48 protein-coding genes and 2 pseudogenes (1 of these 50 running past the window's edge) are annotated in these 57,671 nt (G+C 72.0%); 22 read left to right on the forward strand and 28 right to left on the reverse strand.

All coding sequences use genetic code 11. The annotated features are described in order from the left end of the window. Nucleotides 1–1,291: pseudogene (locus tag BCD48_RS10880) on the reverse strand (hypothetical protein); the annotation flags it as partial. 460 nt (nt 1,292–1,751) lie between these two features. Here BCD48_RS10880 and BCD48_RS10885 point away from each other — a divergent pair. Continuing rightward, complete coding sequence (locus BCD48_RS10885; RefSeq protein WP_071048235.1) at nt 1,752–2,651, forward strand: LysR family transcriptional regulator; 900 nt, start codon at nt 1,752–1,754, stop codon at nt 2,649–2,651. 307 nt (nt 2,652–2,958) lie between these two features. Here the strand turns inward: BCD48_RS10885 and BCD48_RS10890 are convergent, their stop codons facing one another. The 12 genes from BCD48_RS10890 to BCD48_RS10945 all read right to left on the reverse strand — a co-directional run bounded on the left by BCD48_RS10890 (nt 2,959) and on the right by BCD48_RS10945 (nt 16,997). After that, nucleotides 2,959–5,097, reverse strand: coding sequence for a hybrid sensor histidine kinase/response regulator (locus BCD48_RS10890; protein ID WP_071048236.1), 2,139 nt, complete (start codon nt 5,095–5,097; stop codon nt 2,959–2,961). A 137-nt stretch (nt 5,098–5,234) separates the two neighbouring features. Beyond that, complete coding sequence (locus tag BCD48_RS10895; RefSeq protein WP_071048237.1) at nt 5,235–7,055, reverse strand: sensor histidine kinase; 1,821 nt, start codon at nt 7,053–7,055, stop codon at nt 5,235–5,237. Nucleotides 7,056–7,183: 128 nt separating this feature from the next. Further along, nucleotides 7,184–8,794: an AAA family ATPase gene (locus BCD48_RS10900; protein ID WP_083418456.1), complete on the reverse strand. Its 1,611-nt coding sequence runs from the start codon at nt 8,792–8,794 to the stop codon at nt 7,184–7,186. A 220-nt stretch (nt 8,795–9,014) separates the two neighbouring features. After that, nucleotides 9,015–9,704, reverse strand: a complete 690-nt coding sequence (locus tag BCD48_RS10905) for a response regulator (RefSeq protein WP_071048238.1) — start codon at nt 9,702–9,704, stop codon at nt 9,015–9,017. A gap of 193 nt (nt 9,705–9,897) precedes the next feature. After that, a complete protein-coding gene (locus BCD48_RS10910; protein WP_083418457.1) occupies nt 9,898–10,113 on the reverse strand; it encodes a hypothetical protein in 216 nt (71 codons plus the stop codon). A gap of 443 nt (nt 10,114–10,556) precedes the next feature. Next, the gene (locus BCD48_RS10915) at nt 10,557–11,258 is read right to left on the reverse strand and encodes a TetR/AcrR family transcriptional regulator (RefSeq protein ID WP_198543198.1); all 702 of its coding nucleotides are present in this window, start codon (nt 11,256–11,258) and stop codon (nt 10,557–10,559) included. Nucleotides 11,259–11,469: 211 nt separating this feature from the next. Beyond that, a complete protein-coding gene (locus BCD48_RS10920; protein ID WP_083418458.1) occupies nt 11,470–12,519 on the reverse strand; it encodes a maleylpyruvate isomerase family mycothiol-dependent enzyme in 1,050 nt (349 codons plus the stop codon). Next, nucleotides 12,516–13,100 (reverse strand): RNA polymerase sigma factor, encoded by a 585-nt coding sequence (locus BCD48_RS10925; RefSeq protein ID WP_071048240.1) that lies wholly within the window; start codon nt 13,098–13,100, stop codon nt 12,516–12,518. The genes BCD48_RS10920 and BCD48_RS10925 overlap by 4 nt, the downstream gene beginning before the upstream one ends. A 292-nt stretch (nt 13,101–13,392) precedes the next feature. Further along, nucleotides 13,393–13,749: a VOC family protein gene (locus tag BCD48_RS10930; protein ID WP_071048241.1), complete on the reverse strand. Its 357-nt coding sequence runs from the start codon at nt 13,747–13,749 to the stop codon at nt 13,393–13,395. 19 nt (nt 13,750–13,768) lie between these two features. Beyond that, the gene (locus BCD48_RS10935; RefSeq protein ID WP_071048242.1) at nt 13,769–15,034 is read right to left on the reverse strand and encodes an amidohydrolase family protein; all 1,266 of its coding nucleotides are present in this window, start codon (nt 15,032–15,034) and stop codon (nt 13,769–13,771) included. A gap of 74 nt (nt 15,035–15,108) precedes the next feature. Continuing rightward, nucleotides 15,109–16,161 (reverse strand): 2,3-butanediol dehydrogenase, encoded by a 1,053-nt coding sequence (locus BCD48_RS10940; protein WP_071048243.1) that lies wholly within the window; start codon nt 16,159–16,161, stop codon nt 15,109–15,111. Further along, entirely contained in the window at nt 16,158–16,997 is an 840-nt protein-coding gene (locus BCD48_RS10945; protein ID WP_071048244.1) for a sugar phosphate isomerase/epimerase family protein, read from the reverse strand. The genes BCD48_RS10940 and BCD48_RS10945 overlap by 4 nt, the downstream gene beginning before the upstream one ends. A gap of 317 nt (nt 16,998–17,314) precedes the next feature. Here BCD48_RS10945 and BCD48_RS10950 point away from each other — a divergent pair, with 317 nt between their 5' ends. Then, entirely contained in the window at nt 17,315–17,767 is a 453-nt protein-coding gene (locus BCD48_RS10950) for a YdeI/OmpD-associated family protein (RefSeq protein WP_071048245.1), read from the forward strand. 29 nt (nt 17,768–17,796) lie between these two features. After that, nucleotides 17,797–17,964, forward strand: a complete 168-nt coding sequence (locus BCD48_RS45930; RefSeq protein WP_491677130.1) for a citrate/2-methylcitrate synthase — start codon at nt 17,797–17,799, stop codon at nt 17,962–17,964. Here the strand turns inward: BCD48_RS45930 and BCD48_RS10955 are convergent. From BCD48_RS10955 to BCD48_RS10970, 4 genes are all read right to left on the reverse strand, one after another. Further along, on the reverse strand, nt 17,922–20,390 hold the full coding sequence (locus BCD48_RS10955; RefSeq protein ID WP_071048246.1) for a putative bifunctional diguanylate cyclase/phosphodiesterase: 2,469 nt from the start codon (nt 20,388–20,390) through the stop codon (nt 17,922–17,924). The two genes, BCD48_RS45930 and BCD48_RS10955, sit on opposite strands and share 43 nt — an antisense overlap. 180 nt (nt 20,391–20,570) lie before the next feature. Next, nucleotides 20,571–23,078 (reverse strand): FtsX-like permease family protein, encoded by a 2,508-nt coding sequence (locus BCD48_RS10960; protein ID WP_083418460.1) that lies wholly within the window; start codon nt 23,076–23,078, stop codon nt 20,571–20,573. Then, nucleotides 23,075–23,803, reverse strand: coding sequence for an ABC transporter ATP-binding protein (locus BCD48_RS10965; RefSeq protein WP_071048247.1), 729 nt, complete (start codon nt 23,801–23,803; stop codon nt 23,075–23,077). Before BCD48_RS10965 ends, BCD48_RS10960 begins: the two co-directional genes overlap by 4 nt. Beyond that, nucleotides 23,800–24,414 carry a PadR family transcriptional regulator gene (locus BCD48_RS10970; protein ID WP_071048248.1) on the reverse strand — a complete coding sequence of 205 codons (615 nt, stop codon included), beginning with the start codon at nt 24,412–24,414 and terminating at the stop codon, nt 23,800–23,802. Before BCD48_RS10970 ends, BCD48_RS10965 begins: the two co-directional genes overlap by 4 nt. Nucleotides 24,415–24,710: 296 nt before the next feature. Between BCD48_RS10970 and BCD48_RS10975 the strand changes: the two genes are divergently transcribed. Then, the gene (locus BCD48_RS10975; RefSeq protein WP_157910468.1) at nt 24,711–25,979 is read left to right on the forward strand and encodes a lipase family protein; all 1,269 of its coding nucleotides are present in this window, start codon (nt 24,711–24,713) and stop codon (nt 25,977–25,979) included. Nucleotides 25,980–26,087: 108 nt separating this feature from the next. On the opposite strand, the gene BCD48_RS10980 is transcribed toward BCD48_RS10975, so the two are convergent. Together BCD48_RS10980 and BCD48_RS10985 are read right to left on the reverse strand one after the other, a co-directional pair. Continuing rightward, nucleotides 26,088–26,414: a VOC family protein gene (locus BCD48_RS10980; protein WP_071048250.1), complete on the reverse strand. Its 327-nt coding sequence runs from the start codon at nt 26,412–26,414 to the stop codon at nt 26,088–26,090. Between the two features lie 96 nt (nt 26,415–26,510). Next, nucleotides 26,511–27,350 (reverse strand): MerR family transcriptional regulator, encoded by an 840-nt coding sequence (locus BCD48_RS10985; RefSeq protein ID WP_071048251.1) that lies wholly within the window; start codon nt 27,348–27,350, stop codon nt 26,511–26,513. Here BCD48_RS10985 and BCD48_RS10990 point away from each other — a divergent pair. After that, nucleotides 27,349–27,666, forward strand: a complete 318-nt coding sequence (locus BCD48_RS10990) for an alpha/beta hydrolase (RefSeq protein WP_349308009.1) — start codon at nt 27,349–27,351, stop codon at nt 27,664–27,666. The genes BCD48_RS10985 and BCD48_RS10990 overlap by 2 nt on opposite strands. A gap of 72 nt (nt 27,667–27,738) precedes the next feature. Here BCD48_RS10990 and BCD48_RS10995 read toward each other — a convergent pair whose 3' ends face one another. Continuing rightward, nucleotides 27,739–28,569 (reverse strand): SAM-dependent methyltransferase, encoded by an 831-nt coding sequence (locus BCD48_RS10995; protein WP_071048253.1) that lies wholly within the window; start codon nt 28,567–28,569, stop codon nt 27,739–27,741. 457 nt (nt 28,570–29,026) lie between these two features. Here BCD48_RS10995 and BCD48_RS11000 point away from each other — a divergent pair, with 457 nt between their 5' ends. Continuing rightward, nucleotides 29,027–30,013, forward strand: a complete 987-nt coding sequence (locus tag BCD48_RS11000; protein WP_071048254.1) for an asparaginase — start codon at nt 29,027–29,029, stop codon at nt 30,011–30,013. A 271-nt stretch (nt 30,014–30,284) separates the two neighbouring features. On the opposite strand, the gene BCD48_RS11005 is transcribed toward BCD48_RS11000, so the two are convergent. After that, a complete protein-coding gene (locus tag BCD48_RS11005; protein ID WP_083418462.1) occupies nt 30,285–30,665 on the reverse strand; it encodes a MarR family winged helix-turn-helix transcriptional regulator in 381 nt (126 codons plus the stop codon). A gap of 122 nt (nt 30,666–30,787) precedes the next feature. Between BCD48_RS11005 and BCD48_RS11010 the strand changes: the two genes are divergently transcribed. Together BCD48_RS11010 and BCD48_RS56495 are read left to right on the forward strand one after the other, a co-directional pair. Continuing rightward, nucleotides 30,788–31,228: a nitroreductase/quinone reductase family protein gene (locus tag BCD48_RS11010; protein ID WP_071048256.1), complete on the forward strand. Its 441-nt coding sequence runs from the start codon at nt 30,788–30,790 to the stop codon at nt 31,226–31,228. Between the two features lie 133 nt (nt 31,229–31,361). Then, nucleotides 31,362–32,138: pseudogene (locus BCD48_RS56495) on the forward strand (recombinase family protein); the annotation flags it as partial. 147 nt (nt 32,139–32,285) lie between these two features. Here the strand turns inward: BCD48_RS56495 and BCD48_RS11020 are convergent. Next, a complete protein-coding gene (locus BCD48_RS11020) occupies nt 32,286–32,681 on the reverse strand; it encodes a replication initiator (protein WP_071048258.1) in 396 nt (131 codons plus the stop codon). A 577-nt stretch (nt 32,682–33,258) separates the two neighbouring features. Between BCD48_RS11020 and BCD48_RS11025 the strand changes: the two genes are divergently transcribed. From BCD48_RS11025 to BCD48_RS11080, 12 genes are all read left to right on the forward strand, one after another. Continuing rightward, the gene (locus BCD48_RS11025) at nt 33,259–34,161 is read left to right on the forward strand and encodes a hypothetical protein (protein ID WP_131803902.1); all 903 of its coding nucleotides are present in this window, start codon (nt 33,259–33,261) and stop codon (nt 34,159–34,161) included. 928 nt (nt 34,162–35,089) lie between these two features. Further along, entirely contained in the window at nt 35,090–35,503 is a 414-nt protein-coding gene (locus BCD48_RS11030; RefSeq protein WP_071048260.1) for a resolvase, read from the forward strand. Then, entirely contained in the window at nt 35,500–35,952 is a 453-nt protein-coding gene (locus BCD48_RS11035) for a hypothetical protein (RefSeq protein ID WP_083418463.1), read from the forward strand. The genes BCD48_RS11030 and BCD48_RS11035 overlap by 4 nt, the downstream gene beginning before the upstream one ends. 313 nt (nt 35,953–36,265) lie before the next feature. Beyond that, a complete protein-coding gene (locus BCD48_RS11040; protein ID WP_071048261.1) occupies nt 36,266–36,598 on the forward strand; it encodes a putative quinol monooxygenase in 333 nt (110 codons plus the stop codon). Between the two features lie 498 nt (nt 36,599–37,096). Beyond that, nucleotides 37,097–37,531 carry a hypothetical protein gene (locus BCD48_RS50570; protein WP_131803904.1) on the forward strand — a complete coding sequence of 145 codons (435 nt, stop codon included), beginning with the start codon at nt 37,097–37,099 and terminating at the stop codon, nt 37,529–37,531. Between the two features lie 406 nt (nt 37,532–37,937). Continuing rightward, a complete protein-coding gene (locus BCD48_RS11050; protein WP_071048263.1) occupies nt 37,938–38,726 on the forward strand; it encodes a S1C family serine protease in 789 nt (262 codons plus the stop codon). 28 nt (nt 38,727–38,754) lie between these two features. Next, nucleotides 38,755–39,882: an AAA family ATPase gene (locus tag BCD48_RS11055; RefSeq protein WP_198543199.1), complete on the forward strand. Its 1,128-nt coding sequence runs from the start codon at nt 38,755–38,757 to the stop codon at nt 39,880–39,882. Nucleotides 39,883–40,046: 164 nt separating this feature from the next. Beyond that, a complete protein-coding gene (locus BCD48_RS11060; RefSeq protein ID WP_071048264.1) occupies nt 40,047–40,934 on the forward strand; it encodes a DUF58 domain-containing protein in 888 nt (295 codons plus the stop codon). Then, nucleotides 40,931–41,890: a VWA domain-containing protein gene (locus tag BCD48_RS11065; protein ID WP_071048265.1), complete on the forward strand. Its 960-nt coding sequence runs from the start codon at nt 40,931–40,933 to the stop codon at nt 41,888–41,890. The genes BCD48_RS11060 and BCD48_RS11065 overlap by 4 nt, the downstream gene beginning before the upstream one ends. Further along, nucleotides 41,890–42,978 carry a vWA domain-containing protein gene (locus tag BCD48_RS11070; RefSeq protein WP_071048266.1) on the forward strand — a complete coding sequence of 363 codons (1,089 nt, stop codon included), beginning with the start codon at nt 41,890–41,892 and terminating at the stop codon, nt 42,976–42,978. Before BCD48_RS11065 ends, BCD48_RS11070 begins: the two co-directional genes overlap by 1 nt. Before the next feature lie 150 nt (nt 42,979–43,128). Then, nucleotides 43,129–45,351: an MMPL family transporter gene (locus tag BCD48_RS11075; RefSeq protein WP_071048267.1), complete on the forward strand. Its 2,223-nt coding sequence runs from the start codon at nt 43,129–43,131 to the stop codon at nt 45,349–45,351. Nucleotides 45,352–45,686: 335 nt separating this feature from the next. Beyond that, nucleotides 45,687–47,330, forward strand: coding sequence for a GGDEF domain-containing protein (locus tag BCD48_RS11080; RefSeq protein ID WP_071048268.1), 1,644 nt, complete (start codon nt 45,687–45,689; stop codon nt 47,328–47,330). A gap of 119 nt (nt 47,331–47,449) precedes the next feature. Here BCD48_RS11080 and BCD48_RS11085 read toward each other — a convergent pair whose 3' ends face one another. The 6 genes from BCD48_RS11085 to BCD48_RS11110 form a co-directional block, all read right to left on the reverse strand. After that, entirely contained in the window at nt 47,450–48,733 is a 1,284-nt protein-coding gene (locus BCD48_RS11085; protein ID WP_071048269.1) for an amidohydrolase family protein, read from the reverse strand. A 160-nt stretch (nt 48,734–48,893) separates the two neighbouring features. Continuing rightward, nucleotides 48,894–49,385: a nuclear transport factor 2 family protein gene (locus tag BCD48_RS11090; protein ID WP_071048270.1), complete on the reverse strand. Its 492-nt coding sequence runs from the start codon at nt 49,383–49,385 to the stop codon at nt 48,894–48,896. A gap of 77 nt (nt 49,386–49,462) precedes the next feature. Continuing rightward, nucleotides 49,463–50,398, reverse strand: coding sequence for a zinc-dependent alcohol dehydrogenase (locus BCD48_RS11095; RefSeq protein WP_071048271.1), 936 nt, complete (start codon nt 50,396–50,398; stop codon nt 49,463–49,465). A gap of 139 nt (nt 50,399–50,537) precedes the next feature. Then, nucleotides 50,538–53,405, reverse strand: a complete 2,868-nt coding sequence (locus BCD48_RS11100) for an ABC transporter permease subunit (RefSeq protein WP_083418466.1) — start codon at nt 53,403–53,405, stop codon at nt 50,538–50,540. 70 nt (nt 53,406–53,475) lie between these two features. Continuing rightward, nucleotides 53,476–54,276 carry an ABC transporter ATP-binding protein gene (locus tag BCD48_RS11105; protein WP_071048272.1) on the reverse strand — a complete coding sequence of 267 codons (801 nt, stop codon included), beginning with the start codon at nt 54,274–54,276 and terminating at the stop codon, nt 53,476–53,478. Between the two features lie 146 nt (nt 54,277–54,422). Beyond that, a complete protein-coding gene (locus BCD48_RS11110; protein ID WP_071048273.1) occupies nt 54,423–55,784 on the reverse strand; it encodes an ABC transporter substrate-binding protein in 1,362 nt (453 codons plus the stop codon). A gap of 938 nt (nt 55,785–56,722) precedes the next feature. On the opposite strand from BCD48_RS11110, the gene BCD48_RS50575 reads away from it, so the two are divergent. After that, nucleotides 56,723–56,902: a hypothetical protein gene (locus BCD48_RS50575; RefSeq protein ID WP_131803906.1), complete on the forward strand. Its 180-nt coding sequence runs from the start codon at nt 56,723–56,725 to the stop codon at nt 56,900–56,902. A gap of 295 nt (nt 56,903–57,197) precedes the next feature. After that, nucleotides 57,198–57,671: the 5' portion of a TetR/AcrR family transcriptional regulator gene (locus tag BCD48_RS11115; RefSeq protein WP_071048274.1), read on the forward strand. The gene runs 258 nt beyond the window's last position; only the first 474 of its 732 coding nucleotides appear in the window; its start codon is at nt 57,198–57,200; its stop codon lies beyond the right edge, outside the window.

A 57,671-nucleotide genomic window follows, 5' to 3' on the forward strand; every position in this document is an offset into this window, starting at 1 on the left:
ACACAGCGGTGCCAGCCGCCGCCGGTACGCCCGGCCGGGCAGGGGGCGCCGCCACCACAGACGTGCCCGGCGCCAGCGCCATCCACGACGCGGTGGGCAGCGCGGAAGGCGGTGTGACGGGTGTGGCGCGGGGCGCGCGCTGGCCGGTCTGCTCATCCAGGACACACCAGGGGCAGTACGGCAGGCCTGCCCGGAAGTGGTGCGTGGGGACGCGCGGGCAGCCGCGCAGGCCCGCGGCGAGAGCGACGAGCGCGTCGTGCCACTGCGTCGCGGTGGGCCTGGGATTCTGGCTGCCCGCGCCGGGGCCGAACGCCTGGCCGAACATCGCCCGGGGCCCGGGCGGGAGGATGTCCGCCGGCGGCAGGTCCAGCGGCGGGCCAAGGTCGCGGTGCCCGCCGAGGGCGTACAGGCCCCGACGGGCAAGCTCCACCTGCCCCGGCGGCACGCCGCCGCCGCGCCAGCGGCCCGTGTAGGGCCGGTGCCCGCCCATGAGCAGCGCGAACAGGTGGACGGCGAGCGCGTAGTCGTCGGCGGCGGGCCTCAGCGGCCGGCCGCGCTCCGCGAGCAGCTCCGCGGGCGTGAAGTCGGGCCGGCCGACCGGGGACAGGTGCACCCCCGCGTCCACGGTCACCTGCGCCGCGTCGCAGTCGACGAAGATGACCCGGCCGGTGGGGGTCACCTGGACGGCACCGTCGTGGAAGTCGCCGACGACATATCCGTGCTCGTGCAGCACGGCTGTCGCCGCGGCCAGGCGCGTGGCCGCCTCGAGGCGCACCCCCCAGTCGTCGAACCAGCCGGGGCGGGGCGACGCGTCCGGGTGGACGAGCGTGAGCAGCGGGACACCGTCGGCGGGGGTTGCCACGGTGTAGCCCGCGAGACCGCCGCTCCCGTCGACGACGAGCTCGCTCGGCCAGGCGAACGCGTCGAGCCCGCCGGCCGGGTGTTCGGCTGCCCCGGGATCGGCTGCCCCGAGCTCGGCGGCGAGAGGCTCGGCGGCGGGGCGCTTGACGGCGGGCGGATCTCCGGCCGGGGGCTCGGCCGCCCGGGGCCCGGCAGCAGGCGCCCCAGCGGCGGGCGGATGGGCGATCATCCAAGTCAGCTTGGCCCGCTGTTCGGTGGCCGAGCGGAACAGGTGGGCCGGGTTGAACAGCTTGACGGCCGTGCCGGGGACGCCGTAGCGCTGGTAGAGCCGGCCCTGACCGGCGGCGCCGAGCGGGCGGCCGATGTGCATGCGCGACCCATCGAGGCCGAACAGATCGGCCAGATCCACCGAGTCCTGCTCGTCGCCCATGGATTCCTCTCAAGCGCGCTTCGTCAGGATCCCACAAACCGGTCCGAGGTGGGGGCGCATGGGAGGAACCGGCCCAGTCCCGGTAGGCGTGGCCTGCGTGGCCCGCCGGAAAGACCTGGTAGCCGGCGTCCCGGGCGATCGCGCGCCTTCTCCGGCGTGTCACCGAGGTGGCATGCGGTGGATCAGGTGGCGTGGTGCCCACGTCCTCGAAAAGGCGATCTTTCTGGACGACGGACACCGAGCGGCCCGGGGCGGAGGTGGCCGCGCCGCGCAACGCGGACCGGTGGAACGACGTCTCACCAGGCAGGCCACGACGTGGTGGCCTCCGTCGCGGTTGGGGTCGTGGTTGCGGCCAGGCCCCAGCCAGCGCGCGACCCATCATGATCGTGAATCGACCCCCGCTGACTTCAGCATGAATGGCGATGTCTGGCGGGGATCTGGAGCAGAACCGGGACGGGACGTGGAACCTCGCAGGCTGGAGCACTTCCTGGCAGTCGCCGAGGAGGGCGGCTTCACCAGGGCCGCCACGCGGCTGCACATGGTGCAGTCCGGCGTGTCGGCGTCGATCCGGTCGCTGGAGCGCGAGCTGGGCGTCGACCTGTTCGAGCGCACGACGCAGCACGTCGAGCTCACCGAGGCGGGCCGGGCGCTGGTCCCTGAGGCACGCCGGGTGCTTGGCGCGGTCCGCCAGGCTAGGCAGGTGGTCACCGAGGTGCGCGAGGGCGCGCGCGGCGCGTTCTCGCTCGGGATCCTCCACAGCCTCACCCCGCGTTCGGTGCTCGCGGCGCTCGCGGCCTTCCGTGCGGAGCACCCGCACGTCCAGGTACAGCTCGCCGCTCCCGACCCCGCGGCCGCCACGTCACACGCCGCGAGGGTCCGCGACGGCGAGCTGGACCTGGCGGTGCTGGTCATCACCGGCCCGACGCGGGACCTGCGCCTGCACGCGCTGCACACCGAGACGGTCGCGCTCGCCTGCGCCCTCGACCACCCGCTCGCCGCGTCCGGGCGCGCCGCCGTCACCCTCGAGGAGGCCGCCGGGCTCGACCTCATCGAGTTCCCCGCCGGCTGGGGCGTGCGCGCCGCCGTGGACCGGGCGTTCGCCGCCGCCGGCCTCGCCGAGCGGGCCACCTGTGTGGAGCTGGGTGACCTCTCGACGGTCATCGACCTCGTCCGCTATCGGACCGGCTGCGCCTTCGTCCCCGCGTCGCTGGCCGAACGCACCCGGGACCTCCGCTTCCTCGCCATCGAGCCGCACCCGCCCCGCTACCAGGTGGTGATCGCCACCCGCCCCGGCGGTCCCCCGTCCGCGACCGCCGCGCAGTTCCTCGACCGCTGCCTGCGCCTCGGCCGCGCGGCATAGCCGGCCGGGACACGGCCCCGTGCGCGAGACGCCGCGCCAGGCGGGCCGGCACTGAGCCGTTCCCGTGCCACGCCGTCCCCTGCCACCCAGGGGTATGGGAAGCCGGCGCCGGCGTCCCCATACCACCTGCCCCCGCGGTCCCCCGTATTCCCCCGTGCTGCCCATGATTCCAGCTCGGGCCTCCTCGTCGAGGGCCTGCCGGTATCTGTCCGGGAGCTGTCCGTCACGCCGTCCTGAACCACCGCAGCGGACAGTTCCTGGCCATCGCGTCCTTGGCAGTCCAGGACCACCGTCTGCAGCTTCCCTATCATGATCCTCCCGTCGAGCGGCCGGTGGGCGCGGGGCGCAGGTCAGGGACGCGGCGGGCGGCCGTGGCGGCGGCCAGCAGCTCGCCGACCTTCTCGGTGAGCACCGCCGGCGAGCACGGCTTCTCCACGTAGGCGACGCCGTGCGCCGCGACCGATGTCGGGTTGATCATGCCTCGGTGGTAGGCGGACACGTACAGCACCGGCAGGCCGGGGCGGGACGCGCGCAGCCGGTCGGCGAGCTGGCGGCCGTTCATCCTCGGCATCATCACGTCGGTGACCAGGATGTCGAGGGCGGCCGCGGCCCCGGCGAGCTTGATCGCGTCCGGGCCGTCGGCGGCGGTCAGCACGTCGTACCCCGCCATGAGCAGGATCCGCTCGGACAGCCGTCGGACCTCACCGTCGTCCTCGACCAGCAGGACCGTCCCGCGCCCGCCGGAGATCGGGGCGGTGTCGCGCCGGGGGGTGGCCGCGCCCGGTGCCGACGACGTGGCCGGCAGGTAGACGCGCACGTCGGTGCCGATGCCGCGCGCCGAGTCGACGAGCACCTGCCCGCCGGCCTGGCGGACGATGCCGTAGACGGTCGAGAGGCCCAGCCCCGTGCCCTGGCCGGGTTCCTTCGTCGTGAAGAACGGCTCGAAGATGAGGCCGCGGGCCTCTTCCGGGATGCCGACCCCGGTGTCGGAGACGGTGAGCAGCACATGCTGGACCAGACCGCCGGCGGCTCCGTTGACCCCGATGCCGACGCCGGCCGTCGCGGGAGTGGCCGGCGCGAGCAGGACGCGCGCCGTGCTGATCGTGAGCTGCCCGCCATCGGGCATGGCGTCCCGGCTGTTGACCGCCAGGTTGATGAGCACCTGCTCCAGCTGGCCGCGGTCGGCCCAGACGATCGCGTTCTGGGCCTCGGCCCGCACGACGATCTGGACGTCCTCGCGGATCAGCCGGCGCAGCATGTCCTCGATGCCGTTGACGAGCTCGTTGACGTCGACCGCCTGCGGCTGGATCGGCTGGGTGCGGGAGAACGCGAGCAGCTGGCGGGTGAGCGCCGAGGCGCGCGCGGCCGCGTCCCTGATCGCGATGACGTCGCGGCGGACCGGTCCCTCGACCTCGCCGAGCAGGAGGGCGGCGTAGCCGTCGATGACGGTGAGCAGGTTGTTGAAGTCGTGGGCGACGCCGCCGGCGAGCTGGCCGACGGCGTCCAGCCGCTGGGACTGACGCAGCTTCGCTTCCACGTTGCGCCGCTCGGTCACGTCGGCGACCATCGCCAGCGCCCCGCCGAAGCTGTCCGCGGGGATCCCGACGGGCAGCCCGTCCGCCGGGCTCGCCGGGCCCTTCGCGCTCAGAGGTGGCGCGGCCGCGCGCGGAGGTGGCGCGGCCGCGCGCGGTGTCCCCACCGGCGCGGTGTCGGTGTCGGCGCGAGCGGTGAGCGCGATCTGCGCGTGCACCGTGTTGCCGTGGCCGTCGTTGCCGTGGCCGTCGCCGCGCGGGCGGCCGGCGGGAGCGAGCTCGACCTCGATCCGCTGGGTGTCCCGGTCGCGGACCATCGCGAGCGCCGCGAGGAGCGGCTCCCGATACTGGGGCAGCACCAGGTCGGTGAACGTCATGCCGTGCACCTCGCGCGGGGTGTGACCGACGAGAGCGGCGAACTGGGCGTTGGCATAGTCGATAGCGCCGGTGGCGTCGATGAGAACGACGCCCTCGCTGGTCGTCTCGACAATTCCGCGGTATCGCTGCTCGGAGAGCCGCAGCTTGCGTTCCGCGGTCTGGCGCAGCCGCAGGTCCTCGAACACGGCCGCGCCGCGGACAAGGGCCGGGAAACGGCCGCGCAGCGACCAGTACCAGATGCCGACGAAGGCCGTGCCCACGTCCCAGACGGCGCTGGCGAGCCCGAGGCCGTTCAGCTCGCCGTGCGGCGCGTGGAACGGCTGGGCGGCCGACGGATTCGCGGCGGAGCTGAAGTACAGTACGGCGTGCAGGCCGTGCCCGAGCGCGCAGGTGAAGAAGATCGCCGCCGTGGCGGTGCCCAGCTTGTTGTTGAGCCACTGCCGTGATTTCCAGAGGCCACGCGCGATCGTCAGTGAGATCGCGAAGTAGGTCGAGAAGATGACGGTGTTCGCGAACGCCGCGACCTGGTCGGTCATAGCGAATACTCCGTCGGCATGGCGACTATCCCGCTCCTAGTGACGCCCTTCCGGGAAGAACACGGTATTCGAAGGCTGTCGCTATTATCCGGGAACACCGGCTCCGACACGCCGACGCCGCGGGCGGACAACTGGCGTCAGGCCTGGCCGGGGATGGGCGGCGGCGGGGCGCAGGGCGCCGTCCACACGACGCGGGTCCCGACGCCGTCCGGGCCGGGGCCGATCTCGAAGGTGCCGCGCAGCTCCTCGGCGCGGCTTTGCATGTTCGCGAGCCCACTGCGCCGGCCAGGCCCGCCGGTCCCGAGTCCGATGCCATCGTCGACGATCTCAGCGCTGACCCGGCCGTCCGCGACGGTCACCGTGACCGACGCGCCCCGGCACCGGGCATGCCGGGCCGCGTTCGACAGGCTCTCCCGCACCACGGCGAACAGGTGGTCGGCGACGGCCGGGGCGACCGCGCTGTCCAGCGGGCCGTCCACGAGCAGGTGCGGCTCGAAGCCGAAGGCTCTGGTCGTCTCGTCGACGATGCCGCGCAGCGCCATCCGCAGGCCGGCACCGCCGGCCGCCGACCGGCCGCGCAGCTCGAACACCGACTGGCGGATCTCGCGGATCGTCGAGTCGAGGTCGTCGACATAGGTCGCCAGCCGCTTCGCCCGGTTCGGGTGGTCCTCCGCCTCGGACAGCCCCTGCAGACCGAGCGCGACCGCGAACAGCCGCTGCATGACGTGGTCGTGCAGGTCACGGGCGATGCGGTCGCGGTCCTCGAGCACCGTCAGCCGGTTCTGCGCCGCACGCGACTCGGCGAGCTGCAGGGCGATCGCGACATGCCCGGCGAACGCGGCCGCCATCTCCAGGTCCGCGTCGGTGAACGGCTCCGCGCCGCGGCGCCGCCCGAGGATGACCGCGCCCGCGCTGGTCCGCGAGGTGATCAGCGGTACGACCATCACCGGGCCGAGGTCGGGCTCGCCGGCGAGCAGCTCGGCGATCTCGGCCGGCGCCTCGCCGGCGAACAGCGGCGCGTGCTCACGGATCGCCCGCCCCGCCAGCGACTCGTCGACGGCGAGCACCCCGCCCGCCAGCCGCTCCGCCCCGTCGCCGGCGGTGATGTCCAGGTGCAGGTGCTCCGCGTCGTGCGCGCCGAGCGCGAGCGCGGCCGTGTCCGCGCGCGCGACCTCGCGGGCGCGCCGCACGATCAGCTCCAGCGGCCGGTCACCGTCGCCGAGCAGGTGACGGGTGATGTCGGCGGACGCCTGCAGCCACTGCTCGCGGTGCCTCGCCTGGCCGAACAGGCGGGCGTTGTCGATCGCGACCGCGGCGCTGGCGGCGAGCGCCAGCACCAGCTCCTCGTCCTCCGCGGTGAACACCCGGCCGCCGCGCTTCTCGGTCAGGTAGAGGTTGCCGAACACCTCGCCGCGCACCCGGATCGGCACGCCGAGGAAGGTGCGCATCGTCGGGTGGCCGGGCGGGAAACCGACCGCGCCGGGATGCCCCGCGATGTCCTCCAGGCGCACCGGCCGCGGGTCGTGGATGAGGGCACCGAGCACGCCCTCGCCACGCGGCAGGTGCCCGATCTCGGCGACCAGCCGAGGGTCGATGCCGACGTGGATGAACTGCTCCAGCGCCTCGGCGCCCCCGGCGGTCACCCCGAGGGCCCCGTACCGGGCGTCGACCAGCTCGCAGGCGGCCTCGACGATCCGGCGCAGCACCACGTCGAGGCTGAGGTCCGAGGCGACGGTCCTGGTCGCGCGCAGCAGCCCGCGCAGCCGGCCCTGTGTGGCCATGACGTCCTGCGCCCGGTCGACGAGCTGCAGGAGCAGCTCGTCGAGCTCGAGCCGGGCGACGCCCGGGAACTCCAGCTCCTCGCCCGGCGGCTCGTCGTGCCGAGACCCCGCACGCGGCGCCGGCGCCGCGCCGTCAGGCGCCGGCGGCGTGGGCCGGGCGGTCGGTTCGGGTCCCATGTCCTCGACACCGTAGCCGATGCCCTCCCCTGGAGGTGGGGGTCAGTCAGCTCTGCGCGCATCACTTTCCCGGTGGCTGTCCGGGCAGGTCAGGCCACACGGGGGAACAAGGGAAGGGAGGGGCGGGGCTAGCGCAGGCGGCGGCGGGCCGCGGCGGCGGACTCGGCGACCGGGGCGGCCGTGTGGATGACCGTCGCCGCCGGCCACGGGTCGGCCCGGGCCGCCATCGCCGTGTGCACCGCCGCCGTCGCGTCGGAGGCGTCCCGTCCCCCAGTCGCCCGGCGGGCGATACGGGCGGCCGCCACCTCGGGCGCGGTCACACAGCACAGCTCGACGAGGTCCGCCGCGGCGGTGCCGGCGAGCCGCGCCGCGGCGGCCCTGGCCGTGGCCGCCGACCAGGAGGCGTCCAGCAGCACGTTCTCCCCGTGCACGAGCGCGTGCCCGGCGCGGCGCAGCAGCTCGGCGTAGACGGCCTCGGTCGCCGCCGGTGCGTAGAGCCCGGCGTCCAGGCCGGGGTTGAGCGCGGCCGGCGCCGGCGCGTCGGCTGGCAGGCCCGCGAGCTCCTTTCGCACCACGTCCGAGCGCAGCAGCACCCAGCCGTCGTCGGCCTCGGCGAGCTGGCCGGCGAGCGTCGACTTGCCGGTGCCCGGCAGGCCCCCGACCAGTACCAGGCGCACCCGGCCGCGGCGCAGGTGATCGAGCGCGAGCGCGGCCAGCCGGCGGGCGAGGTCGGCGGCGTCCGGGTCCCCCTGCCCGGACCGCAGGCAGCTCACCTTGGCCCGCACGAACGCCCGGTAGGCGATGTAGAGATGCGCCAGCGACGGCGGGTGCACCTCGCCGGCGAACTCCCGGTACCAGCCGAGGAACCGCTCGGCCTCCTCGCGCGCGCCGAGCCGCTCCAGGTCCATCGCGAGGAACGCGACGTCGCCGAGCACGTCGCCGACCCGCAGCCGCTGGTCGAACTCGATGCAGTCGAGGATGCGCGGGCCGTCCGGCAGGCAGAAGATGTCGTCGGCCAGCAGGTCGCCGTGCCCGTCGCGGATCCGGCCGGCGCTCATCCGCTCCGCCAGCAGCGGGCCGCGCCCGGCGAGGTACCGGGCCGAGAGCCGGTCTATCTCGGCGACGACCTGGCCGTCGAGGATGGCGTCGCGGAAGGGAGCGACCCCCTCGACGCCCTCGCGCCACAGGCCCGCGAGCGTGTCGGGGCTCCCGGCCGCCTCGATCCGCGGCGACGTCTCGCAGGCCGCGTGGAAGGCGGCGAGCGCGCGGGCGACGGCCCGCAGGACCTCGTCCACCCGCTGGGCGCGGCGGACCAGCGTGGACAGCCGGAGCCGCTCGGGCAGCCGGCGCATCACCACCGCGTGGTCGACGAGCCGGCCCTCGGCGTCGCGCAGGTCGGCGACGCCGAGGTAGACGTCGGGCGCGAGGCGCCGGTTGAGAGCCACCTCGTCCTCGCAGGCGGCGAGCCGGGCCTCGCGGGTTCGGAAGTCGAGGAAGCCCAGGTCGAGGGGCTTTTTGACCTTGTAGACGAGGTCCCCGACGAAGGTCAACGTCGCGCTGTGCGTCTCGACCGTCTCGCCTCGCGGTACGGCGTCCACGTCCCACCGGCCGCTGCGGGACCCCATGGCCAGCTCGGGCCCCCCAGGTCGCCCGGCTCCCCGGGTCCCCTTGCCATGCGCGGCCTGGGGCACGTTGCCATGGGCGGCCTGGGGCGCGGTGACGGCGTCAGGCCCGGGCATCCTGCCTCCTCGGCGCGGTCTGGTTGCCGGCCCGGCCGGCATCGCGGCCGCCCGGGGTGCTGTCGGGACGCCGGACCTGGCCCAGCGGCGGGGACATTCGAACCGCCGTCTCGGCTGGCGGAGTTCGGCGTGCCAGGCTCGGGACGGTTGGACACACCGGAGACTCCTGCCCGCACGCGCACCACCGCGAAACGGGCAGTCCGGCGTCGCCTCGGCCGGTTCACCCGGGCCGTGAGCGAGGGGGCGCGAGGGCGGCCGCCCCGTCGCCCCGGGGGCTGGCGTCGAGCCGCGCGGCGAAGACGGCGGCCTGGGTGCGGCTGGTCAGCCCCAGCTTCAGCAGGATCGAGGAGACGTAGTTCTTGACGGTCTTCTCCGACAGGTGGATCCGGCCCGCGATCTGCCGGTTCGTGAGGCCTTCGGCGACGAGCTTCAGGATCTCGCGCTCACGGACGCCCAGGGCGGCCAGCCTCGGGTCCTGCGCCGGCCCCTCGCGCAGGCGGGTCAGCACCCGCCGGGTGACCGCCGGGTCTAGCAGCGACCGGCCCGCGGCGATCGCGCGGATCCCGCCGACCAGGTCGGTCCCCTTGATCTGCTTGAGCAGATAACCGGACGCACCGCCCATGATCGCGGAGAACAGGGCGTCGTCGTCGTCATACGACGTGAGGATCAGGCAGCCGATCTCCGGATGCGCCGACCGGATCTCCCGGCAGACGTCGATACCGCTGCCATCCTCGAGACGGGCGTCGAGGACCGCGACGTTCGGCGACACCGCGGGGATCCGGCGTAACGCCTCGGCCGCGGTGGCCGCCTCGCCGACCACCTGGATATCACCGGTGTCCTCGAGCATCTCCCGGATGCCGCGCCGGACGATCTCATGATCATCCAGGAGGAACACCCGCACATCGCTCATGATCAAAACAATACGCGCGGACGAGGGTGTGCAGGTGGCGCGAGTGGTCTGCCGGCTCTGGTAGGTACGGACCACCGGGCCAGGACTTTGGTCCTAGCCGGCAGTCACTCGCTGGGACCGGCCGGGCGTCCGTCCGGCCGGGCAGGCGGGCGGCGAAAGGGCTGCCGCCCCGGTTGGTTGACGCGGGGAGGCCTCAGGGGGTGATGGGCGGGGCTGGCCAGCTGGCGGTCTCGGAGCTGGTCATCCAGGCGATGTCGTCGGCCCGGACGCCGAGCCGGCTGGCGATCTCGGTCGCGTCCTTGCCCTCGCTCAGCGCCGCGCGCAGAGCGTCCGCCCGCAGCTGGCGCAGCTGCGAGGGCCGTGGGTGGTTGCGCCAGATCAGGTCGTTCGCGTGGGCCGCCCGGTCCACGGAATCCTCGATCGAAGCAATCTCTTCACAGGTCGGCACATGGCCATGGTGGACGTAATGGGCCCGGAGGACAACAGCGAGATGGCTGGATCCGGGCCACATTGCCAACACACGTCAAACGACAACGGACCATCTGAATGCCGGTCGGTTACCCGCGATCGCCGATGGCGAGCAAGAGGGGCCGGCTCTGAGCCGGTGCGTGTCCGGCCGGCCGCGCTGACGAGCACGGGGCCGGGCCGGCCGCGCGCCGCTGTGACCAGGGCCACGCAATCGCGAGGCGAGGCCGCGACCTGCGCGGGACCGCCCGTGGTGCCGACGTCATCACGGTGGCGTGCGCCGACGCGCCGCGGTCGCCGCCCGCGGACCAGAGGCCAGCCCGCGCGCGGCCGCGAGGGAGCGAGTGGACACGCCGGCGACGGCGGGCCCGCCCTGGGCACGCCCGCCTAGGACCCGACCACTTTGGTGCCAGCGGAGCCCGAGGCACCCGGGACATTCGGGGCTGGGCCGGCGAGGCCGTGGCGCAGGAGGCTCGCGAGCTCCGCGTAGGCGTCGGCGTCGGACAGGCCCGTGGCGGCGGTGATGTCGCCGCGCTGGATGGCCGACATCACCGCCGTCGCCGCCTGGCCGACGAAGGCCGCGTCGACCCCGCGGAACACCCCCGCATCGACGCCCGCGGCGACCAGCTCGCGGATCCGGCGGGCGGCGATGCGGGTGTTGCGCTCGTACTCGGCGCGGGTCGCCGGGTTCGCGGCCAGGTCACGGCGGAACGCCGGCGAGGCGGGCCGCAGCTCGCGGGCGACGCCGCCCAGGTAGGCGCCGACCGTCTCGGCGGGGCTCGCCGCGGCCACCGCCGCGACGTCGCGCTCGATCCGTTCGGCGGCGACCCGGAAGAAGTGCCGGGCGACGGCGACCGCGAGCTGTTCCTTGCTGTGCGCGAGCGCGTAGAGCGTGCTCTTCGAGCAGCGCAGCCGGGCGGCCAGGTCCGCCAGCGTGAACTGGGCGAACCCCTCCGCCAGGAAGATCCCCAGCAGCGCGTCGAACAGGTCCGCCTGCCGCGACGTCCGCGCCGGGCGCATCTCCGGCGCGGGCACCGGTGCCGGGACGGCGGCCAGGTCGTCCACGTCGGGAGCCGGCCGCGCGCTCATGATCGAAAGACCGTCGGCGGCGGCGCTGTCCCGGCCGACGCCAGGTCGCCGGCGCGCCGCGCCAAGGCGTCACGAGCCTCCGGAGCTTTCCCGCGTGGCCACATCCTGTCCACGTTACGGGGATCCCGGTCCCGCGCCCGCCCGACAGGCCGCGAGCCCGGCGGCGCCCGGCCCCGCCGCTCGGCCGCCCCTCACCTCCGGGCGCGACCGGTCAGGGGCCGGCGAGCTGGGGGGCGATCGCGAGGAGCTCGGCGGCGAGGGCGTCGTCGCCGAAGATCTCGGTGTGCGGCTCAGTGGGCTGGCCACGGTCCGCGACCAGCAGGCAGAACTCGACGGTGTCGAGGGTGAGCTCGGCTTCGGGCAGGCCGACAGCCGCCGCCGCGGCGGCGGCGCCGGCGCCGCCGATCTGGACCAGCCAGGAGCCGCCGCCCGGGCCGGTGAGCGTCAGGCGCACGGCGCCGGCGGGCGCGGTGGCCGCGCGCGGCGGCAGGGTGCTCAGCAGCCGCGCCGCGAGGTCCGCCATCGCGCCGAGACTGTCGGCGGGCGGCGGGGGCACCCGCAGGCCCGCCGCGGCACCGATGTCGCGTGCATGGGTCCAGGTCTCGAAGGCCCGGATCTTCAGCTGGTCCGCGACGGTCGTCCGGACGCCGTCGACCTCGACGCGCAGCGAGGCGAGCTCCGGCTGGGTGCTCAGCCTCGCCGCGATCGCTTCGACGCCGCGGCGCCACAGCGCCTGGACGCGCTCGCGCGGCCAGCCGGCAACCCAGCTGAGCAGCCGCTCGGTATGGCTGACCAGGCCGGCGACCGGGCCCGGCGCGGGCTCGACCGCGACACCGATCGCCGTCGCGAGCAGGGCGTTGCCCGCGGCGAGGTGGGGTACCAGGTCGCCCACGCGCCAGGTCAGCACCGGGCTGGGCGTGCGCAGCGCGTCATCGCTCACCTCGGCCAGCACCGACTCGAGGATGCCGGCCGCGGCGGCGAAGGGAGCGGCGAACGCGGGCACCCGCGGTGCCGGGCGCCGGCGCGCGCGGGCCGCCGCCCGCAGCTGGGCCGGCGAGGGGGCATCGGGGAGCTCGTCGACGTCGCCGAGCGCGAGCAACAGGTCGTCGACCTCTCGCCGCTCAGCCTCGGCGTACGCGCAGGTCGGACACGAACGCGTGTGTTCGGCGATCAGCCGAGCCTCATCGGCGTCACACAGGTCCGTCGTCAGATGGGCGAGAAACGCACGTCGATGTCCCTCGGACTCATCACCCATGGTCATTCGCCGATGCCTTCCTCGGCGAGAGTTCGGGCGATACGCGCGAGGGCATTCCGCATCCGTGATTTCGCGGTGCCTTCCGGTATTCCGAGCTCGGCCGCCACCTCGCGGTAGGTCATTTCCCGATAAAACGCCAGCTCAACCGCGGTCCGTAAGGCGTCGGGCAGGTCTCGCACGATCAGGCGGACCCGGCAGGAGGTGTCTGCCGCCTCGACGGTCTCGTCCACGCCGGGCAGCTCGAACGGGCCGTGAAGCTCCGGCGCGGTCCGGCGGCGACGTCGCTCCTCGCCGCGCACCCAGTCGACCGCCCGCCGGTGCGCCAGCATCCCCAGCCACGTTCGCAGCCCGGCGCGATTGGGGTCATACGCCAGCGGATGTTCCCAGAAGTAGCCGAAAACGTCCTGGACTATGTCACTCGCGGCTTCTCGGTCTCGGGTCACCCGATGCGCGAGTGCGCGCACCAGGGTTCCGAACAACGCGTAAGCCTCGTCGAGTGCGCGCTCGTCACCAGCGACCAGCCGACCGTGCAGCTCCGCGTCTCGTACCGCGAGCGCGACCGCCGGTTGCGCGTTGTTCCCCGTCACAGCACGTCCACCTCCACGCTGGCGGGAGGTCATCGTAGCGCATGGTCCAAAGCTGTCCGGTCCGCTCCACGCGGTGAAGGGCCGTGCCGGAATGGAACCGACACGGCCCTTCACCGGCGCCGAGACGGAGACCGTCACCGGGCAAATGCCTCGTGGCAACCCCTGATGGTGTCACTGTTGTTCATGCGCGGCCTCCGCTCACGGTCCCCGCCTCGCGACGCGCGCGCGAGTCACGGCACATTCGCGCGCCCGCCGCGGGCAGATCACGGATCGGGGTATGACGTGGATCACGTCATGGTGTTTGCGAGTGGCGGCGCAGCTCCCAGTGGTTGCCAGCCGGGTCGGCGCAGAACACCACCGCCAGGTCGCCCCGGCCGCCGGACCGGTAGGCGATGCCGGCGGCGTCCAGCCGGCGTTCGACGTCCTCGTCGACCTCGATCGCCGTGTGGGCCCGCGCCGCGGGCCGGTGGTCGGGATCGATGCTCAGGTGGATCTGGCTGCCGTCGTCCGCCTCATACCACCGGGCGATACCGGCGAGGTCGGGCGGCACGTCCATCTTCCGGTAGCCGAGGACGTCGACGAGAAACGCGCCTTCGGCGTCGTCGAGGCCCGGCGGAACACCGAGGTTGGCGTGATGGAACCGTGGCATGGGTAGCGACCTCGCGATCTCAGAAGACGCCGATACCGGCTGCCTCGTTGCGCCTGCGCCATTCGTGCCGGGACATCCGGGTCACGTCGACGTCCTTGGCCAGCTCGCGCAGCGCGCCGACGTTCGCCTGCTCCTTGGGGGTGTGGGCGAACGGGTCCCAGCCGAAGAACCGGCAGGCGTTCCGCCAGGTGATCTTGTCGATCTCGGGGTCGGTGCAGCCCGCGTCCTGGAACTCCTTCCAGGCGAACTCGGGCGACGTGGGCCAGGTCGTGTCGGTGTGCGGGTAGTCGCACTCCCAGGCGATGGTGTCAATGCCGATGCGATCGCGCAGCGCGAGCCCGGAGGGGTCGGTGATGTAGCAGGCCAGGATGTGCTCGCGGAACACCTCCGACGGAAGCCTGCCGCCGAAGTCGCTGTGCAGCCACGCCTGGTTCTGGACGTGCCGGTCGGCCCGGTCGAAGTAGAACGGGATCCAGCCGATCCCGCCCTCGGACAGCGCGACCTTGAGGTCCGGGAAACGCCGCAGCGTGGGGCCGAACAACAGGTCCTGCGCGATGATCGCGGAGATCTGGCAGGTCAGGATGATGAGGTGGTCGATCGGCGCCTCATCCGGCTTCTGGATCAGGCTGAAGCCCGCGCCGATGTGCAGCGACAGCACCATGTTCTCGTCGCACAGGGCCTGCAGCATCGGGTCCCAGTGGCCGGACAGGAAGCTCGGGAAGCCCTGGGCGTGCGGCGCCTCGAGGAAGCTGATGGACCGGCAGCCCTTGCGCCCGATGCGGTGGATCTCCTTCACCGCCAGGTCGACGTCCCACATCGGCACGATGCCCAGCGGGATGAACCGGCCGGGGTAGGTGCCGCACCACTCGTCGATGACCCAGTCGTTGTAGGCCTGGAGCATCACGAGCGCGACGTCCTTGTCACGCGCCTCGTGGAAGGTCCTGGCGTTCCAGCCCGCCATGGTCGGGAAGCACATGGACGCGAGCACGCCGTTCGCGTTCATGTCCCGGACCCGCTCGTGCACATCGAAACAGCCCGGGCGCAGCTCCGAATAGGTGCCCGGGTTGAAACCCCATTCCTCGCTCGGCCAGCCCACCGTGGCGGCCATGCCGAAGTTCGTCGAGGTCCCCTCACCCTGGAAGACCCACTGGTCCAGGCCCTGCTCGTTCCGCACGACCTTCGGAGCCTCGTCCCGCCACTTGGCCGGGACGTGCTTCTCATACATGTCCGGCGGCTCGATCATATGGTCGTCGATGCTCACCAGAATCATGTCGTCCATGCGCATGGGACCGCTCCTCTCACTGTGGTTGGCGTCCGGAGGGGTATGGAGGGTATGGAGGGTATGGAGGCGTTCACGGATCAGGCAGCCGGCAGGTCGACCAGGACCTTGATCCGCCGGCCGGCCCGCAGGTCCAGCAGCGCGGCGCGAAGATCGTTCAGCTCGACGTGCTCGACCCACCCCGCCGTCGGGTACGCACCGCCCGCGATGAGGTCGATCACCCGCCGGAACACTCCCGGGGCGTACCCCAGCGATCCGGTGAGCTCGATCTCGCCACGTGACAGCACCCAGGGCGGGAAGCTCACCTCCCGGTCGGAGAAGGCGATCCCGACGTAGCGTCCCCTCGCGCGCAGCACGGCCGGGGCGAGCGAGAACGTGGCGGGCGCGCCGGCGCAGTCGACGACCGCGTCGACGCCGCGCCCCTTCGTCCGCCGGCGCACCTCGTCGGCGACGTCGACGAGGCCCGGATCGAGGACCTGCGCGACGCCGAGCGCCGCCACGGCCGCGCGGCGAGCCGCCACCGGCTCGACCACCAGGATGTCGTCCACTCCGACGGCGCGCAGGCCGAGAACGGCGCCGACCCCGATCGGTCCGGCGCCGAGCACGAGGGCGGACTGGCCCGGCTGGGCCTCGGAGCGCAGCACACCGTTGAACGCGACCGAGATCGGTTCCACCAGCGCGGCGTCGGCCAGGGACATCGAGTCGGGAATCGGGTGCGTCATCGCCCGGGGAACGACGGTGAACTGGGCCAGGCCGCCCCCGTGCGAACACAGCCCGTGTGTCATCACCAGGCGGCACAGCTGCGGCAGCCCGGCCTGGCAGCGGTCACAGTCACCGCAGGAGTAAAGCGGTTCCACGCACACCCGGTCGCCGGCCGCGACGTCCATGACGCCCTCACCGACGGCGGTGACCGTTCCGGCGAACTCATGACCCGGGATCTGGGGCAGCACCCCGCCGGTGAGCGGGTGCGGCGTGGTCGTGCAGGCCCGCGGGCCGGAGAAGTACTCGTGCAGGTCCGTGCCACACAGCCCGTTGTGGGCCACCGCGATCTTCACCTCGCCGGCGGTCGGCTCGGGCTCCGGGATCTCCTCGATCCGCACGTCCTCGTGGGCGTGTAATCGTGCCGCGATCATCCGGACACCTGGTCAATCAGAGCCTGTGCCCGGCCTTTGGCCAGCAGGGCTGCCTCGGTCGGGGCCATCGCCTCCGTGACGGGCGAGATGACCTCCGGACCCACCGAGCCGAGCGCCCCGATCCGCTGAAGCGTCCCGAACAGGCGGACGAGGTCGAAACAGCCGTCGCCGGGCAGCAGTCGATGGAAGGTGTCCTGGGCGAGAGTTCCCTGGAGGTCGGCTCCCCCGTCGGAGACCTGCACCGTGAAGATCCGGTCGCCGGGCAGGGCCTCCAGGGCCGCGTAGTCGGGATTGCCGCGGAAGAAGTGCCAGGTGTCGAGGACCAGGCCGCCGTTCGCGCGGTCGGCGTCCGCCACGACGGCCGCGGCGCCTGGCAGGTCGCTGATCGCCATCATCGCGAGGAACTCCAGCTGGACGCGGGTGCCGACGTCGGCCGCGCGGTCACACAGCCGGCCGAACGACGCGGCGACCTGCGCCGGCGGCAGGTCGCAGGTCGGCCGGGAGAACACCGTCAGCGACTCGGCCGGGAGCGCCTCGCACATGCGCAGCACCTCGTCGGCGGTGAACGCGACGGAGCGCGCGCCCGGTATCGGTGCGCCCTCGTACCAGTTCATGAACCCGTCGAGCACGATGCCGAGGCCGGCGTCGCGCAGCCGTCCGCCCAGGTCCTCGGGCTTGGTGCCCGCCTCCTCGGCCAGCGCCACGTCGAGCGGGCTGATCGACAGCTGGTGGAACCCGCAGGCCGCGGCCGCGTCGATCCGCCGTTCGAGTGGACTGTTCAGGCCGAGCGTTCCCGACCACAGCACCCAGTCGATGCCGTCCGGCGCCTCGCGCATCCCGTGTTCCTCTACGTCGTGTTTCCCGTACGTCGAGTGTCGAGCCAGGCCGTCGACAAGCTGGCTGGCCGACCGGCCGGCCCCACTACCTGCGTCGCGTACCTGCGTCGCGTACCTGCGTCGCGTCGTCCGACCGCGCGCGTCCGCCCCACAGCGCATCGGCACTCTACGCCCGACACGGCACCGAGTGCCACTCTTGATGTCGGGCCGCGATCGTAGCACCGGGTATGCTGCGCGCCGCCCATCCCAGCGCCTTCTGATTGTCCCTCGCCGGTCTTCCGGCCGCCCGGGAATGCGGCTCGGTCATACTCGTACGGGTGAGATTCCGGGCGACCGTCGACCTGCACGGCACCACGGCGACGGGCATCGAGGTGCCCGCGGACGTCGTCGCGGAGCTGAACAGCGGCAAGCGGCCCAAGGTCACCGTGACGATCGGGCCGCACACCTACCGGACCACGGTCGCCCCCATGGGCGGCCGGTACCTCATCCCCCTTTCCGCCGAGAACCGCGGCGCGGCCGGGGTGTCCGCCGGCGACGAGGTCGACGTGGAACTGGCCCTCGACGCCGCCCCCCGGATCGTCGAGGTACCCGACGACCTCGCGGCGGCGATCGCGGGGGCGCCCGTGGCGCAGGCGACGTTCGACCAGCTCGCCTTCTCGCACCGCAAGGAATGGGTCCGGTGGGTGACCGAGGCGAAGAAGCCCGAGACCCGCCAGACCCGCATCACCAAGACCGTCGAGGCCCTGAGCGCCGGCCGCCGCAACCGCTAAACGCCGCGCCAGGGCAGCCCGCCGGGTCAATGGAGCTGTGCGGGCCGCCACGCGAGATGTTCACGCCGACGTTCGCCGCCGCGCGGGCCGTCGGCTGGAGCGCGAACATCCTCGAACAGGCGATGGACGGCAAGATAATCCGCCCCGCGGCGCGCTACGTGGGGCCGCCACCACCGCGGCCCGTGCCCGCCGGCTGACGCTTGTGGGCCGGTGCTGAGGTGGAAGCCGGCGTGGACGCCGATGGTCGCCGGGTTCTCGTGCCCGGGTCGCCCACGTCGGCGGGCGGCATGGCGCCAGGTATCTGGTCCATGGGGCAGGGTGAGCCGTAGAGGGAGCCGCTGCCGAGCTGGCAGCCGGCGGCGGCCAGTTCACGTGCCTGGGCCGGGTTGTCGAGGCTGGTGGCGATCACGGTGAGGTCGAGCCGGGCCGCGGCGGCGAGGACGGCGTCGCGGACCAGGTCGGCCCGCTCGTGACCGACCCGCTCACGGCCAGACGCGTCGCCGACGCGGGTGAGACAGCGGTCGAGCCTGATGATCTGGACGGGCAGGACGTGCCAGGCGGCGAGCGTGCTCGTGTCACCGCCGACTCCGTCGAGAGCCAGCCGGACGCCGCGGGCGGCGAGGTGCCGCAGGACGGGGGCCGCGCCGGCCGGGTCCGGGAAGCCGCAGGTGCCGGTGAGCGTCAGGATGATCGCCCGCGGGGGCAGGTCGAGGTCGACGAGAAGGTCCGCGATGCCGGCGACGGATGTCTGTTCCAGGTCGCGGTTCATCGGGATGGTGACGAAGGTCGGCGCCCAGTAACGTCGCGGTCCCCGCGCCGCCAGGTCCTGGCAGGCCTGTCGCAGGACGAGGTCGAGCAGGGGCATGGTCAGCCCGGCCTCGTCCGCGAGCCGGTGCACCTGCTCGGACACGAGCTCCCCCGTCCGCGGGCGGCTCCAGCACGGCGTGGCCTCGAGGGCGGCCGTCCGCCAGGTACGGAGATCGACCACCGGCCGGTAGCGGACATCGAGGACGCTGTCGGGATCGTCGCCGCGCAGCGCCTGGTCCAGGTGGGCGCGGATCTGCGGGGCCGATTCGGGCGTGGACAGGTCCGGGTGGTAGACGACCAGACCACCCTTGCCCTGGCGCTTCGCCGCGTACATGGCCAGGTCCGCGTCCCGAAGCAGGGAGTCGGCCACCGGATGACGAGCCGGGTCGGCCAGGACGAGGCCGAGGCTGGCACCGACCGGCCGGGAACGGCCCGCCAGCAGGCAGGGAGCCCGGATCGTCGCGGCCAGCCGGCGGCACACCGTCTCCGGGTCGTCGTGGCCGCCCTCGAGGAGCAGGGCGAACTCGTCACCGCCAAGTCGGGCGACCGTGTCGCCGGACCGGACAGTGTCGCGAAGCCGTCCAGCGGTGATCCGGAGCAGTTCGTCGCCGACGGCGTGGCCGAGTGTGTCGTTGACCCGTTTGAAGTCGTCCAGATCGCAGAACACGAGCGCGAACGGCCGGCCGTCCCGGAACGCGAGCGCGTGCGCCAGCTGGTCGGCGAACAGCGCCCGGTTGGCCAGCCCGGTGAGAGGATCGTGGAAAGCCTGGTGGTGCAGCTCCTGCCGGCTCGCCCGAACCGACACCAGCAGCCGGGTGTTCTCGCCCAGCATCATCATCTGCCGGACCAGGACCACCAACAACAGGCCGAGCAGGCCAAATGTCTCGACATGGCCGACGGCGCCGCCGGCGATCAGCTGGCTGACCGAGAGCCCGCCGACCACGCCGAGCGCCAGATAGGGCAACGCGGCCTGCACCCACAGGGTCCGCGGACCCCGGCGCCGGGTGGGCGCCGCGGAACTCGGCATCGGGACCAGGCAGGCCAGGAGGATCGACAACCAGCCCGCGACAGCGAGGACCTCCAGGATCGGCGAGATGCCGCGGACACGCTCGACGATCGCGATCAGATAGACCGCCGTATACGACAGCATCGCGCTCAGACCGGCACCCAGCAGCGCGAGCGCGAGCCCCGACCGAGGCCGCCGGAACGTCGCCAGGAGCAGGATGCCAGCCACCAGGATCAAGAAACTCGCGGCCGACCCGACGGCGGACAGCAACCAAACGGTATCGACGTGTCGCGCCCGGACCATTGGCTCCAACAAGATCGACCACACGAGCAGGACGACGGAGCCGACGACCACCACGCAGTCCAGCGTGGTGATCGCATACCAGCGATGTCCGGCTCGGCCGGCGCCGACGCGACGATCCGCGGCGTCGAGCGGGTCGGTGGGAAAGGTCAGCACACCCGCCAAGGCCAGCGCGACGATCAGCAGGAAAGCCTGAGCCGACCCGGACATGCGCGTCGCGAGCGCCGATCCGTGCCCAAAGGCCCAGCCGACGTGCCAGACCAGCGCGACGGCCAACGGGACCATCGCCAGTTCGATGAGCAGCCGCCAGCGCCGGTCAGGCCCGCGGGCACGCCGCGCGGTCCACGCCAGGCAGACCACCGTCGCCAGGCTTACGGCGGCGGTCGCACAGCTGCCGACCGCCGCTCCTGGACGCGACGGAAGAACTATCGTGCATACAGCCACGACAACCAGGTAGGCCAAACCCACCGACGCCACGTAGCGTGGCGCCGAGCGACTGCCGGTCGTCATGGCGTGCTTCGCCTGCACATGTAGCACCCCCCAGCCGACCGCGTCAGAGTGCTCACGTTCCGATACAGCCGGCTCACGCGGAGTCTGCCCATGCGGAGTCCGCTGAAATCGGCTCAACCGCGTGACCAGCGCGGACGCCCAGCCGGCGGGGTTCCGGCCGGCCGCCCGGCCGGCGCGCCGTCAGTCCCCTCGGCGGCGCGCGATGTCCACCGGCTCCTTCCCGGCGACCAGCCACCCGCCGACCGCGGCCGCCAAAGGCACCCCGATCAGGAACAGCAGCGGGTAGATCGTCGGTATGCGGCCGAACACCGCGAGGTCGTGCCGGTACACCGCCAGCAGGCCGAGCCCGGCGCCGGCCGTTCCCAGCAGCACCCCGAGCAGGGCGAGGCCGCCGGCCGTCGCCGCCGTCAGGGTGCGCCGGATCCCGGCGGTCGCGCCGGTGGCCGTCAGGGTCCGCAGGTCGGCGGCGCCCTCGCCCCGGATGAGGCCGACAGCCATCGCCAGCACGGTGAGCGCGACGAGCAGCCCGCCGGCCGTGGAACCGGCCCGGACCGTCCCGACAGCCCCCTGCCCGTCCCGGGCCTCGATGGTCAGCCCGGCCTCGGCGGCGATGCGACGGGCCGCGGCGAGCTGGTCCGCTGCGAAAGGCTGGGCGGACTCGACCAGCCAGCCGGCGCGCACGGGCGTGAGTCCCCACCGGCGCACCGCGCCGGCGGTGAGCAGCGTGTCCGGGAGCGAGGTGTAGCCGCTGCCACGGATCCGCGTGATGGACGGATCTGTCTGGGTGCGGTCGGCCGCCTTGAACAGGACCAGGTGGCCGGCGCGGCTGGTGACCACCTCGGTGGACGCCGGGATCCTTGCCGGGTCGGCGCCGAGCAGCCGCAGCAGCTCCGGCGTGGCGACATAGACCACCACTGCCTCGGAGACGTTCTCGCTCCTCGGGATGCCGAACTCCTGGGCGTGCCGGACGGGCTCGCCGCTCGCCACCCCGGCCTCGGCCGGCGCGGCGGGGTCGTACGCCATGTCCAGCGGGAGGACGGTCGGGCCTGGCAGCCCGGTCGTCATCCGGCCGACCGCCGTCGACAGGTCCCGCAGTTGTTGCTCGGTCCGGATGGGGATGAGCGAGGGCGGGTCACCGGGCCGGGCGATACGGACGATCAGCTGACGGTCACTCAGGTTGCCGGTCGTCGGGGTCGCCTGGATGTCCGTCGCCACGATGACGATGGCCACGGGGACGCCGAGCGCCAGGCTGATCGCGGCCAGGGCCGCCCCGGCGCGCGCCTGGTGGCGTGCCAGGTCGCGCAGGGCCAGCCGGACCGCGATAGGGGCGCGGGCGCCGAGCCACCCGAGCAGCCTGATCGCGAACGGCGCCGCGAACGGAATCGCCAGCGCCGTGGCCAGCGTGCCCCCGACCGTCAGCGCCGGGCTGTCCTTCTCCCCCGCGGCGAGGCAGCCGAGCCCCACGGCGAGGAGGACCGCGGCGAGCGCCGCCGGTCGCCGGGTGGACCGCGGCGCGGGCGGGCGGCCCGCGAGCGCGAGCGTGACCGGGAGCCGGGACACCGTCCGGGCCGGCCACCACGCCGCCGCGGCCGACATCGCCACCGCCAGCACCGCGACGGCACCGACCAGGAACCACGGGATGTTGAGCCGGTCCACCCGGTGTCCCGTGGCCGACGTCAGCCAGCCCGTCGCCAGCGGCCAGAGAGCGAGCCCGGCGACGGTGCCGGCGACCGCTCCGACCAGGCCGACCAGCAGACCGGTGGCGATCATCACCAGTCGGATGTGCCGGGCCGTCGCGCCGACGGCGGCGAGCATGCCGAGCTGGCGCAGCCGGCGGTGGGCAAGGGCGCCGAACCCGGCGGCGGCAACGAACGCGACCAGGAGCAGCAGGATCGTCGCCCCGGCGAGGATCAGCGTGACGATCACGAGACGCTGGTTGTCGGGCCCCTGGCCGAGGCGCTGCGTCGACGTCGAGAGGCGCTGGTCGTCGGTGTGGCGCACATCGGCCCCGACGAACACCGACGCCGTGCTCGGCGGCGGGCCGGTCGAGGGTGCCACCAGAACGAAGGCGTCCTTCAGGTCGCTGGGGTTCTCGACGATGCCGACGATCGTCCGCGGGTGCCCGTCCAGCCCGACGCTGCCACCGAGCCGCAGGTCGAGCAGTTCGGCCATCCCCGCGGTGATGGCCGCCTCGCCGGGCCCGGACGGGTAGCGGCCACGGACGAGGCCGAGGAGCTGAGCGGTATACGTGCCGCGCGGCACCTGCGCGCGGTAGTCGACCGGGAGCGCGAGTCCCGGAGCGGTCCGTGCGGTGTGACCGACGACGTCGACCACCCCGAACCGGGCACGCAGGGTGGCGATGTCCGCGGCGACCGCCTGGGGATTGTTCCGCGCGCTCAGGACGTACACGCTGTCGGCCGTGCCCAGGACCGGGTCGGACGACGGCGGGGCGTTGTAGAGGGCGGTGCCTCCGAACACGGCGACGGACACCGTGAGCAGGAGCAGGAGCGTCACCAGCACCTGGGAGCGCCACTCGCGGCGCAGCATCCGCCACGCCCACCGCACCATCGCCCGCCGGGCCGGGAACCCTCCTCCGGCCGGGCCACGCCTGGCCGGGCCGTCCGGTGCTGGACCGGGGCCGGGAGCAGGGGCCGGGGCGGGCGGGCGCGGTGGCGCCTGCACGCTCATCGGGGTGCGTCCGCGGTGAGCAGCGACTCCGGGCCGGCCGCCGGCCCGGACTCGTCCACCATCACGCCGTCGCGGACGAACACGACCCGGTCGGCCCACGCGGCGAGCTGGGCGTCGTGGGTGGCCAGCACCGCGGCCACCCCCGCCTTGCACGCCCTGCGCAGCAGCCGCATGACGGCCTCGCCGGTCTGGGTGTCCAGCGCGCCGCTGGGCTCGTCCGCCAGCAGCAGCCGGCGCTCGCCGACGAGCGCGCGGGCGATCGCGACCCGCTGGCGCTGCCCGCCCGACAGCTCGTCGGGGAAGCTGCCGGCCCGGTCGGCGAGATCCAGGTCGGTCAGGACCCGCCGCGCGGCCGCGGACGCCTTCCTGGCCCGCACCCCGTCCAGCTCCAGCGGCAGCGCGATGTTCTCCGTGGCGGTGAGCCCGGGGAGCAGGTTGTAGTCCTGGAAGACGTAGCCGATGTGGCGGCGTCGCATCCGGGCCCGGTCGCCCGCCGGCATGCCGGCAATCGAGGTGCCCTCGACCAGGACCTCGCCGCTGGTCGGCTGCTCCAGGCTTCCCGCGATGGTGAGCAGGGTGGACTTGCCGGAACCGCTCGGCCCCATCACGGCGACCATCTCGCCGGCCCGGACGGTCAGGTCGATGTCGGTCAGCGCGTGCACCTCGGTCGCGCCCGAGCCGTACACCTTCGTCACGCCGCGCAGCTCGAGGATGGTGGTCGTCATCGGGCCGCCCTCGCGCCCGTGCCGCGCCGCGCCGGCGCGGCCGACGCGGCGGTGTGGTTCGCGGCCGTCGAAGGGACGGCCGGGGGAACGGCCACCGGTGTGTGGTGGCGCAGGCGCGCGTCCGCGGAGTCCAGCCACCGGACGAAGGCCTCCAGCCGGAAGATCTCGGCGTCCGCGACGAGGAGCAGGCCGAGGTCGTCCTCGGCGGCGTCCTGCTTCAACCGGGTGAACCGGCTCATCGTCTCGACCAGGTGGCGCCGGTGCGCCTGGATGATCTGGGCGACGTCGACGCCGGGCAGCCGCGCCGCCACTAGGATCTTGATGACCAGCTCGTCGCGGGGCGGAGCCTCGGCGGCGGGCGGTGTCCGCAGCCAGGCGGCCAGCTCCTCGCCGCCCTCCGGCGTGATCCGGTAGGCCTTCTGCGGCCCCGGCTCCTCGCCGTCGTCGGACGCGACCAGGCCGTCCCGATCGAGGCGTGCCACGGTCGTATAGACCTGGCCGACGTTGAGCGGCCAGATCTCACCGGTGCGCGCCTCGAACTCCTGGCGCAGCTGGAGCCCGTACTTCGGCCCCTCGCTCAGCAGGGCCAGCAGGGCATGTCGCACGCTCATGGGCACCATCCCTTCGGGGTATACCCGGTATCATACCCGGTATATGGCGACCGTCCGCAACCCCCGACCAGTGCCGTGACCGATGAGCGCGGGGCGGCGGCCAGGCATCGAGATCGCCGCACCCGCCCGCGCACCAGCCCGCGCACCAGCCCGCGCACCAGCCAGCCAGCTGGCATCGGATGGCCGACACCGAGGGCGTGGCCCGGTCGGCGTCCGGCGCGTCGCGGAACTGCCCACGAAACTGGGGCCGACAAGGCTGGCCGCGGAAAACGAGGGCGGAACGCGAGGGCCGAAAAATGCTGGTAAGTAATGCCCAGGTATTGAGTTACGATGATATTCGGCCATATAAGTACGACACGAAGAACAAGGGATTCCCCGTATATCGGGGTCTGGAACGGCGCCTGGCCGGGCTCACGTGCGACGACCAGCCGGACGACGTGGTCCGCCATGTTCTGGCGGTCTGTTCCGGGTACGCGTACGGGGAGGTCGAGTCCACCCAGCGCGACCCCGACGAGCTGCGGGGCATCAACGCGCTGTCCGCCATGCTGGTGCGGATGGGCCTGCCCCGCAACAGGTGCCGCATCATCACCGAGCGAAACGACGCCATGCTCATCCGCTCGACGGTCTTCGTCGTGCAGAGCGAGAAAAGGGACGTCGTCATCCTCGTGTACCGCGGCACCGACCCGTCGAGCCTGATGAACTGGCTCACCGACATGGAGATCCACTCGCGCGAGCCCAGCCTGGTCGATCTCGGTGGTCACCGCGCCTACCCCGTGCACGGCGGCTTCTACCGGAACCTGCGGTCGACCAGGTCCGAGGTCCTGCGGACACTTCAGTTCGCGATGGCGAGGCGGCCCCTGGAAGACGCAGGCAAGGCTTCACCCCGGCCGGCGCGGCTCCCCGCCCGCGAAAGGCCGGCGCTCTACGTCACGGGCCACAGCCTCGGCGGGGCCATGGCCGCGATCATGGGCCTGATGCTCATGACCGACCCCGCGTACCAGGACGAGCTCGGCACGGCGCTGCGGGCCGTCTACACCTTCGGCCAGCCCATGATCGGCCCGGCCGGGATCGACGAGGGCTACGAAGCCGTGCCGCCCCAGTACCGGGCGCCGGTGCTCCGCTACATCTACCGGCAGGATCCGGTACCCCGGGTGCCGGCCGCCGATCTCGGCCCCTTCGCCCATTTCGGCGCCGAGTACCGCTACAACGGCAAGTGGACGGAAAGCGCCCGGCCAATCCGCCCGATGGCCAGCATTCTTGGCCTCGGCGGGGCCTTCCTCGCGTTCCCCATGGAACAGATCCCCATTTTCAACGGGCTGCTGCCCTATACGATCTCCGATCACTTCCCGCAGAACTACATCGAAGCCTGCGCCAACCATCGCAGCGAGTATGGCGACGACCGGATGGAAAACATCTCCGATCTTTCTCGAGGACACCTTCCGACAGTTGTCCCGCTGCCGTCGATGAGGCACCTGCCGCTGTCGAGGGCCTGGCCGCTCGCCGCCCGTCTCCCGATCCCCGTCCTCGGTTCCCTGCGGCTCCTGCGGGACCTCACCCGACGATGACGAGCCCGCAAGCCCCATCCGTCACGCCGAGGCCGAGGCCGGGGCGGCAGCTGCCGACGCGTCTGCCGCCCCGGCCGCGGCCGGATGCTCATCCGCCGACGAGGGGGGTCAGGGGCCGGCGATGTCGAACAGGTTGCCCTCCGGGTCGGCCAGGGTCGTCCAGCCGTCGTGGTCGGCGACCCGCTTCGCGCCGAGGCCGACCGCCCGGTCGACCTCGACGGCCGGGTCGGTGGCCGCCAGGTCGACGTGCAGCACGTTCTTACCGGGGTTCTTGTCCGGGACGAGCGCGAAGGATAGCGGGGGCGTGCTCGTGACGGTCGCCCAGTCGGCGGTGGCGCCGTCGGCGATCGGCGCGCCGAGCAGGTCGGACCAGAACCGCGCGAGCGCGAGCGTGTCGGTGCTGTCGACGACCACGCTGGCCATGGCGAGAGACATCGGAGGTTCCTTTCGGTTGGGTCGGTCAGATCGGTGGGTCGGTCAGGCGGGCGCCTCGGCCTTGTTCCAGAGGGGCGCGACCAGGCGAAGCCGTTCTCAGGCGGTGGCCCGGACGGGCCAGTAGACGTCGGTACGAGCGACGGAAGGGTCGTCGCCGTCCGGCCCGACGCGGTAGACCTCGCGGATCGCGTCCGGGAGGCCGGCCGCGTGGCGGACGACATGGCTGCCGAGCGCGCCGTACGTGCGGTCGAAGTCGTCGAACCCGCCGAGGTGCTCGGCGACAGCGAACCGTCCGCCGGCCAGTTCGATGCTCTCGACGCCCGCGGCGACATCCCGCGCGCGAGGCGCCGCACCGCGCGGGACCGGCACGAACGCGACGACCTCGCCGCGCTCGTCCTCGAAGTACTCGTGGGCCCAGGTCGCCCCATGTGGCCCGGCCGCGCGCGCGTCGACGTGGGCGAGCGCGGAGTCCAGCAGCAGCCGCGCGTCCGCGTACCAGCCACCAGCGTCGAGGGCCGCCACGGTCGCACGCACGGCGAAGACCGGCTGGACCGGCACGTCCAGGAACGTCACAGCCAGCGGCGCGGACGGCGCGGACGAGAGCAGCTCGCGCAGCGAGGCGACGACGCCCCGTGTTCTGGCGAGCTCCGCCTCCATCCGCTCCAGGTGGGACCGGATGGTCGCGTCGCGCGCAACGTCGTCGGGCGCCCGCAGAACCGCGCGCACCTCCGGCACCGGCATGTCCAGATCCCGCAGCCGGCGGATCAGATGCGCCCGCGGGACCTGGTCCAGCGAGTAGCGCCGGTAGCCGGTCGACGGGTCGATCGCGGCTGGCTCCAGCAGGCCGACGTCGTGATAATGCCGCAGCGTCTTGACGCTCAGGTAGGTGAGCCGGGAGAACTCACCGATCGACACGACGGGGTCCGGTTCGAACATGGGTCGAGCTTCGACCCTCCGGCAACGGGAGAGTCAACACCACCCGGGCGGACGGCAGGGAACGCCGGTGTTCGCCGACCTCTCCGGGCTGCCGCCCCTGCTGGTGCAGGTGGGGGCACATGAGATCCTGCTCGACGACGCGGTGCGCCTCGCCGGTCAGGCCGGCGCCCACGACGTCGACGTCACGCTGGAGATCTGGCCGGGCGTACCGCACGTGTTCCAGAACTTCGCGGGGGCGCTGGAGGAGGCCGACGAGGCACTCGACCGGGCCGGCCAGTTCCTGTCACGGTGCCTCGCGGCATCACCAGCGTCCTGACGATCACCAGCGTCCCGACGCCGCGGCCCGGCTGCCGCCGAGGGCATCGCCCGGCATCGAGGACAGCCGCGGCTACGGCTTGCGGCCGATTCCGCCAGCCATGAGACGCTGCCCCACTGTCAGCGGGGGGCTCACCGGCTCGTCCGGCCGCCATTCGGGCAGGTAGACGACGCCTGGATCCAGCAGTTCCAGCCCGCTGAAGTACCCAGCTATTTCATCCAGGGTGCGGAACCGCCCGGTGCCGAGATCCCGGAGCATGGCGTCCTCAAGCGCCACGGCGTCCGGGCTCGACGCGCAGAAATGGGTCAGGAAGAGATAGCTGCCCGACGGAATGGCGTCCAGGTAGGCGGCCACGATCCCGTTGGGGTCCTCGTCGTCGCCAAGATGGTGGATGACGCCGATGAGGAGCACACCCACCGGCTGGGACAGGTCGATGTGCTTGGAAATCTCGGGGCGGGCGAGAACGTCGGCCGGATCGCGCAGGTCGGCGGTGACCACGCTCGTGTTGTCGTTCTCGGCCAGCAGAGCACGCCCGTGCGCGAGCACGATCGGGTCGTTGTCGACGTACACGACCTGGGCGCCCGGTGTCTGGCGCTGGGCCACCTGATGCGTGTTCTCGACGGTCGGCAGGCCCGAGCCGAGGTCGATGAACTGGCGGATCCCGGCTTCCCTGGTCAGGAAGGTGACGCCCCGGCGGAGGACCGCCCGGTTGTACCGGCCGACGTCACCGATCTCCGGCACGATCCGCAGCGCCTCGTCGGCGATGGCCCGGTCGACCTCGAAGTTGTCCTTGCCGCCGAGGACGGCGTCATACACCCGGGCGATGCTCGGCCTGGTCACGTCGATCTCGGCTGGCTCCGCCTGCGTAGCGGCGGCCCCGGGCTCCTGCTGCTGGTTGGACATCCACGTCCCTCCTCGTCGAGTCCCGGCCGCCGAGCGACCCACAGTGTGATCAAGCACCCATGGTCAATGGATCAGCACAATTCCTACACCATCGGCATTTCGCCCTGACACGGACCCACCCCGTTGAGCGACCATCGGAGCCAGGGACGCCCTCGCATCCCGGGTATGCCGCCGGGTCATGGTTACTACCAGTAATCGAGCGCCCGAGGCCCTCAGCCTCCCGCCGCAAGGCCTCCGATCGGTGCTGGACACCACCCGAACCCGCGACGGCGGCAGGTCTCGCGGCACCCGCTTCCGTAGCGGCGAGGTGCTCTGTCGACATCAGTGTTTCCGGCAACATGGAAACGCGCGGGCACCGGATCCGTGGACAGAATCGGGCTGATGGCGGTGTTGAGCGTCGCGGGCACAACGAGTGCCGATATTCATGGGTCCGCCCGGATGAGTAGGCGGCACGAGCATGGGTAACGCCGCGAATCCGGTCCTGCTCACCGCGACGCGGTCGGGGACCGTCGAGTCCTGGCATCGGGGCTCGCTGGTCCTCCTCGACGCCGGCGGCGCGGTCGAGGTCTCCTTCGGCATGCCAGACCGCCCCATCTTCGCCCGCTCGTGTCTCAAGCCTCTGCAGGCGGCCGCCATGGTCGACGTCGGATTTCCGGGACGGCGCGAACAGTTGGCCCTCGCCGCCGCCAGCCATGACGGCGAGCCCGTGCACCGTCAGACGGTCCGAGCGATCCTGGCGTCCGCGGGCCTCGACGAGGAGGCGCTGCGCTGCCCGCCGGCATGGCCCGGCAGTGAGGAGGCACGCCTCCAGTGGATCAGGGAGCGCGGCGAGCCGGCGCGGATCTGCCACAACTGCTCGGGCAAGCACGCGGCGATGCTCGCGACGTGTCGCGCGGCCGGATGGGACACGAGCACCTACCGGCTGCCGACGCATCCCCTGCAGGTTCTCATCCGAGAGGCGGTCGCGCGGTACGCCGGTCAGCCGGTCGCCGCGACCGCGGTCGACGGATGTGGCGCGCCCGCGCACGCGATCAGTCTCATCGGGCTGGCAAGCTCCTTCGCTGGCCTGAGTCGGGCCGTGGACGGATCCGCCGCGCTCGTGTCCTCGGCGATGAAGGAACACCCCACACACATCGGGGGAACTCGCCGGCCCATCACGCACCTCGTCGCCGACGTGCCGGGTCTGCTCGCCAAGGACGGTGCTGAGGCAGTAATCGCCGCTTCGCTGCCTGACGGTCGGTCGTTCGCCGCCAAGCTCGACGACGGCGCGGCACGCGGGCTGGGGCCACTGCTCAGCGCCGCGCTGAGTTACTGGCGTAGCCAAGGCCAGGCCGTCGCGCGATGGCGCGCGGTCCCGGTCACCGGCGGCGGCGAACAGGTCGGCGAGCTCGGCTGGTCGGCGGACCTCCGCGCCGCGGTCGATGCACCCATCTCCCGTCGGTAGACCACAGACCGTTGGTGAACAGGGTTGGCCTCGGCCGGCCCCGCGAGACGACAGAAGAACGCGCGCCACGGGACGGGTTGGTGTCAGCGCGTGATCTGGTGGAGTTGTGGACGACAGAACCCCGGACATCCCACCAGATCATGGGGAGACCCGTGACCTGGCGGAATCTTCGGCGCCTACGCGACGGTCATCGGGTTCGCCCTCGAGGTTTTTCATTTGGCCAGCAGCAAGAAACGCCAGCAGTGCATCCACTGTCGTTGGACCGGCCCAGTCAGGCGCCGGCGACGTTGTTCACGAGGCGGTCGAGCTGCCGCTCGAGGTCGACGATCTCCTGGTCGGCGAAGCCGTCGCGGAGACGGCGGTCGAAGTCGACGACGATCTTGCGTAGCCGCAGAAATGCCTCCTCCCCCGCCGCGGTGAGCTCGACATTCTGAATCCGCCGATTCGCCGGGTCGCGCCGCCGGACGATCAGGCCCTGACCCTCGATGGCATTGAGGTGGTGGGTGAGCGTCGCCTCCCGGATGCCCACGGCCCGGGCCAGCTCGCGCTGGTTGGCCAGGGCGCCGCCCGTCTTGAGGTTGAGCAGCACCAGCCAGACTGGCATGGACCCGCCGCCAGCCGCCAGCGCCTCGTCGAACGCGCGGCTGACCACCCGTGCCGTCCGTGCCAGGTGGAGGCCGATCGGAGAGCGGGTGGGAGGCACGCGGACAGCATACTCATACTTCGATGCCTAATGCTTTGACATCGAAACATTCGATGTCTACGGTTGTCGTCATGAGCACACACCCCGCCGACACGTCCCGCCGCTACCTGAAGCCGCCGTGGTTCGCCCGCGTCGTGGGCAACCGGATGGCGGCCCGTTTCCGCCCCGACGTCGTCTGGCAGCTTTCGGTGGTCGGCCGGCAGAGCGGCCGCACGCGACGGGTCCCCGTCGCCGTCCTGCACCACGACGGCGAGCGCTACCTCATCGCCGCCCGCGGTCAGACCGACTGGTCGCTGAACCTGGCTGCCACTGGTCACGGCCGGCTCGACCACGAGGGCCGAACCGAGGACATCGAGGTCACCGACGTCCCCGTGTCGGCCCGGCCGCCACTGATCGACGCCTACCTCGCGAGCTACGGCCGGATGCCCACCGTTGGCGCTTCGTTCCGTGCCCTGCCCGATCCGGCGGACCACCCGACCTTCCGTATCACCCGCTCCACACCCCGAGCCTGACCGCGGGGAAGCCAAGGCCGGTCCAGCCGCACCACCGCGTCACCGCGCTACGAGCTTGACCGGCGGATCTGTACCCATGTCACACATGGTGCAGTCTTCCGGTCGGTCCAGGTCGGGCCGTAGGTTTGATCCCATGGCGCACCGCCGGTCACGGTATGTCGCCTACCTGCGTCGGTCGATCGACCAGACCGGGGAGGCCCTAGGCGTCGAGGCCCAGCGGGAACTGATCTTACTGTGGGCGGCGACCCACGGCGTGACGATCGCGGAGTGGTATTGCGACAACGGGATCACGGCGAGCCGTGACGATGTGGTCCGCCCGGACTATGAGCGGATGATCGCCGACATCCGCGACAGCGCGGACGTGCCGATGGTGCTGGTGGTGGAAGCGTCCCGGTTGAACCGGGAGGAGACCGCCGTGGCCGCGTTCTCGAAGTTGATGCGGCAGGCGGGCGGGTCGGTGGTGGCGATCGACGTGTCGGGCGGGTCCACCGCCTACGACCTGTCGACCACGGCGGGGCGGGTGGCCTACCGCGACAAGGCCACCGACGCCGTCAACGAGTCCGAGCAGATCAGTGACCGGATGTACCGGTGGCACGCCCGCAAGCGCGGCGCGCACGAGTGGTCGGGCGGGGGGCCGCCGTATGGGTGGCGCCGGACGGTGGACCTGTCCCCGAACGGCCGCAAGATCGTGGTCACGTGGGTGGTCGACGACGACCGGGCCAGGATCGTGCGCGAGATCGCGCGCCGCCTGGCCGCTGGCGAGGCCACCGGGAAGATCTGCGCCGATCTCAACAGCCGTGGGATTCCCGGCCCCGGTAAGACGCATCACGACCATGCGCCGTCGCTGTGGTCGATGACGTCGGTTCGGATGATGTTGCGGAATCCGCGGCTGGCTGGCTGGTACGCCGCGCAGGGCCCGGATGGGGCGAGGGACCTTCGGTGCTCACCGTCTCGGCGGCCACCTGCCCCGCCAGGTCCGCGCCGCCGGCCGCGTCGTCGTGGTCGTCGAAGGGCAGCGCGATCTCCCCGGTCAACGGCCCCGACCCGCGCCGCCGCGTCACGGCCCCGCCCCCGACGAGTCCGCCACCGCAGCCGGATCACGACCCCGACCGACATAGCGCCACTGCCCGACGACCACCGTGTCCGGGTCCCCGTCCGGACGGCCGAACTCATCGAGCACGACCGGGCCGCCGTCGCCGTCCAGGCCCAGGGGGCGGCCGGACAGGGCCGCCGCCAGCAGCCGGGACCAGCGCCGCCGCACCCCGCGCAACTCCCGAAACGTCGTGCTGTACCGGCGCGATTTCGTCAGCCAGTGGCCTGCAAAGCCATAGGCGTGGGACCAGCGGATAAGCCCGACCGTCCGCCCCGGGACACGGCCCGCCGCCACATCGAGCGCTTCCGCGAAGGCTCGGTCGTTGCCGAGGCGCCAGCAGGTCTGCTCCATCGCCGTCATGCGCTCCGCCGTCGTTATCTTGAGCTTTCTTTGGGCCCGTCAGCCCGCCACGCCACGGGGGCCCCGCCTCGCTTCGCTCGGCACCCCCGGACGTGTCGGGCTGCCACCCGCCCGCGCGCGTCGGAGCGGCGGCCCGTCGCCAAGGCGAAATGAGCCGCCACGCTGGCCGTACGGCGTTGCGTGCTTCGGCGGGGCGCGCGGTCGGGTTCTCTGGCCGGCAGCGGCGAGAGCTCGTCGCCGAGTTCCTCTTCGAACGGCTCGCCGAGCAAGCCGCCTGTTCGCGCTGCTCTGCCTGCGCGAACCAGTGGCCCGCCTGGGTACTGGGCGCTGTCGGCTCGGTCTCGCCGGCGCGCGCCGGGTCGGCTTAGCTGCGGCTCGGGTAGCCCTTGCCCTCGACACTGATCGTGGCCCGCCGTCCCCGGACGTGGACGAACGCCGGGCCGCCTCCGAAGCGGAGACGAGCAGCCTCGGATGGGATGCTGCCATCGACCTCGTCACAACGCTGGACCGGTCTTGTCTCGATCTGTAAGATAATCTCCCTCTTAGTATCTGGGAGTTGCTTCGGATGTATCAGCTGATGACGACTGTCAGCATCCTGATCGACGACATTCACGCTGGCGTCGAGACATTGCGCCGCGCGATCGGCATCCCCGAGCCGCGCCCGAGGTCGTATCGCAGCGGCCCTGGCATCGACGCTGTGTTCTGCCGCGTCCACCCGAAGTACGCCGTTGCCCCGACCTTCCTGGAATTGGTAGCGCCCGGCACCATTGAGGGTCTTCCGGGCGGCGCCCCCGTCTTTCCCGCCCGCGAGGTCTCAGAACACCAAGGCGACCGGGCAATCAAGTGGCACGCCACCGAACTCGCCATGACCGACGAGCAGATGGCCGAACTCGCCGACCATCTTGAGGGCATCGGCGTCGCCGTCGGGTACCACCCACCCGACGCCCGCGACCGGTTCTACCTTGGCGGCCACCCCGCCTCGCGGACCTACGATCCAACCGCGGACGCCGGCCTGTTCATAGAGGCAACCAAGAGCGGCCACCTCGGCCTCCCCGACGACACCTTCCAGGCGCCGGCCGACATCCCACCGGGCGTCCAGCCCGAAACCATGGTGCGGATGGTGGCTCGGGAGTACCTGGTGAAGAACCTGGACACGACCCTCGCCGCGCTCGATCGCAACCTACGCTGGACACCCAGCTCAGTCGCCAATGAGGACGGTCACCGTCGCGCCGTAATGCCGTTCAGTACTCCGCGCAGCACCCGCCTCGAACTCGTCGAACCGACCGGACCGGGCCGGGTCGGCGACGCCTACGAGCAGCTCGGCCCCGGTGCCTGGACCATCCGCATCGCTGTGGTCGACGTCGACGCGAAGGCCAAGGACCTCAACGAACGCGGCACGCCCCACACCCTCGACCACGGGGTCCTGCGCCCCGACCCGGCATCCACCTTGCAGGTGCCCTTCGAGTTCATCACCGCCTGACACGCCTCGCCGAAACGGAAGGAGTGTCCGACCGCCCCATTCGGCGCGTTCCACTACGGCCGACCCGTCGATGGCCTCTACGAATGGAGCAACGTACTCGTCGCGTTGCCGCTCGCCATCGCCGCTGCAGCTACTCCAGCGGGCGAGGCTCCGCTGATATTCAGCGACACTCCGGTGAGTACTACTACGGCGGGCACGACACGGGCGGGGGCGTCCATCCCTCCGCCCCCGCCCAAACTTCCGCCCCCGGCGACGCGGCTCACCCGGCACACGGACCCTGACGTCACGGGTTGACGGCCTGGCCCCCGTCGTCCGAGACCGCACCGCGGACTCCGTCAGCACCAACGCGACCGGCCACGGCCAGCGGGAGTGCCGTCGCGTCGCGCGGCGGGTGGCAGTGGGTTGCCCATTCCCCGGCTGTGCCGATGATCTAACGGCCTGGTGACGGCATCAAGGGCGGGCTACGCCCGTCGGCTTCGCCGACCACCCTTCGGGCGACCCTTGACACCGCCACCATGCCGCTACGTGCGGCACCTGCGGGGGATGGGGGAGGAAAAATGGGAGGGCCGAAGACAACGCCCCCAGACATTTACACGGGCGACGCCGGAAATACGCGGGCCGCTATTAGCGCGTGAAGAAAGAAACACCACGCGGCCAGGTAACCCTATGTCGCACGGCACGGAAAGCGTCGCCAGAGAACGGGGGAAATGTTTCATGTGAAACCAGGAGAGCGCATGCATGCCGATATTCGCCCGGCCGGTAAATGCTCGCTTCTTGGCCGCTCGAATTCGCCGAATTGGCCGCGCCGCGCGGTCTGGTGAAGTATTATGAGAGGTGAAAGATAAATCAATAAAGCGGCCCGGGAAGGTGCTGGTAACACCAATCCCGGGCCTTGATCCCAATCCTTTCACAGAAGGAGCGGAACCCAATGGCGAGTATGTCAGATGGGGTACGGGCAGTGTGCTTCGCCCGTCGCGGCGTCGGAGCGGCTTCGCTGACGGACCAGCGGCAGGCGTTCGAGAACGAGTGCGCGGCGCGCGGCTGGACAGCGGGCCCAGTGGTCTGCCAGCTCGGCCGAGGCGGTGGCGACGGCCGGGCATGGGCCGCAGTGCGCCGGCTGGTCAGGGCACGCCGGGCGGACGTGGTCGTCGTCGACACGTTGGAGACGATCGGCGCGACCGAGCGGGACATCGCCCGGGAACTGGTGTTGCTGCGGCATGCCGGCGTACGGCTGCTGATCACCGAGTTCGGCCGGGACACCGCCGACGTCGCGTCGTTCGGCCCCCTGGTCGCCGAATTCGGCACAAGCGTCGCCCTGGCCGGGACGGGGGTCGCGGCATGAGTGGCTGGCCGCTGGCCCGCGTCGTGGCCCTGCCAGGCAACGGCTACGGCCTGGAGATCCTCGCGGGAGCGACCCCAGCCGAGATCGCCACCGTAGTAGCGGGACTACCCCCGGCGGCGTTCGTCGATCACACGTCCCTGGACGGCGGGACAACGCTACTGTTCCGCCGATTTCCGCGCGGCGTGCCAGACCCCTCCGCACCGGACACCGGGCACGACGGCGACCCGGACGCGGCGACCGTGGCCGACGGCTGGATACCCGACGTGACCGGCATGCCCGACCGGGGCCTGACCCCGTTCCAGGTCGCGGTAGGAACACTGCTGACCGCCACCGACGACCCGGCAACCGGCGCCCGGATCTTCGGCCTGATACAACGCGAAGACCCCGCCGCCGTCGTCGCGCTAGCCAGCGTCGTGCGCCCCCGAGGCTGCAACTGCCAACCCCAGTAGACCGATCATCACACCAGGTCAGTTGTCCTACATGAAAGATGGGTACTCGAATCCGAACCGGCAGGGGCTCGGAGTTCGGATCCGGATACAGTCCCGGCGACCTTCGATATCCGGACCGGGCGGACGTTGCCGCGGACGGCATGTGGACCGCGTCGGTCCCGGTCCCGGTCCGGGACTGATGGTGGGCCGTCGCGTAGGGTCGCAGCGCGGCACCGGCGCTCGACACCGCGGGGCATGACATCGCGCGGCAGGGCAGGGCCGGCCGGGCACGGTCAGCACGCGCGGTCAGGTCGACCGTCGACAAAGGAGTCTGATGATCTTCATCACCGTCAAGTTCCGCGTCCGACCCGAGGACGCGGAACAGTGGCCGGCCATTGTCGAGGAATTCACCCGGGCGACCCGGAATGAACCAGGCTGCCTGTGGTTCGACTGGTCGCGCAGCATCGAGGACCCCGCGGAATACGTTCTCGTCGAGGCATTCCGGGACGACGACGCGGGCGCCGCGCACGTCCAGTCCGCGCACTTCCGGGCCGCGCAGCAGACACTGCCCCAGCACCTTGCCGAAACCCCGCGCATCCTCAACGTGACCGTTCCACAGGATAACTGGTCCCTGCTCGGCGAGATGGCCGTTCCCGCGCGGGACTGACCGCCCGACGCGTGCCCGGACCTGGCGGACCGCCCACGCCACCCTCCACCTTGGCAAAAGCCAGGAGCTGGCGCCGTCCACGGCAACGTTCGCCCAGTCCGCGGCTCGAAGCTCGTGGCGGGGCGGCGGGGCCAACTGTGGCCGAGGCGGCGCTAGGAGCCCGCCACCCCACTGAACGCGTTTGGGTCGCGTTGTCGATCTCCCACCCAGCTTGTTGGGTTCAGGCGAATACAGTGCCTGCCTGCCCACTTCCTGGGCAGTTTGTGCGATGGGGGATCGCTCATGGCAAATCGTCCTGTTCCGCCACCATGGCCACCTTTCGGCCCAAATCCACCTCAACCACCTCGCCCGCGGGATCGGGTCGGACAGTTAGCCGGCTGGGCGCGTCGGCACCGCGTTCTCGCGGGTCTCTCCGCAGCGGGGCTCTTCCTCTTCTTTCTTGTCGTGGCGAGTTGCACCGCGGGTCTCGCCACCGGCGCCGGTTCGTCGACATCGGGCGTGTCCGCCGACAGCCCGTCGCCGAGCATCGCGCCAGCGCTCGCGGCCGTCTCAAGCTCGTCGCCGACGACGGCCACAGCCTCGGCGACCTCGATCGCCTCGATCCCGGCGACCAGCCAGGCCCCGCCACCGAGCGGCCAGCCGACCATGATTCGGCAGACACCGCAACCGGCCGCGCCGGTGCCGGCAGCGGCGACGACGACGCAGGCGCCCAGGCCGGCCGCACCCGCGCCGGCACCGGCGACGACCAGGGCCGCCGCCCCGCCAGCGCCCGCCCCTCCGGCGACCACCCAGCAACCGGCACAGAGCGATTTCGTCCACCCCGGCGCGTTCTGCGCCCCAGCGGGCGCCACCGGCATCACCGACAAGGGCACGCCGATGGTGTGCGGCACCACGGCCAACAGCCCGGACCGCGCCCGCTGGCACGCCGCCTGACGACCGCGGAGCGTCCCTGACGACCGCGGAGCGTCCCTGACGACCGCGGAGCGTCCCTGACGACCGCGGAAACGTCGCCCAGCCACGTCCGCCCGTCCGGGAAATGGCGCGGGGGCATGGCCAGAGCGAACCGGCACTAGGTCGATGACCCGCCGGCTCGGTACTAGTCAGGCACCCCGCGCCGCGCGGCTGCGGAACAGCCGTGGCGGTCAACCCATGCAGGGACGGGCTGACCGCCGCCGCCGGAGCCGGCATCGGAGCAGACAGCCTCCGACGAGCGGCCGTCACGAGATGTGCGCCATCCGGCACGGTTCCCGCGTCGTATCCGGTAAAGAATCGGTAGCGTTTGACGTCGGGCACAGCGTTTGTTCAGGTACGGCTAAGGTACGGCCCGCACTGTCGCGGTATGGCGCGTTGGTCCGGCCCTCGGGCGGTATTGGGGCCGCGCAGCACCCTCGGCGTGCTGGCCGCCTGCGGTGTCCTCGTCGTCGCGCTGGTCGTCGCCGTCGTGGCGCTCGCGCTGCGGCCCGGCGACCGCTCGGAGGCGCTCCCCAGCCCGGCCGTATCGGCGAGCCCCACCGCGGGCGAGACTCCCAGCGTCGCGGACATCTACCAGCGGATCGGGCCGTCGGTAGTCGTCGTGCGGATGGCCGACGGGTCGCTCGGCTCGGGCGTGATCGCCGCCGATGACGGCATGGTCCTCACCGCGAACCACGTCATCGCCGACGGCGGCGCCATCAGCCTTGTCTTCGCCGATGGCACCACCTCCGCCGCTACGGTGGCGTCGGCGGACCCGAAGACCGACATCGCGACGCTCACCCCGGCGACCCTGCCGCAGACCGTGGTGCCGGCGACGCTCGGCGGCCGAGTCGAGGTCGGCGGGGAGGTCGTCGCGGTCGGCAACCCGTTGGGGCTGACCTACAGCGTCTCGTCCGGCGTCATCTCGGGTGTGGGCCGCACCGCCCCGACGGACAGCGGCACGTTCACCGGCCTCATCCAGTTCGACGCCTCGGTGAATCCGGGCAGCTCCGGCGGCCCGCTCCTCGACGCGAACGGCCTGGTCGTCGGAATCGTCGTCTCCATCGCCGACCCGGGCCATGACGACGCGTTCGCCGGCATCGGCTTCGCCGTGCCCATCGGCAGCGCGCTCGGCGGCGGCAACGGGCCTGGCGATGGCCGCGGACCCCAGATCTGACATCACGGAAGGTATCGAAAAGATAACGATGTCGAACCAAGGCGAGGCCGAGCGACGATACCTGACCCTGATGGGGCCCAAGGGCGGCGGCGCCCAGCAGCCGGCCAGCGGGAACGCCACGACCGCGGCGAGCGCCACGGCGGCGAGCGGCACAAGCGCCACAGCGAGCAGCGCGACCGCCGCGCCTCCCGCCGCCAGCCCGCTCGAGCAGGTGCTGTTCGAGGTCAAACGCACGATCGTCGGGCAGGACGTGCTACTGGAGCGGATGGCTGTCGGCCTGCTCTCCGGCGGCCACCTGCTCGTCGAGGGCGTGCCCGGGCTGGCCAAGACGCTGGCCGTGAAGTCCCTGGCCGGGGCGATCGGCGGGCAGTTCCAACGCATCCAGTTCACGCCGGACCTCCTGCCCGCCGACCTGGTGGGCACCCGGGTCTACCGGCAGCACACCGGCGAGTTCGAGACCTCGCTCGGCCCGGTCTTCACCAACCTGCTGCTGGCCGACGAGATCAACCGGGCCCCGGCGAAGGTGCAGAGCGCGCTGCTGGAGGTGATGCAGGAGCGTCAGGTGACCATCGGGCGCGAGACCTTCCACGTCCCCGACCCGTTCCTGGTCATGGCGACCCAGAACCCGATCGAGTCCGAGGGCACCTATCCGCTGCCGGAGGCCCAGGTCGACCGTTTCATGATGAAGGTCGTCGTGCGCTACCCGACGGCGGTGGAGGAGAACGCCATCGTCGACCGGGCCCTGCGGCCGCCCGAGGCGCCCCAGGCGATCCTCTCCCCCGAGGACCTGGTACGGATGCGGGCGCGCGTGCAGGACGTGTACGTCGACCCGGCCATCGTCGACTACGCGGTGCGGCTGGTCACGGCCACCCGCTCGCCGGGGACGGTGGGGCTCGGCCAGCTGGAGCGCTACGTCACCTACGGCGCCAGCCCGCGCGCGTCGATCGCGCTGGTGCTGGGCGCCAGGGCGCTGGCATACCTGCGGGGCAGGGACTACGTGGTGCCGCACGACCTGCGCGAGCTCGCCCCCGACGTGCTGCGCCACCGCGTCGTGCTGTCGTACGAGGCGCTGGCCGACGACGTCGATCCCGACACGGTCATCGCCGGCGTGCTGAAGGCCGTGCCGATGCCCGAGGTCCCGCTGCGGGACCGGTGAGCCGTGAGCCGCATCCCCCTGGCACCCGATGTCCTCGTGGCGCCCGATGTCCTCGTGGCACCCGATGTCCTCGTGGCGCCCGATGTCCCCCGCTCACCCCGCATCCCTCCCGAGCCCTGCCGGCAAGGCCCCGCCGGGCCCGCGCCCGCCGCGGAGACGGCGCCATGACGAGCGCGCCCGACCGGCTGCTGCTGCGCCTGGAGTGGCGGGTGATCCGCCGCCTCGACGGGCGGGTGCTGGGCTCCTACCGGACGGCGTACCGCGGCGCGGGCCTCGACTTCGCCGGCCTGCGCGGCTACGTCGAGGAGGACGACGCCCGCCGCATCGACTGGAACGCGACCGCCCGGCTCGACGAGCCGCAGGTACGCCAGTTCACCGAGGACCGCGAGCTCACCCTGTGGCTCGTCCTCGACCGGTCGGCGTCGATGACGGTGGGCACCCCAGGTCGCGGGAAGCACGACGTGCTGGCCGACCTCGCGCTGACCCTGGCCAGGCTGTTCGGCCGGGGCGGCAACCGGGTCGGCGCGCTGCTGCACGACGGCGTCGCCACACGGGTCGTGCCGCCGGGCACCGGGCGCGCCCACGTGCTGCGCATCGGCCACGAGCTGGACCGCACGGCCACCGCGCCTCCCACCGCGGGCCCCACCGACTTCGCCGCGATGCTGGCGACCGCCGCGTCGCTGGCCCGGCGCCGGTCGCTGATCATCGTCGTCTCCGACTTCATCGGCACCGGCGAGTGGGAGCGGCCGCTGCTGCGCCTCGCGCACCGGCACGACGTCGTGGCGCTGCGCGTCGTCGACGCGGCCGACGACGACCTGCCGGAGGCAGGGCTCGTCCTCGTCGAGGACGCGGAGACCGGCGAGCAGGTGCTCGTCGACTCCAGCGACCCGCTGTTCCGGGCCCGGTTCCGCGACGCCGTGGCGGAGCGCGAGGCCGAGATGGCCGGCCGCATGCGCCGGGCGGGGGTCCCGCTGCACCGGATCGACACCGACCGTGACCTGATCTCATCCCTGGTCGCGGTCGTCGCCAGCACCCAGTGGAGGCGTGCGTGAGCCTCGCCGTTCCCTGGCTGCTCGTCCTCGGCGTGCTCGTCGTGGTGGCGCTCGCCGTCGCCACCGTGAAGGCGTCCCGCCGGCGGCGGGCGGCGCTCGCGGCGGCGGGAGTGGCCGCCGCCGCGGGACGGCGCGCTCCCCAGCTCGGCCTCTGGCTGAGCCTCGCGGGCATCGCGGTGCTCTCGGTCGCGGCGGCGGGGCCGGCGGCGTCCGTCCCGGTCTCCCGCGCCGCGGGAACGGTGATCGTCGCCATGGACGTGTCGAACAGCATGTCCGCGACCGACGTCGAGCCCACCCGGCTGGACGCGGCGAAGAAGGCCGCGACCGCGTTCGTCGACGCCCAGCCCGGCAGCGTCAACGTCGGTATCGTCGCCTTCCAGAACGGCGGGATCACCACTCACCTCCCCGGCGCCGACCACGCGGAGGCCGAGGCCGCGATCGACCGCCTGAGCGTCACCGGCGGCACGTCGCTCGCCGACGCGCTCCTCACCTCGCTCTCGGCGATCACGGGCAGGACCGTCCGGCTGGGGCCGGACGGCACCGTGCCCGACCTCGGCTACTGGAGCTCGGCGACCATCGTGCTGTTCTCCGACGGTGAGGACGGGGGCAACGCCGACGCCACCGAGGCGGCCGCCGATGCCGCCCAGGCCGCCGGCGTGCACGTCGAGACGGTCGGCGTCGGCACCGCGGCCGGCGGGGTCGTCACCGTCGACGGCTACCGGCTGCACACCGCGCTGGACGAGGACACGTTGAAGGCCATCGCCCAGACGACCGGCGGCTCCTACCACCCCGCGTCGGACACACCCGAGCTCGACGGCGTCGCGTCGACCATCGACCTGCGGCTGACCACCCACAACGAGGACCTTCCGCTGGCCGGGGCGTTCACCGCGTTCGCGGTCCTGCTGCTGGCCGCCGGCGGGGTCCTCACCGTCCTGCGCACGGGAAGGGTCGTCTGATGTCCCTCACCTGGCCATGGGCGCTGCTGACGCTGCTGGTCATACCGCTGCTGCCGGCCGTCGCCTGGTGGGCGCGGCGGCGGCGCCGGCGCGCCGCGGTGCGCGTCACGTCGGTCGCGCTGGTACGCGTCGCGCTGCCGGGCCGGACGCTGTGGCGGCGACGCGTCCCCGTCGCCCTGCTGCTCGTCGGGCTGGCCGCGCTCGGCCTCGGCGCGGCCCGCCCGCAGGCGACCGTGCCGGTCACGTCCAACTCGACGACGATCCTGCTGGCACTGGACGTCTCGGGCTCGATGTGCTCCACCGACGTGTCCCCGAACCGCCTCACCGCCGCTGAGAAGGCGGCCGCCGACTTCATCAGGGCGCAGCCGGGTGGCTCCCGCATCGGCCTGGTCACCTTCGCGGGCGTCGCGGGCCTGCTCGTCCCGCCGACCGACGACACCGACAAGCTGCTGGCGGCGCTGAAGGGCCTGACGACGTCGCGCGGCACCGCCATCGGCCAGGGAATCCTCACGTCCATCGACGCGATCGCCGACGTCGACCCGACGGTCGCGCCAACCGGGGTGAACCTCGACGGCGGCGACGCCGGGGCGGCGTACGCGGCCGACGTCATCGTCGTGCTCACCGACGGCGCGAACACCCAGGGCGTGGACCCGCAGACCGCGGCGAAGGAGGCCGCGGCGCGCCGCCTGCGGGTCTACACGATCGGTTTCGGCACGACGACGCCGGCGCCGCTGGTGTGCAGCAGCTCGCAGGTCGGTGACAGCCCGTTCGGTTTCGGCGGCGGTTTCGGGGGTGGTGGCGGCTTCGGCGGCGGGGGCGGGGGCGGCCGGTTCGGCGACCGCAACCCGCGGATCATCGACGAGGACGCGCTGCGGCAGGTCGCGGGCGCCACCGGCGGCACCTACTACCGGGCGCAGAACGCGGGCCAGCTTCAGGACGCGCTGTCCGCCCTCCCCCGCAACATCACCGTGACCCACCGACACAAGGACATCGCCGCCGTGTTCGCCGGCATCGGCGGCCTGCTCGTCGCCGTGGCCGTCGCGCTGTCCCTGTGGTGGAACCGGGTACGCCGCCCACCAGCCACCTGATGAACGAGGAACCCAGCGGGATTCCGGGTCGGTGCCCCAGGCATTGATGGCCCACAGCGAGGCCGCGGTGGCCGCTCCAGACCTCCTCGACGAGGCCTTTCCACCGCGCGGGTTACCGTGTCGCTCGTGACAGCGTCATGGTCGGGTTCGATGGCGCGCCTGGGCCGGTTCTGCGCGCGGCACGGGTGGTGGGTTCTCGCCGTCTGGATCGCGCTCCTCGTCGCCGCGACGCTCGGTCATCGCGCCACGGGCGGGGATTACTCGGACGACTTCCAGCTGCCCGCATCGTCGGCGCAGCAGGGTGCCGACCTGCTCAGGGCGCACGAGCCGAAGGCGGGCGGCCTGAGCGGGCAGCTCGTGTTCACCGCCCGGGGCACCACGCTGCGGCCGTACTCGTCCCAGCTCGCGACGGCGGCGGGCAACGTCGCGAGGCTGCCGCACGTCCTGTTCGTCGGCGACCCGCTGGCAGCGGCGACCACGTCGAAGGACGGCCGTACCGCCTACGCGACGGTGCGCTTCGACGTCAACCCCAAGACCCTCGGGCCGTCCTACGTCGCCTCCGTCGACCAGGCGGTCACCGGGGCGCGGGCGGCCGGTGTCAACGTCGACTACGGCGGTGTCCTGGGCCAGGCCGCACGGCCGAAGGCCAACGAGGCACTGTCGGAGGTCATCGGCGTCGGCGTCGCGATCGTGGTGCTGCTGGTCGGGTTCGGCAGCGTCTACGCGGCCGGGCTGCCGATCCTCACCGCGCTGGTCGGCGTCGGGACCGGCATCGGGGTGCTCGGCATCGTCGCGTCGACCACCACCTTCGCCTCCGTGGCACCCACGCTCGGCATCATGATCGGGCTGGGGGTCGGGATCGACTACGCCCTGTTCCTGGCCACCCGGCACCGCCAGCTCGTCATGGACGGAGTCGAGCCGGCCGAGGCCGCCGCCCGCGCCGTCTCCACCAGCGGCCAGTCCGTGCTCGTCGCGGCCGCCACGGTGGTCATCGCCATGCTCGGGCTGTTCGCCTCCGGCATCGGGTTCATCGGCAAGCTCGGCCTGGCGGCGGCGATCACCGTCGCCGTGTCCGCACTGGCGGCCACGACGCTGGTACCGGCGCTGCTGGGACTGGCCGGGCGGCGCATCGACCGGCTGCGGGTGCGCCGCCCGGTGGCCGAAGGCGGGGCGGACGGTGACCTGGGCGACACGGGCTGGCATCGGTACGCGGCCCGGGTGAGTCGCCACCCCTGGCGCTTCCTCGGCGCCGGGGTCGCCGTGCTCGCGATACTGGCGTTCCCGATGCTGTCGATGACGCTTGGCCACGTCGATGCCGGGGCCAACCCGACCTCCTACACGGATCGCCGCGCCTACGACGCCATCAGCAACGGGTTCGGACCAGGCGCGAACCGCCCGTTCACCGTCGTCGTCCAGCTCGCCGACGGCGCGTCGAGGCCCGCGCTGGCGTCCGGCCTCGACCGCGCGCTGGCCGGCACCCCGGGCGTCGCCGCTGCCACCCCGGCGAGGACCACCACGGACGGGTCGCTGCTCGTCGCCACCGTCGTATCCGCCACGCGCCCGCAGGACGCGGCCACGGACCAGCTCCTCGCCCGGCTCAACGACCAGACGCTGCCCGATGTGCTCGCCGGGACTGGTAGTCATGGCTACATCACGGGAAACCTCGCCGCGAGCCTCGACTTTCGCGACCAGGTCTCGGCGCGGCTCCCGGTCATCATCGCCGTCGTCATCGCCGCCGCGTTCCTGCTGCTGCTCGCCAGTTTCCGCAGTCCCTTCCTCGCTCTCAAGGCCGCGGTGCTCAACCTGTTCTCGATCGGCGCCGCCTACGGCGTCGTCGTCGCCGTCTTCCAGTGGGGCTGGGGCGGCTCGCTGCTGGGCGTCGGCGAGAAGGTGCCGGTCGAGTCCTACGTGCCCATGATGATGTTCGCCATCGTGTTCGGGCTCTCCATGGACTACGAGGTCTTCCTGCTGTCCCGAGTCCGCGAGCGGTGGCTCGCCACCGGCGACAACGGCCGCAGCGTCGCCGACGGCCTCGCCGCGACCGCCCGCGTCATCACCTGCGCGGCCCTCATCATGACCAGCGTCTTTCTCGCGTTCCTGCTCTCCAGCAACGTCGTCATCAAGATGCTCGCCCTCGGTCTGGGCGTCAGCGTTCTGATCGACGCCTCCCTCATCCGGCTGCTCGTCGTCCCGGCGACCATGTTCCTGCTCGGCCACGCCAACTGGTGGCTACCGCGCTGGCTCGACCGTCTCCTCCCCAGACTTGAACCCGAGCCCGAACCTCAGCCAGCACCCGAGCCCGAACCTCAGCCAAGGGCCGAGCTCGGCGTCGGCGCCGGGCGAGCGGCAGGCTCCGTGCCCGCGGCGACGTGACTCGCCGGCTCTTTTTGCGGCAAATGCCGACCAATATGCCGGACCCGTTCCGGATAAATCCCGCCGGAACACCCGACCGGCGGACCGGTTCACCGTGAGGCGAAGCGGGAACATGTATTCGGGTGGCTGCATCATGTATTGAGCTGCCGGGAGAGCCTGCCCTCGGGCCGTGGCCGCCAGGCGGATACGGTGGTGACGATCGATGCGTATCGCGGCGACGGACAAAGGGGGCGGAGACCAGGCTGGGACCCGTGTCGATGAAACCAGCTCGCCATGACCGGCAGCCGGCAACGCCCGCACGGCCAGCAGCGGTCAGCCATCGGGCCTTCCGCCGAATGGTGATCGCCGCCGTCGTCTTCTTCGTGGCCGCCCTGATGGTCGACCTCACCGCGCCGAGGTCAATAGTGATCCTGGTCGAGCCCATCGAGGGGGTTGCCGCGACCGCGGTCGCGGCGGTGTGCTGTGGGGTCGAGGGCTGGCGGCACCAGGGAGTCGAACGGCGGTGGCGATGGCTGACCGGGGCGGCCGCGGTCGTGGCGACGGCCGGGGTGGTCACGTCCGTTTGGACGTCCCCCGCCGCCGGAACCAATCTGCCGACGCTGCACCCGCCCGATCTTGGCTATCTCGTCTGCTACGCGCTCGCGCTGGCGGGGCTGCTCACGATACCGACGGACCCGCTGGACCGCGGCCCCGACGACCACGTTCCGCTCGGATCGAACCCAGGCGATCGTCCTCCACATCCGCCGTTACCCAGCCGGCGATGGCTGGCGGTGACCGTGTTGGACAGCCTGCTCGTGGTCGGCGCGCTGGCGCTGCTCGCGTGGGAGCTGGTGCTGAAGGACGTGCTGCTGCAAGGTGAGTACAGCCCGGGCTCCGTCCTGACGATGTTGGGTCTTGCTCTGGGTGCGTTGACCCTGTCGGTAACGGTGTTCCTGCTCGGCACGTTCCGGCGGCCACGCCTCTGGCCCGCGTTCGGTCTGCTCGCGGCCGGCGTGGTCGTGCTCGCGATCGTGGCGGTCAGCTATGTCGCGGCCGATCTTCGCCGCTGGACGGTCGCGCCGCCGCCTTTCTCAACCGGGTTTCCCGCGGCAATGCTGCTGATCGGGCTGGCGGCGGTCGCCCCGGCGCGACCAGCGGCGCCGCCCGTGGCCGAGCCGGATGACCACCGGACAAACGATCGACCGGGCCTGCTGCAGATACTGCACCTGGCGTTGCCGTATGTGCCGCTGGGCGCGGTCGGTCTGCTCACCCTGGTGCGGCTGGTGACGTCGGCCCCGATTCCGCGCGCGGAGATGTTCGCGCTGCTCAGCCTGCTGGTACTGGCGTTGGCACGACAGATCGTGACGTTGTGGGACAACGCGAGGCTGCTGGCCCGCTACCGGGCCAGCCAGAATCAGCTGTTGTACCAGGCGTTTCACGACCCGCTCACCGGGCTGGCGAACCGGGCGCTGTTCAACGACCGGCTGCGGCACGCGGTCGACCGGCGAAACCGCGACCCCGACCCACAGCCGTTGATCCTGCTGTTCTGCGACCTGGACAACTTCAAGAACGTCAACGACGAACTCGGGCACGCGGCTGGCGACGAGCTGCTGCGGCTGATCGCGGCCCGGCTCCTGCGCGCGGTCCGGCGGGCGGACACCGTCGCCCGGCTCGGTGGTGACGAGTTCGCGATCCTGTTCGAGGGCGGCACCGAGGAGCCGTGGCAGCTCGGCCATCGGATCGCCGAGGCCGTCGCGGCTCCCTGCGAGCTCGCTGGAGCGTCGCGCTCGGTGCACGGAAGCGTCGGACTGGCAGTCGCTGAGCCTGGCACGACCACCGAGTCGGAGACGCTGCTGCACCAAGCGGATCTGGCCATGTACAAGGCGAAGCGAGATTACGGCACCGTGACTGTCCACCGTGCTGGGCTGTCTGGGCAAGGAACCCAGTCCGGGCCGCGCAGGCCGGGGGCCAAGGCGCCGCGGTGCCAGCCCGGACGGTGACATCGAGCGGTGCGCGCCGTGTGTGGAGTTCGCCGGTGTGACCAGTCTCCACGGACAGTAGGCGCCCGCCGGGTGGGCGGCGCTCCCGGCTGTCGTGAGGAGCGCCGCCCACGGCGCCGTCAGACGGTGGATCTCTCGGCCATCTCGGCGAGGGAGATGCCCTCGTGCTTGATCTCGAAGCGGCCCTTGTCGTAGGAGCGGGTCGCGATGTCGCGGCCGGCGACCTCGGCACGCAGCGCCCCGACGGTGGACTGCTCCTTCGAGCGGTGGGCGAACGGGTCGAACGAGTACCAGCGGCACGCGTTCTCATACGACATCTTGTTGATGTCCTCGTCCGGCACGCCGACCGCGGACTTCAGCAGCTCCTCGCCCGGCCACGGCCAGCTCGAGTCCGAGTGCGGGTAGTCGCACTCCCACGCGATGTTGTCAATACCGATCTTGTGGCGCAGCTCGACACCGACCGGGTCCTCGATGAAGCAGGTGAGGAAGTGCTCCCGGAAGACCTCGCTCGGCAGCTTGTCGCCGAAGTTCTGGCCGGTCCACAGGTGGTGCATGTCGTAGGTCCGGTCGATCCGCTCCAGGAAGTACGGGATCCACCCGGTCCCACCCTCCGACAGGGCGATCCTGATGTCCGGGAAGTCCTTGATGACCCGCGACCACAGCAGGTCGGCCGCGGCCTGGCAGATGTTCATCGGCTGCAGGGTGATCAGGACGTCCATCGGGGCGTCCGGCGCGGTCAGGGTGAGCTTCCCGGACGAGCCGAGGTGGATCGACATCACCGTGTCGGTGTCGACCAGCGCGTTCCACAGCGGGTCCCAGTGACCGTCATGGAAGCTGGGGTAGCCCAGCGCGGCCGGGTTCTCGGTGAACGTCAACGAGTGGCAGCCCTTGGCCGCGACCCGGCGGACCTCGGCCGCGGCCAGCTCCGGGTCCCACAGCACCGGCAGCGCCATCGGGATGAACCGGCCAGGATAGGCACCGCACCACTCGTCGATGTGCCAGTCGTTGTACGCCCGCACGACCGCCAGCGCGAGGTCCTTGTCGTCGGCGGCCGCGAACAGCCGGGCAGCGAAACCCGGGAACGACGGGAAGCACATCGAGCCCAGCACCCCGGCCGCGGACATGTCCTTGACGCGCTCGTGGATGTCGTAACAGCCCGGGCGCATCTCGTCGAACGCGGTCGGCTCGACGCCGTACTCCTCCTTCGGCCGGCCGGCCACCGCGTTCAGCCCGACGTTCGGGATGATCGAACCGTTGAACGTCCACACATCGGAGCCGTCCTCGCGGTGGAGGACCTTCGGCGCCGCGTCGGCGAACCTCGCCGGCAGGCGCCCCTGGAACATGTCCGGCGGTTCGACAAGATGGTCGTCGACGCTGATCAGGATGAGGTCTTCCGCGTTCATACCGAGCCTCCGCTCACAGACAGGAATGCCACAGCCACGAGCTCGTCCCGCCGCGGGCGTGACGGAACCGGTGGGTTGGTGGGTTTGACCGGAATGACCGGCCGGGCATCGAGCCCGCCGAACAGTTCGCGCAGCGGCTGCGGCGACGGCCGACTGTGGTCTACGGGTCGGCGAGAATCCTGCGCATCGCCGCGTGCGATTCGGGGGATCCGTCCAGCACGCGGTTGTAGCGCTCCGTGATTCGCCAACCGTCGGCGGTACGTGCCAGCTCCCAGTGGTTGATGGCGGCTCGCCAGAGGTACCAGCGGTCGTCCTCCTTGCGGATCACGAGGGAGTAGCCGACCGCGCCCGCCGTGTCGCCATGGAGGGTGATGTGCGGTGTGGCCGTCAGGTGAGCCACGCCCGTGGCGACCAGGTCTGTATGCACGTCGCTCTGGTACAGGGCGGCCAGTCCCCGCGGTGCCTCGACGCGGGTGCCGTCGCCGGTCACGCCGGTGAAGTCATAGCCGCCACCGGTGATCCACAGGTCGGCCGCTTCAGCCGCCGATCCGCTGTCGACCAGCGGGCCGTAGCGGTTGAGCAGGCGGAGGATGTCCAGCTGATCCTCCGCCGCACGCAGCCGGGCTTCCAGATCCTCGAGCCTCTGTCCCACGTCCCGGCGCGCTCGTCTCTTGGCGCGCCAGGTTCGACCTCGGTTCACCACCGCCGGGCAGCCCTCCTCGACGCTTCCTACGGCTCGATCACGACCCGGATGGCGCCCGATTTCTTGTCGCCCGCGACCCGGAACGCCTCATCGGCGTCCTCGAGAGGAAAGCGGTGGGTGATAAGCGCCCGGGTGATCTCGGGGTCGTCCGCGAGCATCGCCGCGGCGTCCTCCATCTCGCGTCCGGTGCCATGGCCGCAGTAGCCGAGGGAGGGGATGATCCGCCCCTCGCGGAAGAAGAGGGTGGGCCAGTCGACCTCGATCTTGTCCATGTAGACACCGACGACGACGACCGTGCCGCCGGGGGCGACGAGGTCGATCGCGCGTGCGAGGGCGGCCGGGTTCCCGGCCGCCTCGACCACCACGTCGTAGAGGCCGTCGGGGCCGGCCTTCGCGTCGAAGCGCTCCGCCGCCTCGATCTGGTGCGGGTAGCGCGCCTCGATGGCGACGTCCTCGGCTCCCTGCCGGTGGGCGCCCGCGACGGCGAGCAGGCCGAGCGCGCCGGCGCCGACGACCGCGACCCGGGTGTCCGGTCCGGCGCCGGCCAGCCGTAAGGCGTGCCAGGAGACCGACGCCGGTTCGACGATGGAGGCGTCGCGCACGTCGAGGCCCGCCGGCAGCGGGACCAGCCGGGCGGCCGGGGCGCGGAACTGCTCGGCCATGCCGCCGTCGATGCTGAAACCGAGTGCGCGCTCTCCGTGCGTCGGACAGCGGTTGTAGAGGCCACGCTGGCACTGGTCGCATTCCATGCAGCCGTAGAGGGCCTCGACGATGAAGGCGTTGCCGCCCTCGTCGACGCCGGCTAGCTCGTGGCCGAGGATGTAGCGGCAGCCGTAGGAGATGTACAGCAGGTCGGAGCTGCAGATGCTCGCCGATCGCATCTGAAGGAGCTCGCCGGTACCGGGCGGCTCGGGGAGATCGACGACCTGGACGCCGCCTTCCGCGGCACGTACGGCTTTCATGGCTGCTCCTTCGTGGTCTGCTGGGTGGCGGGGCTAGGTCGGGGCGTGGCGGTTCTGAACGGAACCCGGTGACATGACCGGCTGTGCGCGGACTGCGGACCGCGGAATCCGGGCGGTTCCCAGGCCCGGACCCCGGGGACTAACGACGGGGACCGGTCACCGGCTGAGCCGCGCGACCGCCGGCGTCGGCGTCGGCGGTACTGGTCTCGACCACGGGGGCGGCGTCCTCGACCGCCGGCCGCTCGGGGGGACCGGTCGGGACCTCGCTGATGCCGAGGTACGACTGGACCAGCAGGTCCGAGTCGACCTGGGCGGTCCGCCGTTCCCAGGCGACCCGCCCGACGGCCATGAAGGCGATGCTGTCGGCGAACGCGACCACGTCATGCGCCTTCTCCTCGACCAGCAGGATCGCGGTGCCGGCCGCGCGCAGTTCCCGCAGCGCCGCATAGACCTCGGCGACGACGAGCGGCGCCAGGCCGAGTGACGGCTCGTCGACGATCAGCAGGGCCGGCGGCTTCACCAGGGCCGGCGCCAGCGCCAGCATCTGCTGCTCGCCGCCGGACAGCGATCCGGCGAGCTGGCCGCGGCGTTCGCCCAGCACCGGGAACCGGCGGTAGGCGGAATCCCGGTCCTGTTCGGCCGGCAGCCACAGCGAAAGGTTCTCGTCCACGGTCAGGGCGGGGAAGATGCCCCGGCCCTCGGGGATGAGGAAGGCGCCGTGGCGGACCCGCCGGTGCGGCGGCAGGCCCGTCACGTCGGCGCCGCCGAGCCGGACCGTTCCCCGCGTCGCCGGCACACCGCCGGCGACGACCGCGCACAACGTCGACTTGCCGGCGCCGTTCGCGCCGATGAGGGCGAGCACCTCGCCGGCGCGCAGGGCCAGGTCGACCCCGTGCAGCACCTCCACGGCGCCGTATCCCGCGCGCACGCCGGTGACTTCGAGCACGAGTGGCTTGTCGGAGACGCCCGCGGCGGGCGCGGCGCCCAGCGTCGCGGCGGGCGGGGTGTCGACCAGCGGGGCCGCGGCGGGCACGTCGACCGGGGTCGCGACCGCCGACGCCGCGACGGCCTCCTTGCGCAGCGCGCGTTCCTCCCGCCTGCGCCGGCGTTCGAACCGCTGCTGGGCGGTGAGAGCGAGGATCCCGTCCGGGTTCTGCGCGAGGTTGATCGCGGCCAGGCCGGAGAGCACCTGCGGCAGGTACGAGGTCTGTGCGACGTGGCTGAGCAGCTCGGGGCTGAGTGCCGCGCCGAAGCCCGCGATCACCGCGGCACCCGGCCGGCGCACGCCGAACAGGACCACCGTGGCCAGCCAGAACAGACCGGTCTCGACCGGGTAGTCGAGGTGGGTGACGCGGCCGGACGACGCGGCGAGCAGGACGCCGCCGAAGCCGGCGATCGCCGCCGACAGGGCGAACACCGCGGTCTTCGTGCGGGCGGCGGAGACGCCGATGGTCACCGTCCCCGGCTCGGTGGCCCGCAGCGCCGCCATGGCCCGGCCCGAGCTCGACCGGATCAGGTTCCGTACCAGCAGGACGACGATACCGAGCACGATCGCCAGGAAGATGATCATAGACCGGGAGTCGGCAAGATCCACCGGCCCCAGCGCCGGCGGCCGCAGCACCCATCCGCCGACGTCGTTGCGGCTCACCCCGCGCAGCTGGAAGAACAGGTTCTGGCAGATGTAGGCCAGCGCCAGCGTCGCCAACGCCAGCGGCAGCCCGCCCAGCCGCCGCGCGGGCAGCGACACCACCACGCCCATCGCGGTGGCGACCAGCGTGCCCAGCACCAGCGCGACGGCAAACGGCCAGTGGTGGCTGACCACCCAGCCGGCCGTGATGCCGGAGGCGGTGACGAACGCCGCCTGCGCGAGGCTGACCATGCCCCCTACGCCGGTCACCACGGTGAAGGAGAGCAGCACCACGGACAGCGCAAGCCCCCGAATGATCAGCGACTGCCAGTAGTCGTCCGCGACGAACAGCGCGTAGGCCAGGACGATGACCGACCATGCCGACCACACGATCGTCTTTCGCCGCCTCGACTCCTCGCCGTAGGAGGGCGCGGGCGGGTCGTCGTCGGTCTGGGTGCCGGCCCGGCGGCTACGGTCCACGGCGAACACGAACAGCAGGAGAAACAGCAGGATGAACGGCACCGACGTCGAGAACCCGGTGATGTTCTCCGCGAAATGGGCGTAGCCGACGATGAGGTTCTGCACGACCCCGATCAACAGACCGCCGGCCAGCGCCAGCGGGATCGAGCGGAAACGCGCGAACACGACGGCGGGCGTGGAGATGAGCACCACGGTCGTGAACACCGGCGTGTTCAGCGTGAAGATCGGAGCGAGCAGCACCCCGGCCAGCCCGGCGAGGAAGCTGCCGAGCATCCAGGAGATCGCGGACGTCCGGTCGGGGTCGATGCCGCGCAGCGCGGCCAGGCCGCGCCGGTCCACCACCGCCCGCATGTGCAGGCCCAGCCGGGTGTGCCGCAGCAGCACCCACAGGCCCGCCGCCGTCAGGACGGCGGCGCCGAAGACGGCTACCTGGTTGCTGTCCAGCAGGACGGTGCCGACCGTCCACACCTTCTTCGGAGTCGGCCCGAGCCCCGGAATCAGGAACAGCTCCTCGATCCCGGCGATGTGCCAGTCGAACCACAGGTTGAAACGGTCCGAGACGAACAGGCAGATCCCGGGCACCGCGATCAGCAGGCCGACCGGCACCACTATCTTCACCGCCACCGAGGACTGCGTGAGCCGCCGGTAGATCAGCCGGTCCAGCACGAATCCCAGCAACGGCGCGAAGACCAGGACGGCGATGACCGCCGCCGGGATGATCGGGATCCCGGCGGTAACGTTCAGCTGCACGAACAGGTACGCGGTGGCGAACGCGACCGCGCCGTGCGCGAAGTTGAAGATGCCCGACGTCTGATAGGTCAGGACGACGCCGGCTGCCAGGATGGCGTAGAGACCGCCGGCGACGATGCCGCCGACGACCAGGTTGAGGAACTCCTCCACTGCTTCACCCTTCGATGGAGATCCGGTCGGCCGGTCAGTCGGTGAGTCGGTCGGTGAGTCGGTTGCCCGGTCAGCCCAGGTAGGCCGCTCGGACGTCGGGGTGCGCCTGGATCTCGTCCGGTGTCCCCTCCGCGAGCACGGCGCCGAGGTCCAGCACCACCACCCGGTCCGACTGGCCCATGACGAAGCCCACGTCGTGCTCGACGAGGAGAATCGCCACCCCGTCGGAGCGCAGCCGCTGGATCTGCTCGCCGAAACGCACCGTCTCCTGCGCCGACAGCCCCGACGTCGGCTCGTCCAGCAGCAGCAGCCGGGGTCGGTCGGCGATCGCCCGCGCCAGCTCCACCAGCCGCGCCTGGCCGATCGGCAGCGAGCCGGCCGGCCTGTGTCGCAGGTCAGCCAGCCCGCACGCCTCGAGCACCTCGGTCGCCCGCTCCCGCCGCTCGGCCTCCCGCCGCCGGCGGCTGGGGGCGGCGAACAGGTCGGCCACGAGACCCCCGCCGCCACCGCGCCACTCCATCGACGCCAGCACGTTGTCTTCCACCGACAGCCGGCCGTACAGCTGGGTGCGCTGGAACGTGCGGCGCACCCCGGAACGCGCCCTCCGTTCCGGCAACTGGCGGGTCACGTCGGACCCGTCCAGGTGCACAGTGCCTGACGTGGGCGCCGTCAGGCCCGAGATGATGTCGAACAGGGTGGTCTTGCCGGCGCCGTTCGGGCCGATCAGGCCACGGACCTCGCCCGCCTTCACCCGCAGCGAGACCTCCCGAATGGCGGTCAGCCCGCCGAAACGCTTGGTGACACCGCGAACCTCCAGGGCCGGGCCCGCGCCGGCCGCGACGACGTCGGGCTCAGGGCTGGTCGCAACCACGCCCGCTCCTTCTCCGGCCCGTTCAGGCCTGGCACGGTCGAGGGGTGTCGTCAGGTCTTCCCCAACCCGACGTTCCCGCCGACACAGGTTTCGCCCGCGAGCGGGAGAGATCTCCGCTCTCCCGCCCGCTTGGCGCACGGGACGGACTAGTCGGCGTAGGGGTCGTTGCAGACGAGCGGGACGGCCAGCGAGTACTTTCCGTCCTTCAGCTTGGTGGCGGTGGCGCACGGCGCCCCGTAGAAGTGGTTCTCGGGCCAGGTGTTCCGCCCGATGAAGATGCCGTCACCGTAGTGGAAGTTCGGGCTGTTCAGCGTGCTCAGGAACTTGTCGACGGTGAGATCCTTGCCGGTCGCCTTGAGGCCCGCGATCAGCATGTCGGCCGAGATCCACCCCATCGCCGTGGTGATCGACAGACCGGCGCCCTTGCCGTATTTGGTGACGTCGTCCGTCATCTGCCGGACCGTCGCGTTGTCCGTCGTCTGGAAAGGCAGCCACTGCAGATAGGTGTTGGTGTCGTCGAGGGCCTTCAGACCGGCCAGCCGGGGGTCGTAGCCCACCGCGCTGATCTGGATGCCCTGGTAGCCTGCGGCGGTCATCGTCTGGATGAGCGCGGTGACGTTCACGAAGTCGGTGACATGGTAGATCATCGCCGGCGGCTTGCCGTTGTTGGCTGTCATGATCTGCCGGACCAACGAGGACGGATCCGCGGGCGGCTGCCCCAGCTGCAGCGCGTTGCTGGTCATGACGACCTTCAGCCCGGCCCGTTCCAGGGAGCGCTTCGTGTCCGCGACCCCCTGCCTGGCCGAGGCGTTGTCGACGCCCAGCAGCACGACGCTCTTGTCGGCCTTGCCAGCCAACAGCTCGACGTACGGGCCAACCTGGATCGAGTTGTACTTGTCCGGGAGCAGGCAGCCGGTGATGCCGAAGGTGTTCGCCCGGTTGCAGAGGCCGTTGTTGAACGCCCAGCCGAACGCCGGCACCTCGTTCGCGCACAGCGAGTCCGCGTAGGCCCCGATCGACGTGGCCACCGGGGCCACCGCGAAGACCTTCTCGTTCTCCGCGAGCTTCTTGCCGGCGTCGGCGTTCTGCTGCGCGCTCAGGCCGTCATCGGACATGCCGATGTAATCGATCTTGCGGCCGATGACACCGCCGGCGGCGTTCTCCCGGGCGAACCGCGCCTGCGCGCCCAGGTCCGTCTCCTGGTAGGTGGACGTACCGGAATTGCTGAGCGTCCCGAGGCCACCGATCTTGATGCTGGTGTCGGTGATACCCCGGGTCGGGTCGGCCGCCTTGTCGGAGCACGGCAGGGTGCCCGGAACCGGTATCGACTTCCAGGTGGCGGGGCTGCTGGCGGTGGAGCGCGACAGCGCGACCGTCGTCCCGGCGCTCGAACCCGCCGAGGCCGCACCGGCGGCTCCGCTGGTGCCGCCACTGCCGCTGCCGCCACAGGCTGCCGCCATGACGAGCGTTGTGGCCAGTACGGGTAACAGACCGTTCCGGAATCTCATCCTCGGATGACCTTTCCCTTAGTAGTCACGGGGGTCGTCACCTTGCCGACGACCCGGCCGCGGCAGTCCACACCGTGATCTCGGCGATGTGGTTCCAGGCCGAGACCGCGGCACGCCGCGCGAAATTCGTGGAATGAGAGGTCGCAAAATCAGCCCGAGCGCCATCACATTGGCGCGGGAAGTTTCCGCGACGGGGCAGCGAAGCGCGTCAAAGGCGCGCTTCGCTCAGGGGGAGCAGAGAATCCGGTCATTCACCCGAAAGCAGCTGACAGCCGGGCGGCCGCGACGGCCCAGAGCAGCCAGGTTCGCAACCGTTCTATCGCCAGCATGCGTCGGTCGGCGACGTTGTCTGGCCGGGCGAGCACGCCCACTCGACCTGATCGGCCAGAACGTGAGGGACGTTCACACCTCTCGATGTCAAAGTCAAGGCCCCGATCGTCAATCACTTTCCGCCCACCTTCGGTTACGTATGCGCATCGAGCCAGGGCGAGGCGCGCACTCGCCCAACCCGCAACGCGCCAGAGCCGACGGCCTGCGCACCCACGGCCGTTCAGCTCGACCGCGGCCACGGCGGCCGGCTACGGCAGCCGCCGACACCGCGCGGAGAGGGCCCGCCGCCACCGCGAAGTGTCGCGACCGACCGCCAAGCGCGTCCGTCGGCGAGGCGGTTGTCGCTCTCTTCGAGCCGAAGAACGGCTCGCGATGGGACGCGCGGGTCCCCGACCGGGCCCGATGGGTCCTGGCCGGTCAGAAGACGCTTGCCGTCCGGTCGAAGACCGTCTACATTTGCGTCAACTTTTCCAGACATGATCGTCAAACTTTTTTCACGATCATGTCAACTTCATCAGGCTGCGGCCTCGGAACCTCGGGCCCGCCGCGGGAGCCGCCTGACGACTGCCAGGCGGCGGCAGCACCTGGGCGCAAAGAGCGGGTGAGCGGTGATGGAGACATCGAAGGTCGGACGCGAGCGGCAGGTGCCGCTCGATGTCCGGCTGACCGAGGCGGCTCCGGGCGAGAGGTCCTACACCGTCGACGCCGCCACCGGGGAGGTCGCCGGCAGGGGGTCGCCGCGCCCGGCACCGCGGTGCCACGCGCCGCCGATGCCGCTCGCCGGGTAGTCCGTCGGACCGGGCCGGCCGGCAGGCGGCGCGCCTCGCGGATCTGGGATCGTCGCGCGTCTGGCATCGTCCGGTCCGAAGAGGTGTTTCGCGGCCGAGCGTGCACAGCGACGCAAGGAGGTGCTCGTGGCTCGGCCGCCCCCGCGGTCGACCCACGGTCATCGGGTCGCCGGGCCACTCCCCGCGTGTGCTCTCCTCCGACCGAGCCGATCGCCGCGTCCGAACACCTGACGAACCAGCCCGCCATACGGAACCACCGCCGCGTCCTCGCCCGGCGGCCCTGAAGGAGCAGCAGATGGAGCCTCTCCCCCAGCCGAGCCCGGCGACGGCATCGCCCTCGATCTCCGGCGCCGACAGCCGGCTGCGCGCGCAGCGCTGGGACGACGACGGCCCGCGCTCGCGCCGAGGGGCCGAGACGAGGGCACGCCTGGTCGAGGCCGCGAAGGCGGTCTTCGAGGAGAAGGGCTTCCACGAGGCCCGGATCTCGGACGTCGCCGAACGGGCCGGCCTGACCCACAGCGCCTTCTACCACTACTTCGACTCGAAGGAGGACATCCTGCGCGAGGTGGCGGCGGTCCTGGATCACACGCTGAACGCCGGCGTGGACATCATCCTGGACCCGACTTCCACCGCCACGCCGCACGAGCGCCTCGCCTCGGCCATGCGGACCCGCCTCGAGGCCCACCGCAAGGAAGCGCGGATCATGGGCGTGATCGAGCAGGTGGCACGCCACAACGAGCAGATCCGGGCGCTCTGGACCCAGTTCTAC

This window comes from Pseudofrankia coriaricola, from assembly GCF_001854805.1.
In the GTDB taxonomy this organism is placed as follows: Bacteria; Actinomycetota; Actinomycetes; order Frankiales; family Frankiaceae; genus Pseudofrankia.

Excerpts from the sequence above, each read along its gene's own strand:
- BCD48_RS10890 (WP_071048236.1), bottom strand. The coding sequence starts at position 5,097 with ATGACCGACCAGGTCGCGGCGTTCGCGAACACCGTCATCTTCTCGACC.
- BCD48_RS10895 (WP_071048237.1), bottom strand. The coding sequence starts at position 7,055 with ATGGGACCCGAACCGACCGCCCGGCCCACGCCGCCGGCGCCTGACGGC.
- BCD48_RS10900 (WP_083418456.1), bottom strand. The coding sequence starts at position 8,794 with ATGCCCGGGCCTGACGCCGTCACCGCGCCCCAGGCCGCCCATGGCAAC.
- BCD48_RS10905 (WP_071048238.1), bottom strand. The coding sequence starts at position 9,704 with ATGAGCGATGTGCGGGTGTTCCTCCTGGATGATCATGAGATCGTCCGG.
- BCD48_RS10915 (WP_198543198.1), bottom strand. The coding sequence starts at position 11,258 with ATGAGCGCGCGGCCGGCTCCCGACGTGGACGACCTGGCCGCCGTCCCG.
- BCD48_RS10920 (WP_083418458.1), bottom strand. The coding sequence starts at position 12,519 with ATGACCATGGGTGATGAGTCCGAGGGACATCGACGTGCGTTTCTCGCC.
- BCD48_RS10930 (WP_071048241.1), bottom strand. The coding sequence starts at position 13,749 with ATGCCACGGTTCCATCACGCCAACCTCGGTGTTCCGCCGGGCCTCGAC.
- BCD48_RS10935 (WP_071048242.1), bottom strand. The coding sequence starts at position 15,034 with ATGCGCATGGACGACATGATTCTGGTGAGCATCGACGACCATATGATC.
- BCD48_RS10940 (WP_071048243.1), bottom strand. The coding sequence starts at position 16,161 with ATGATCGCGGCACGATTACACGCCCACGAGGACGTGCGGATCGAGGAG.
- BCD48_RS10945 (WP_071048244.1), bottom strand. The coding sequence starts at position 16,997 with ATGCGCGAGGCGCCGGACGGCATCGACTGGGTGCTGTGGTCGGGAACG.
- BCD48_RS45930 (WP_491677130.1), top strand. The coding sequence starts at position 17,797 with ATGGAGCTGTGCGGGCCGCCACGCGAGATGTTCACGCCGACGTTCGCC.
- BCD48_RS10955 (WP_071048246.1), bottom strand. The coding sequence starts at position 20,390 with ATGACGACCGGCAGTCGCTCGGCGCCACGCTACGTGGCGTCGGTGGGT.
- BCD48_RS10960 (WP_083418460.1), bottom strand. The coding sequence starts at position 23,078 with ATGAGCGTGCAGGCGCCACCGCGCCCGCCCGCCCCGGCCCCTGCTCCC.
- BCD48_RS10965 (WP_071048247.1), bottom strand. The coding sequence starts at position 23,803 with ATGACGACCACCATCCTCGAGCTGCGCGGCGTGACGAAGGTGTACGGC.
- BCD48_RS10970 (WP_071048248.1), bottom strand. The coding sequence starts at position 24,414 with ATGAGCGTGCGACATGCCCTGCTGGCCCTGCTGAGCGAGGGGCCGAAG.
- BCD48_RS10975 (WP_157910468.1), top strand. The coding sequence starts at position 24,711 with ATGCTGGTAAGTAATGCCCAGGTATTGAGTTACGATGATATTCGGCCA.
- BCD48_RS10980 (WP_071048250.1), bottom strand. The coding sequence starts at position 26,414 with ATGTCTCTCGCCATGGCCAGCGTGGTCGTCGACAGCACCGACACGCTC.
- BCD48_RS10990 (WP_349308009.1), top strand. The coding sequence starts at position 27,349 with ATGGGTCGAGCTTCGACCCTCCGGCAACGGGAGAGTCAACACCACCCG.
- BCD48_RS10985 (WP_071048251.1), bottom strand. The coding sequence starts at position 27,350 with ATGTTCGAACCGGACCCCGTCGTGTCGATCGGTGAGTTCTCCCGGCTC.
- BCD48_RS10995 (WP_071048253.1), bottom strand. The coding sequence starts at position 28,569 with ATGTCCAACCAGCAGCAGGAGCCCGGGGCCGCCGCTACGCAGGCGGAG.
- BCD48_RS11000 (WP_071048254.1), top strand. The coding sequence starts at position 29,027 with ATGGGTAACGCCGCGAATCCGGTCCTGCTCACCGCGACGCGGTCGGGG.
- BCD48_RS11010 (WP_071048256.1), top strand. The coding sequence starts at position 30,788 with ATGAGCACACACCCCGCCGACACGTCCCGCCGCTACCTGAAGCCGCCG.
- BCD48_RS11020 (WP_071048258.1), bottom strand. The coding sequence starts at position 32,681 with ATGACGGCGATGGAGCAGACCTGCTGGCGCCTCGGCAACGACCGAGCC.
- BCD48_RS11025 (WP_131803902.1), top strand. The coding sequence starts at position 33,259 with ATGACGACTGTCAGCATCCTGATCGACGACATTCACGCTGGCGTCGAG.
- BCD48_RS11030 (WP_071048260.1), top strand. The coding sequence starts at position 35,090 with ATGGCGAGTATGTCAGATGGGGTACGGGCAGTGTGCTTCGCCCGTCGC.
- BCD48_RS11035 (WP_083418463.1), top strand. The coding sequence starts at position 35,500 with ATGAGTGGCTGGCCGCTGGCCCGCGTCGTGGCCCTGCCAGGCAACGGC.
- BCD48_RS11040 (WP_071048261.1), top strand. The coding sequence starts at position 36,266 with ATGATCTTCATCACCGTCAAGTTCCGCGTCCGACCCGAGGACGCGGAA.
- BCD48_RS11050 (WP_071048263.1), top strand. The coding sequence starts at position 37,938 with ATGGCGCGTTGGTCCGGCCCTCGGGCGGTATTGGGGCCGCGCAGCACC.
- BCD48_RS11055 (WP_198543199.1), top strand. The coding sequence starts at position 38,755 with ATGTCGAACCAAGGCGAGGCCGAGCGACGATACCTGACCCTGATGGGG.
- BCD48_RS11060 (WP_071048264.1), top strand. The coding sequence starts at position 40,047 with ATGACGAGCGCGCCCGACCGGCTGCTGCTGCGCCTGGAGTGGCGGGTG.
- BCD48_RS11070 (WP_071048266.1), top strand. The coding sequence starts at position 41,890 with ATGTCCCTCACCTGGCCATGGGCGCTGCTGACGCTGCTGGTCATACCG.
- BCD48_RS11075 (WP_071048267.1), top strand. The coding sequence starts at position 43,129 with ATGGCGCGCCTGGGCCGGTTCTGCGCGCGGCACGGGTGGTGGGTTCTC.
- BCD48_RS11080 (WP_071048268.1), top strand. The coding sequence starts at position 45,687 with ATGGTGATCGCCGCCGTCGTCTTCTTCGTGGCCGCCCTGATGGTCGAC.
- BCD48_RS11085 (WP_071048269.1), bottom strand. The coding sequence starts at position 48,733 with ATGAACGCGGAAGACCTCATCCTGATCAGCGTCGACGACCATCTTGTC.
- BCD48_RS11095 (WP_071048271.1), bottom strand. The coding sequence starts at position 50,398 with ATGAAAGCCGTACGTGCCGCGGAAGGCGGCGTCCAGGTCGTCGATCTC.
- BCD48_RS11110 (WP_071048273.1), bottom strand. The coding sequence starts at position 55,784 with ATGAGATTCCGGAACGGTCTGTTACCCGTACTGGCCACAACGCTCGTC.